This is a genomic window from Pseudomonas sp. TE6283 (genome assembly GCF_054060555.1).
In genome coordinates this window covers 1-56,542 of sequence record NZ_JBSSDH010000019.1, presented here as the reverse complement: position 1 = coordinate 56,542, position 56,542 = coordinate 1, and the positions used below count along the sequence as shown (strand labels likewise).

The window sequence follows — 56,542 nt, the reverse complement described above, 5'->3', positions numbered from 1 at the left end:
GGTGGTCTTGCCGCTGCCGGTGGGCCCGGTGACCAGGATCATGCCGTAGGGCTCGCTGGCCAGCCGGCGCAGGGCGCGCAGGGTGTGTTCCTCGAAACCCAGCGCCTGCAGCTGCACGCCACTGACCTGGTCGGACAGGTCCTGCTTGTCCAGCACCCGCAGCACCGCGTCCTCGCCGAAGATGCTTGGCATGATCGAGACGCGAAAATCGATCTGCCGCTCGCCGATGGCCACCTTGAAGCGCCCGTCCTGTGGCACGCGCTTCTCGCCGATGTCCAGTTCGGCCATGACCTTGATCCGCGAGATCACCTGCTCGGCGAAGGCGCTGCCGCTGGCCTTGCCGGCACCGTTTAGCACGCCGTCGATGCGGTACTTGATGGTCAGGCCCTGGCCGGTCATGCCTAAGTGGATGTCGCTGGCGTGCAGCTTGAGGGCGTCGTACAGGGTCGAGTTGACCAGCTTGACCACCCGGCTCTGGTCTTCGCTGATGCTGGTCAGCGACAGGCGCTGCAGCGGGTCGGCCTCGCCGCCGGCCTCCGAGTCGTGGCCGAGGGCGTCGACGGCGTGGAAGCTCTCTTCGTGGCGGGCCAGGAATGCGGCCAGGTCGGCGGCATGGACCAGGTACAGCGGGGCGCCCTGCAGGCAGTCGTCGATCCAGGCCAGGCGGGCGCTGTCGAAGGGGTCGGCGAACACGCCGACGCGCTCGCCATCGTGCTCGACGAGGGCGAATTCACGCTTCAGGCATTGCGCCAGGCTGACCAGGTCGAAGGCCGGGGCGCAGGCGAACAAGGTCTGGGTGGCGAGCACCGGGTAATGCAGGGTGATGGCCAGGCGCTGGGTGAAGGTGGCGGGCGTGTCACCGGCGAGGCGCTCCAGGCAGGCCAGCAGGCGCTCTTCGCCGGCTTGCTGGCGGGCCTGGGTCAAGAGGTCGCGGGGGTAGCCCCGCGATGGGTCCAGTGGATCTGTATCGAATGCCTGGGACATGGCCTGCGACTCCGCTCAGGGGCGGCGCCGCAGGCTGGGGGACCTTGGGCGCCGCTATTCCCCGGTGAGCAGTTGTCCGTCGTCAGGCTCGCCTGGCTCGGCGCCGTTGCGTCGGCGGTCGGCCAGCACCCAGCTGCCATCGTACAACTGCAAGGGGAACGATTCGTTCCTGTTCTGGCGTCGTTCGACGAACCCCGCGGCCGGCTGGTCGGTGCTCCTGCGCTGGCGCTCGATGCCCATCAGGTCGAAGACGGCGCGGGCCAGTTCCATCAGCGGGAACGGCTTGAACAGGACATGGGTCACACCCAGCTCGGCGGCGCGCTCACGGACCTCGGCGGTCGGGTGGGCGGTGATCAGCACGAAATGACACGACCTGTTCCTGCGCACGGTCTCCAGGACCTGAAACCCCTCCATGTCGGGCAAGCGGTAATCCAGCACGATCACGTCCGGTGCCAGGTTCTCGGCCAGTTCGATACCCGTGGTACCGTCGTGGGCGAGATGGACCTCCAGACCTTGCGCCTGCAGATACGCTTGCAGGTTCTGCGCAAGGGTCTGTTCGTCATCGACTACCAATACTCTGTTCACCAAGGTCCACTCCCATGAACTGCCCGGTTCCCCGGTCTGCGAAGTGCGGCCTTGTAGAGGCTTGAGCAGGCTTCGTGCCAGGCATGAAAAGTCATTGCGCACCGCTTTCAAGTCATTGATATCGTTGTAGCTTTCAATCCATTTCAGGTCGTGCCGGCAGACCTTCCCCCACAACCGGGGAAGTTGATGGCACTTTGCCTTTGGGGCATTCCCCAACAATGGGGACACGCCTTGGCGTCCCTTCAGTCGGCGCGCTCCACTGTAGCGGAATCACGCAAACGTTGGCGCACTGCTTGCCGCGCCTGGGCCTGCAATTGCGCGACAAGCGCATCCCTGGCCAGGCGCAGGCCGTGTTCAGATGAGACAGAAGTATTATCACTTTGGTTCTGCATCCCTTGCAGTCTTTGCCCATTGGCCTGATGGAAGGCCGCCACCTCGGCTTCGCTGGGCGACGCCACCGCCGTCAAGCGGGCGTAGACCTGCTGGGCGGCCATCTCCTGTCGAGTGTAGTCAGCGAAGCTGCGCCGATCGAAGCCCGCCTCCTCCAGCCGCCGCTCGAACACCGCGGGGCTGCCGAAGGCCGCCTCCACCTCGCCGACCCGCGCCGTCACCTGCGCGTCACTGACCTCGATACCCTGGCGCTGGGCCTCCTGCCACAGCAGCTCCTTGTCGATCAGCTCATCCAGGGCCTGCTCGCGCAGACGCTGGTACAGGTTGGGGTTGCGGATGCTCGCCACCGCCCGCCCCTGGGCCTGGAGGTATTCGCTGAAGTAGTGCTCCAGGCGCAGCACGCCGATATCCACGCCATTGACCCGCGCCACCGGCGTGTCGGCGTGACTTGCCAGGGCAAGCAATGACAGCAGGCAGGCAATCAGTACGCGCATGGTGATCCACTCCTGAAAGGGTCATGGTATGTCCGGTACCGGACGATACGGCGCCACCTCGGCAAAGCTCGGCCCCGGCAGGCTCACCGCCACCACATGGGCGCCGGCCATGCCCTGGCGACGTCCGGGGCCGAAGCCCAGCAGCGGTGTCAGGCCGGTGTCGACGTCATGCAGCCGTTCCAGGGCGCCGAGCAGTTGTTCGCGGCTGGCGTCGCGCCCCACCTGTTTCAGCGCTTCGACCAGCACCTGCCAGGCGCACAGCGTGCTGACCTGCAATGACGCCTGACGTGGCTCCAGCCCCTGGCGCTGCTGCACGCCGGCCAGGGTCGCCCGGCCACGGGCGGTCCAGTCGCCGGGCACGAACGGATAGGCCAGCAGCACCCGCCGCGACCAGGCCGGTGCCAGCCCCGGCACGGCACCGGCCACCTGGCTCGACGCGGCAAGCAGGTAGGGTTTGCGTCCGCCGGCCTGCAGACTGGCGGCCAGCTCGGCAAACGCCTGGGCACGCCCCAGGAAGACGATGCCCTCGCCCGCCAGCGCCTGGCCCGTGAACGCTTGTGCGGATACACCGGTAAAGCCCAACTGGCGCAAACGCTGCTGTACGACCTGCGCCACCTCGACCTGGTCTTCGCCGGCATAGACCAGCTGCACGGCATCGGCGGCCAGGCCAAGGCTGTCGCGGGCATGCAGGGCCACGCTGAGCAATTGCTCGGGCACGCCCGGCAAAGGGTCGAATACCTGAGCGCTGCCGCCACTGCGCGGCGTGGCGCCGATCAGCGGCAGGCCCGCCTGTTCCAGCTGGCGACTGTCGAGCTGCGGTGCCACGGGCGCAATCAGGGCGAAAACCCGCTCACGCTGGATCAACTGGTCCAGCGCCTGCGCGGTACTGGCCGAATCCGGTCCCGGGTCCAGCGCAATCAGCTGCAACCGGCGGCCATGGATGCCCCCCGCCTGGTTCAGCTGTTCGACGCCATCCTCCAGCACCGCCCTCACCGTCCGTCCGGTCTCGGCCAGCGGGCCCTGTTCGGGGAGCAAGGTACCCAGGCGCAAGGTGCTCTCCTCCACGCCCGGGTCGCGGTCCTCGCCCAAGCGCTTGAGGTAGGCCACCAGGTTGCGCTGGTCGGCCAGGCTCAGCTCGAAGCGCGGCATGGCCGGGTCCAGCCGATTGCCGGCAGGATCGACCCCACTGCGCACGACCCGCGCCAGGCTGGCTTCGGTATAGGCCGGGTAGCGTCGGTTGTTGGCCTCGCGATCGCCCGTGCCGAGGGCCAGGCGCTGCCAGTCCAGGCTCGGCGGGCGTACCCCGCCCTCACTGCGGCCGCGCCCGTCGTTGCCGTGGCAACTGGCGCACGGCAGCACGCTGGCCGGCACGCTCATGTCCCCCGGCCCCACCCGGGCCAGCAACTGGGCGTCGCTGCTGGAGACGCCTTCGCGGTAGAGGCGTTTGCCGGCGAGTTCCTGTTCGCTCAGTTGCACCGCCCCGCACAGGCACCACCCCATCACGAGCAGGATCAACGTGGGAGCGGCGGTGCGCCTGTTCATGCGCTCACCGCCCCGCCAGCGGCTGGGCCAGCAGTTGCATGCGCTGGGCAATCGCCGCCGGTGGCGCGTCCGGACGGATCTTGCTCCAGCGCTTGCCTGCCACGTCGCCGGCGATCAACTGCGTCGAATGCTGCTCGGGGCTGGGCAGGAACTGCCCCAGGCGCCCGAGCACCAGGTCGACGCTGGCCTTGTCGCCGGTCAGAAACAGCCAGTTCGGCCCGTCCACCTCTTGCTTGCGGGCAAACGCCTTGAGCACCTCGGGCGTGTCGTTCAACGGATCGCTGCTCACCGAGACGAAGGTCACCTGCGCCGCAAGCTCGGGCCCCATGGCCTCGCGCACCTCGCGCAACTTGCGGGTGATCAGCGGGCAGGCGTCGTTGCAGTGGGTGAAGATCACGTTGAGCATCACCACCTTGTCCTTGAGCACATCGCTGTAGAAGCGCAGCTCGCGGCCGTCCTGGTCCTTGAGCAGGGTGTCGGTGAACCAGGCCTGCGCATCGCGGGTGCCACCACCGCTGACCATGGCCTGGGGCGCGGGTTGCGGTGCCGGCGCGTGGCCTTCGTGGGCGAACGCGACCGAGGCGAGGATCCACAGGCAGCCACCGAGCACCAGCCAGTCGAGGCTGCGCATGCCGGCATGGCGAGAAGTCTGCGCGCTCATGGCTGTGCCTCCTGGCCGGCAATGGCTGTGCTCTTGGCGTGCACCCGGCGTGCGCTCAGGCGGTTGATCTCGCCGATCAGCACGTTGGGGTCGGTGAAGCCGTAATAACGCGTCCAGTGCCCGCTGCGACCGTCACCGACCAGGATCAGCGGCGGGTGTTCGCTGAGGTTGGCGCTGAAGCTGCCCAACCCCTTGAGCGTCTCGCTGATGGCATAGGGCGAGCCTGTCAGCCAGCTCCACCCCGGCCCGTGCTGGAACGCCCGGGCATACCCGGCCAGGCGTTTCGAATCATCGCGCTGCGGATCGACGCTGATCGACACCAGGCGGATCTCCTCGCCCACCCGCCCGCCCAGCTGCTGCTGGACCTTGCTCATGATCGACGAGACCACCGGGCACACCGTGGTGCAACTGGTGTAGATGAAGCCCATGACCACCAGGTGATCCCCCACCAGGTCCTTCTCCAGGCGTATCGGCATGCCGTCCTGATCCAGCAGCGCCACGTCGGCGAAGCGCACGCTGGCCTTTTCCTGGTGGGCGGCCGGTGGGGCTTCGGGCTGGCCGCCATGGTCGTGGCCGGCATGCGCCAAGGCCAGGTTGCTGGCCAGCAGCAGGCTCAAGCCGAACAGTTTTCCACCCTGCAGACGGTTCATCGCACACTCCTGGGTTCCCCTTGGGAAGCGGTTGGTGCCGTTGCGGCCGGCAGGACGCGCAGGCTGGTGTAGTTGTCTTCGGCGAAGCTGCGCCCGAGGGTGGGCGACTGCACATGCAGGTACCAGGCGCCAGCCGTGGCCAGTTCCAGCGGCGCCTGATAGAGCCCCTCGCCCACCTCGACCAGCGCTACATTGCGCGGCAGCGACGAAGGCGCCAGGAAGTAGCGCAGGCTCAGGTCTTCAAGCCCCTGGCGCGGCTTGCCGTCCTCACCGAGGATCCGCACCTGGGCCATGTAGGGCGCGTGCTGGCGCAACGGCCGGGCGGTGCCGATGAATTCGGCATGGGCACGCTTGCGCAGGCTCGACTGCGGCAGCGCCGCGACCTCGGTGCTGAAGCAGTGGATGATCTGCGGCTGGTTGAGCAGGAACGCCACGTCGAAGGTGCCGGCCGCCGGCAGCTTGACCGTCGAGCCATATACCCCCGGGGCCACCTCGCGCAGGCTACGGTCGATGACCAACGCGGCGCGGGCCTGGTGGCCGCGATTGTTGTAGCCCGACATCGGCGCGTTCATGCCCTCGGCGTAGAAGTAGGTGGTGTTGTCCACCGGGTTGACCACGAACACCGAGTTGTCGTCGCGGGAGATGCTCACGCCCTGGGCCAGCGGCAGGTCACCGGCCTGGCGCGGCGCCGCCGGGCCGGCCTCGAAGCCCTGGACGATCGGCGTGCGCCCCTGCCCCAGGCTTGCCAGGTTGATCATGCTCACCTTCGGCGAGGCCAGGCCGCGCACGTAGGCGTAGGCCTTGGTAAAGGTCAGCTGGTAGGGCTCGGCGGCCACCGGGATGCGGTGGATCAGCTGGTCGGTGCTGGCGTCGATCACCAGCGCCTGGTTCTCCAGGGTGTTGAGCACCACGCCGTAGCGGCCATCGTGGCTGAAGCGCATCGGCCCCAGGCCCTGCTCGGCCTTGACCGTGTGGCGCAGGCTATGGCTGCGCGCATCGATCACCCGCACGGTGCCCTCCTGGCCGTCGACCACGTACACCGCCTGTGACAAGGGCGAGTAGGCCACCGATAGCGGCTGCGGGCCGACCTCAAGCGTCTTCACCAGGCGCATCTGCGCGGTGTCGATGACACTCAGGGTGCCGACGTCGCGATTGCTGACGAAGGCGAAGCGCGAATCGGCGCTAAAGGCGATCTCGTGGTGGCCAGAACCGGTGACGAACGACTTGAGCATGCGCCGGCTGGGCACGTCGATCACCGTCACCCCGCCCTTGGCCGGGTCTTGGCTATTGTTGCCCACCCACAGCAGGCGCTGGTCGGGTTGCAGCGCCACCCGCAGCGGCTGCTCGCCGGCCTCCAGGGTGGCCACGCGGGTGAAGGTCTCGGTATCGATCAGCGCCACCTGGTTGCGTTCGGGCATGGACACGAACACCTGCTTGTCATCGCCCGTGGCCACCCAGTCCATGGGCCGTCCCGGCAGGTCGATGCGCGCCAGGGTGCTGGTGACCCCGCCTACCGACACGGTCGGGTCGATCACGGTAAGGCTGGCGTCCTTGTTCAGCACCAGCAGGAAGTAGCTGTTCAGATCGAGCAAAGGACGCGCGCCGATGCTGCTCTTGAGGAACAGCGCCACCCGCGCCTTGCAGCTGCTGTCGCGGTCGCCCACCGGTGCCGACTGCGCGGGGTCGAGCCAGGCGCCGGGAGCCATGCCCGACAGCGGCTGGCCACTGCTCTGGTCGCTGACCTTGAAACGGATATTGGCAAAGTCGCCCTCGCGCAGTTCGCCGCCGCTTAAGGGGCGCGCCTCGAACTCCACGGTCACGCCGTCGCGGCTGAGGGTGTGCAGGGCCTGGGGATCGGCGACCTCCTGCAGCAGTTCGCGGGGGTCGCACCAGAGCTTTTCGTAGGCCACGCCGAGGCCGATCAGCGCGGTGCCCAGCAGCAGGCCCAGGTAGGCTGGGCGCAGCTTGCGGTTCATGGCTGCGCTCCGCTGGCGGGGATGGGCGTGCACAGGGCAGCGCCTTCGAGCGGGATGACCATGCTGCACCTCCACGGGGCTCAAGGGTTCTGTGGAGGGTGGAAGCAAGCGCTATGCCATCAATAAAATTGTTTTGAATCAGAGTATTGGAGAAACAAGCTGAGAGCATTGGGGAGGCTGCCCCAAACACGGGGGCGCTTAGCGCCCCTTTCGCGGCACAAGGCCGCTTCTACAGAGGATCGCGTTTCCCTATAGGAGCGGCCTTGCCGAGGCGTCGGACCGGCCGGAAAGGGCTGCAAAGCAGCCCCGGCGATTACAAGCCGAGTGAGGCTTGATGCGCCATGCCCAATTCGGCATCGTCCATCAACGCCTTGGCCAAGGCACTGAGATAGTGGGCGGCCCAGACCATGCGTGGGTCGCTCTCCATCACCCCGACCAAGGTCAGGTGGCGCACGCAGTCCATCAGCTCCGAGGACTGTTCGCGGGCGTGCTGGCAGGGAATGCCGGGCTCGATGCAGAACAGGGGCTGGGTGTTGTTTTCACCTTGGTAGAAACGGGTCTTGCCGGCGGTGGTATGGGGGTCTTCTGGCGTCATGGGGATCTCCTTGAAAGGCCTTCACCTGGGTCGGCCTTATCGCGGGGCAAGCCCGCTCCCACGCTGTGAACTCAGCGTTGATTGACCATGGACTCAAGACGTGGGAGCGGGCTTGCCCCGCGATGAGGGCCGCCAGGCAACTCACACTCAGTGCAGGGTCGGCGCCTGCGCGGTCTTCTGTAACTGCGCCAGCGCCGAATCCAGCAGCGTGCGTACCGCCTCCATCTCATGCAGCGCAGCCAGTACCAGCATTGAGCCGGGGGACCGGGAGATGAGCGCGACGGATTGTTGGGTGACGGCCAGGGCGCAGAGCACGTGTTCGGTGGTCTGGACCAGGGTGTCTTCAAGGAGGGTGGGTGGGTCGGGGACAATTTTTAACATGATCTACTCCTGGGTTAGGCGACCACTCCCTGCTGTCAAACAGGAAGGTGGCAGCTGAACGTAGGTTGACAGACCGGCGGAGTTGATCAATAACCGGCGCACGCGAGCGTGCCCTACGCACAGCCGCCATAAAGGCATAGCCATGCGATCACCCCGTAGCGGCCTGTCAAAGCCATGTCGCTGATATGCAGCGACCCAGCGAGACTAGAGGGCAGTGATTGCCACCGCAACGGAAAAACGGCGCAGGCATTATCTTTGGGAAATGGACTACAAGGAAGCGGTTAAGTCTGATGTTTCAGGGTGGGAATGACCGCGTCAGGTCGGCCAGAGGCCTGTCTCTCTATCGCGTGTAGGCGACCAGGTGCAAGGCTGTCGCCAAACAACTGGTCGCCTCCCCCACTCCCAAGCCAGGCCACCTGCCCCCTTTACTGCGCCGGCGCCGTGGCCGGCGGGGCCTCGTTGGTCACCCGCAGGATGCCCCACAACCCCGAGGTATTTCCGTACGCGGCATAATCCCGGAACAGATAGTCTCCCGGAACCGCATTGGCCCCACCGGCGCTGGGCAACATGAAGCTGAAGTGCGCCGCCGGCAACACGCTCTCCTGCGCACCGATGTACATGGCCATAGGGTTGTAGCCGAACCGCACCGAGCCGATGCCTGGCATCCCCATGGGGTAGCCGTCCACATCGCTCTTCTCGGCCTGGTAGTTGTGCAACGGCCACAGGTGCCCGTCCAGCTGATAGGTCATGCCGCGGCTGCCGCCACTGGGCATGACGATGTGGTTGCGCACCGGTTGCCCAGGCTTGGCGTACAGCACAGGTGTCTGCGGATCACCGCCAACCAGGGCATTGCTGTAGGCCATGTGCGCGTTGGGGATGTCGGCGAAACCCAACCCGTCGGCATGGCCGAACGGCGAGTCCGGGGCCATGCCGAAACGCAGCCACAACGGCTCGGTCTTGTAGTTGACCGCCATGTTGCCGTTGTCCTGCGGATCGCCCGCCGCACCGTTGCCCTCGGTATTGATACCCGCCACCGGCGCGCCGTCGGCCCAGCGCATGTTCAGCGCCCGCTGCCACACGGTGACGAAGTCACGGTAGTCCGCCTGACCACTGACCTTCACCGTGGCCTGGGCACGGCTGGCGGTGTCCTCGGTCCAGGTGGCGCTCTGCGGCAAGATGCTCATGGCGCCCACCAGGCCCTTCTGCGGCTGCTTGATGACATCGGCCGGGGTCAGGTTGAGGCCGCCGAACTCGATGGCGGTTGTGTTGATGTTGTCCACTGTACGACCCAGTTGCAGGGTCGGCTTGCCCTCGCGCTCCAGATGCCCGGCGTAGTACTGGTACACCTTGGTCGGATACGCGCCGCTGCCGCCGGTGCGCGGCGGCACGGTCTGCACCGGGTTGAGCCCGACGTTGACGCCGTCCGACTTGGTGATGTCGTACGCCAGCAACTGCGCGTGCAGGCCAACATGACTGGACGGGCGCATCAGGTTGTTGGCGAAGGCCGTGGCGCCTTCACTGGCGAAGCGATCGCGTTTGACCACGTTGTGCATCACCGCAGTGCTGGGCAGGTCGGGCATCACCAGCGGCAGGCGGTTTTCCAGGGTGACGCTGATGCAATCGCCGGCATTGGCGCGCAGGATCAATGGCTCCACCGGCACGCCGGCCTTGAGCTTGCCGCTGCTTGGGTCGAGATCGGCCTTGCGCACATAGAGGATCGCAGTCGGGTCGTGCAGCGGCGCGCCATGGCCCCCGATGGTGAAGGTCTCGCCATCCTCCGGGTCGACCCCGCTCACCAGCGGGATGCTGGTGCGCCGACTGTTGAACACCAGCGTGCCACCGTTGGCCTTGAGCGGGCCGCCGACATGCTGGCCGACGCCGTTCGGGTCGCTGATGGTCACGCTGCTACGGTTCTCGAGGATATCGTTGGCCAGCGCCGCGACCACTTCATAGCTCCGTTTGACCGTTGGCCGTGTGCCGATGCCATTGGCGTTGGCCGTGGTTTTCGGGCAGATGCCGTCGAAGTTCACGGTGTTGCGCATGGCCACCGGCTGCGGGTTGTTGGGCAGCGGGAACAGGTCGGCACGCTGAGCGGTGTAGTTGCGCATGATGCCCCAGATGCCGTTCCAATAGCCCTCCAGTGCCGCGTCCAGCGAATACAGGTAGTCGCCGTTGGTGGCGGCGGAGCTGGAGATCATCGATACCGGTGCCATGAAGCCCAGTTGTTCGGAGATGCCGATCATCTGCGACGACTTCCATCCCGAATTGGAACTGTTGCCGAAGCCCGAGCCGTTCTGCAGCCACTTGACCCCGTGCAGGGTGACGTTGTGCTCCTCTTCATGGCCACCGGCATGCATGCGCAGGCGCACGTTGTCGCCTGAATAGGTACGCAGCATCGGTGTGAACGGGTCGCCCGGCTCGCTGCCGGCCTTGTTGATGTGCGGTGGGAACAGCGTGGTGCCGCCGGTGGGACCCACCGCCTGGGTAATCGCCGACGGTGCCAGGTTCATCGCCGGGATGGCACGGTCGGTACGGGTCTGCAAGGCGTAGCCCAGGTCGCCACCAAGGCCGTCGGCCTGCATGCCGCGCTTGCCGTCGGGACCGACCTTGTCAGGATCGAACACCCGCAGCGCCAGGGGCTCGTTGCGGTAGTTGACGACGAACATCCCAGGATCATCCACCGAAATCGCCTGCGGGCATGGCCTGCTCGGACAGCCGGGGTTGATGCCACCGCGTTCCTCGACAATGGCCTCCAGCAGGGTGGACGCCTTGCCCCGCACCGGCGGATTGATGGCATAGCGGAAGCTGTCGGCGGTCGGCGGGTACGCCTGGCCATCAGGTACACCGTCAGGCCCTGCGCCGACATATACACCCGCCTCGTAGGCGTGCTGGAAGTCGCTGTACTCAAGGAAGAACTCGCGATAGCTGTCGTTTTTGCCATCGCCGTCGTGGTCACCGGTCTGGATGACCGCCTGCCACGAGGTCGGCCCGCCGTCCTGGCGGGTGGCCGGGTTGTACAGCTGCTCGCCGGTCTCGGCGTGGTACCAGGTGGAACCGGCGGGCTCGGCCAGCACGGTTGCATACAGCCCCAGTTGTTGGTGGGTCGATGGGCCGAGGTGGTCATGGGTGAAGATGGTGCCCAGGCCACGATCGACGTTGTACACGTTCACCAGCGGGTCGGCGAACCAGCGTTGCATTGCGCTGCGCGCGCCGAGCCAATCGGCCCGGCCGAAGCGCCCGAAATACGGATGCTGCTTGGCTTTCGGGCAGGCGGCGGTACCGTCGCGGGTGTCGCCCTCGGTGCAGTTGTTGAAGCTGCGGATGGCGTGCACACGCTCGACCACGCTGCCGGGCGAGAGGATACCGTCCTCGTAGTTCCAGCCGTTGGCAGAGCCGTCGGCGGCGGTCAGGTCCCATTTGGGCAGGTGGATATGCTGGCCGATCACGTCGGTCGGCGTGCGCACCTGGTAGTCGTCCATCTCATAGAACGACGGGATCAGGTTGGTATGCACGTACTGGGTGCAGTCGAAGGTGTTCATGCGCATCACCAGCGGTTCCGGCGGGCGCTGCTTGGTGATCACCGGCCAGGCGTCTTCCCACAGGGCGAGGATGCGCGCCTGCGGGAAGTGGTAGCCAACCTTGTTGTACACCGCGTCGAACTGGATGTTGGCCGCCTTGTAGATGCGCGGGCGGTCGGCGGTGAACGTGGACGAACCGCGGAAACTCATGCCGGTGAGGTTTTCGCCGCTGAAGAACTCGCCGACGCCCGAGGACTGGGTCAGGCGCTTGCCGCGGTCATCCATGCACGGCTCGTAGAACGGCGCGCCCGCCGTGGGCAAGGCGCCGTTGGTGCGAAAGGCCTTGGCCACCGGCGCGCCGCCGGGGATCAGGGCAAAGCTTGGATGCTCGGCCTTGGCGTGGAACTGCATGGCAGCCTGCTCGACCTCGGTGCCCTCCTCGGGCAGGTAGATCGGCTTGGCCTTGTGCACCACCTTGGAGAAATCCAGCTTGGTGGTGGTGGTCACGGCCTCGCCACCGGCAGACACACCGTCGAGGGTGTGCCGGCCCAGGCCGCCGTCCCAGCCGTCGACCTGGTTGGGGTCGAGGTTGGCCCACAGCGCCTTGCCGCTGTCCTTGAGCTGGCGGGCCAGGGCCGGGTCGAGCATGTCCAGCGGTGGGGTCGGCGGGCGCTGGCCGACGCTGCTTTCCATGCCGCCAATCCAGAACGGGTAGCCGGGGTTCTTCAGGCTGCCGTCGGCGTTGCGATTGGTCTCGCTGCGGTCGACCAGGGCCAGGGAACCGACGGCGCGCGGGATGGGCGGTTGATCCGGATGATCATCGCCCTCCTCCTCTTCATCGTCATCTTCATGCCCGGCGACCAGGGTCTCGGACAGCTTGGGCACCACGGTGACCTTGCCCGGCATCGGCGCCATGGCCTTGCCCGGCAACGGCACGATGGCCGGGATCGGCGTGCCGGCGATGATCTCGCCGTCCGGCAGCGCACGGGCGCCCTGGGCCGGCTTGCCATTGCGCAAGGCGAACGGCGTGCTGTGGAAGCCGTTGGCGCCCTCGCCACTGACCTCCAGGCGGGTACCCGGTTCGAACACATCGTGCACCCGCCACATGGCCCACATGCCCTGGGCGAAGTGCGGATAGAAATGGCAGTGATAGATGGCGTCGCCCGCCACCCGGTTGCGGTTGCCCGAACCGCCGTTGGCGATCTCGTAGGTGTAGCCCACGCCCGGGCCAATGCCCTGGGCGTCGATGTAGTCGGAATTGTCGTCGTTGGGATTGAACAGCCACTGGTGTCCGTGCAGGTGGAAGATGTGCTGCTCGTGGCCGTTGTGGGTGTTGCGAAACTTGGTGAAGTCGCCGATGTAGCTGTGGTGCACGTTGGCGGGCTCGGCCGGGTACAGGGCCATGGTTGCCTTGACCCCGGTGGCGCTGGCCGGCGGCGTTTCGCCAGGACGGATGTGCTCCAGCCCAACGTTGGCCGGGATATCCACCAACGTCCCGACATCGCCGACGGTATGGGCGCTGAGGAAGAATTCCTCGTAGGCGCACGACAGGCAATCGTGCATCGGCCCGACGCCGAGTCGGTTGGCCACCACCTCCGCCCCCATGCCGCCGGAGCCATAGTTGATCATGAACGAATCGCGGGTCGGCTCCAGCACATGCCCCATTACCGGGTCTGCCCAGTAGCCAGGGAATGCCTGGGTGCCTGCCACTTCGTCGGCAAACTGCGAGGCGAAGTCGCGAAACGCCTCGAGCCGGTTGGGCAACGCAGGGTTGCGCTTGCCGACGCTTTCCAGCGGGTAGGTGGCTTTCGGGAAACTGCCGTCGGGATTCGGCCCCATGACGATGGCGTCAGTCTCGCTGTTGAGTATCTCGTTGCCGTCGACCATGGCGATGATCGGCTTGCCGGCCTTGCCCTCGGCGATCCACGGCTGGGCCTGCGGATAGCGCGCCTCGTAGTCGATCACCGGCTGACCGGTGGCGGTGCGGCCGGTGGTGGCCAGGCGCATTTCCTCCTCGGTCAGGGTGTTGCGATAGGTGCGGCCGGCCTTGGGCACCACCACCACCTGGCCGAACAGGCCATTGGCGACGTTGCCGGCATTACCTTCGCCGCCGAACGGCGCACCGCGACTGGACACGGCGAAGGCGCCCTCGCGTTCGGCATACAACGTGTAACTGCGAGTGCTGCCAGGGGCCACCAGAAAGTTGCCGTTGCGCCCGGTGTCGGCCGAAATATCAGCGATGGTGTTGACCGCCTGCATGCCATTCACCTGGAAGCCCACGTGACGGTCGCGGACCTGTTCGTCGGCAACGAAGTGCTCGCCACCTTCGTTCTCGACCTCGGCGCCCTCTTCTTCCTCGCCTTCGACCCCGGCTTCGTCGTGGTCGATACCGTGCTTGTTGGGGTTGGCCTGGTAGGCCAGCAGGTTGGTCAGGTTGACCGTCAGGCAGTCACCGGCGGCCACCCGCAGCACGATCGGCCGCGGGCGCTTGTCCGGGCGCAGGGTGACCTTGCCCGGCACCGCGGCGCCGCCCTTGCCCAAGGGCACCTGGTGCTCATCCACCACGTCCTGGCGCAGGGCGTACATCATGCCGTTGGCGTTCTGCGCGCCGAGGCGGTTGAACATCAGCGGCTGATCCAGCGCCACCACGTTGGCCACCAGCGTGCGCTGGCACTGCACCGCGGCCTCGCTGGAGACCTGCCAGCCCAGCAGGGCCAGCAGGAAGGTGGACAGGACCGGGCCTTTGCGAGGGGTCGACATGGGGCACCTCCGGAAACACAGGAATATGCACAAAGGTGAGCAAGGGCCATGCCAGCCAATTAACTGATATTTTTCAATAGGTTATGAATTATGACGATACGATTCGGGGAAAATCACCCAGTGGCATGCCCCGGATCAGGGGCTGCTGCGCAGGCCTTTGCCAGCACATTCCCGTGGGAGCCAGCTTGCCGGCGATAAGGCCAGTACAGGAACCCAATGACCCCAATAGCATTTAGTGATTGAACGCCAACGCAAAGGTGCAGTAAGCTCGGTCCCAATCACTGGAGAGCAACATGTCGAAACAAACCCGCAACCACGCCAACCACACCGGTCGCTCCGCGCACCGCGTGCTGGCCGTTGCCGGTCGTAACGCCGTTGCCAGCTTTTATTTTGGGTATTGGTTTAGCCACTAGGCGCCGATGACCCATCCGGCGCCCACCTTCGAGGGGCCGCCGAACATGAGAATACTCAAACCCCCGGTCGGCTCCCCGACCGGGGGTTTTGCTTTTCCGGACCCAAGAAACATACCGATTACCTTGAGGACAGCGACATGAACTACACCACCTACTACCGCACCTATGCATGGCGATTTAGCCAGTTCCGTTCGGGCCAGCCTGCCGCCTCCGTTCGGTCGATTTCCGGTGGCAATGCCCCACAAACACCCCATTTGACGATCAGTCGAACACCTCGATAGGGCCGACGACGCGGGCCAGAACCCGCTGTCCGCCCAGGGAAAAAACGCCATGCAAGCCTCGAACCTCGCCCTGCCCCTGACCCAGCCGCACGCTGCCAACACCACCGTCAGCCAGCGCCTGCCCAGCCCGCACCTGCTCAAGCAGCAGATGCCGCTGTCCTGCGAACTCACCCAGCAAGTCCACGCTCACCGCCAGGCAATCCGCGCCATCCTCGAAGGCCGCGACGCACGTCTGCTGGTGGTGGTCGGCCCTTGCTCGATCCATGACCCGCGCTCGGCCCTCGAATACGCCGACCGCCTGGCCGCGCTCAGCCGCGAAGTCGACGACAAGCTGCTGCTGGTGATGCGCGCCTACGTGGAAAAACCGCGCACCACCGTGGGCTGGAAAGGCCTGGCCTACGATCCGCACCTCGACGGCAGCGACGATATGCACGCCGGCATCGCCCTGTCTCGCGGCCTGATGCTGGGTATGCTCGAACGCGGCCTGCCGATCGCCACCGAGCTGCTGCAGCCGATGGCCGCCGGCTACTTCGACGACCTGCTGGGCTGGGCCGCCATCGGCGCGCGCACCACCGAATCGCAAATCCACCGCGAGATGGTCAGCGGCCTCGAGCTGCCGGTCGGCTTCAAGAATGGCACCGACGGCGGTATCGGCATCGCCTGCGACGCCATGCGCAGCGCCGCCCACCCGCACCGTCACTTCGGCATGGACGTCCAAGGCCACCCGGCGATCATCGAGACCCTGGGCAACCCCGACACCCACCTGGTGCTGCGCGGCGGGCACCAGGGCTCGAACTACGACGCCCAGAGCGTCGCCCTGGCCCGCCAGGGCCTGGCCAAGGCCGGGCTGGCGCCACGGATCATGGTCGACTGCAGCCACGCCAACAGCGGCAAGGACCCGGCTCGCCAGCCGGCGGTGTTCGAGGATGTGCTGGCCCAGCGCCTGGCCGGCGACCGTTCGCTGGTCGGGGTGATGCTCGAAGGGCACCTGTTCGATGGCTGCCAGGCCCTGGGCAAGGGCGCGCTGAAGTACGGCGTGTCGATCACCGACGGCTGCCTGGGCTGGGAGGCGACCGAGGCCTTGCTGCGCGAGGCCGCCGCTCGCCTGTAGGCCTCTATGGCAAGCCTTGCGAGACACGGCACGATCAAGTGCGCTAGGCTTGCCTTTTCGATCCCAAGGAGCAGTACCCATGGCCCGAGCCACCGCCCGCCACATCCTGGTTTCTACTGAAGACAAGTGCAACGAACTCAAAGCGCAGATCGAAGCCGGCGCCGACTTTGCCGAAGTCGCCAAGGCCAACTCCAGCTGCCCGTCCAGCCGCCAGGGCGGCGACCTCGGCTCGTTCGGCCCGGGCCAGATGGTTCGCGAGTTCGACACCGTGGTCTTCAGCGCGCCGCTGAATGTCGTCCAGGGTCCGGTGAAGACCCAGTTCGGCTACCACCTGCTGGAAGTGACCAGCCGTCAGGACTAAGTCATCGCAGCCGATGACGTACCCTGTGGGAGCGGGTTCACCCGCGAATACGCCGGTCCATGCAACATCGTTGCCTGAGCTGACGCATTCGCGGGTAAACCCGCTCCCACAGTTGTTGTGTGGGTTCATGCTGTTGTGCCTGACTGCCACCTCCCATGCCGCCCCCACCCACGCCCTCACCGTCTACGCCGAAGCCCCGCGCTACCCCGCGAACTTCCGCCATTTCGACTACGTCAACCCCGACGCCCCCAAGGGCGGCAGCCTGCGCCGCTCGGCCATCGAGATCGGCCAGTTCGACCATGTGCTGCCCTACATCGACAAAGGCATCGGCGTCAGCCAGGTCGATGGCTGGTTGTACGCACCGCTGGCCGTGCGCTCGCTTGATGAGCCCTACACCGTCTACGGCCTTATCGCCCGGCGCATGGAGCGCGGCCCCGATGACGCCTGGCTGCGCTTCTACCTCGACCCCCGCGCCACCTTCGCCGACGGCAAGCCGGTACGGGCCGAAGACGTACGCTTCAGCTACGAGCGGCTGATGAACCAGGGCAGCCTCAAGTTTCGCACCCAGTTCGCCGATGTCGCCGCGGTCACGGTCGAGGGCCCGCGCCAGGTGCGCTTCGACTTGAAACAGCCCCATGGCCGTACGCTCCCCCTTGAACTGGCCGGCCTGCCGGTGCTGCCCGAGCACGACTGGCAGCATCGCGACTTCGCCAACGGAGCCGGCTTCGACAAGCCGGTGGGCAGCGGCCCCTACCGCATCAGCAGGATCGACAACGGCCGCAGCATCACCTTCGAGCGCGATGCGACCTGGTGGGCGCGGGATTTGCCGGTCGCCCGCGGGCTGTACAACTTTGACCGCATCGGCGTCGAATTCTTCGGTGACACCGAGGTGGCCCGCCAGGTGCTCAAGGGTGGAGGCTACGACTACAACCGCGAGTATTCCGCCACCGCCTACACCCTCGGCTACAACGGTGCCCCGCTGGATGACGGGCGCCTGCAGCGCGCCCACCTGGCCCCGGCCAAGCCGCAGATCGCCCAGGGCTTCGTGTTCAATCTGGACCAGCCGCAGTTCAAGGACCGCCGCGTGCGCCAGGCCCTGGCCATGCTCTGGGACTTCGAATGGAGCAACCGGCAGATGATGCGCAACATGTACATCCGCCAGCAGAGCCTTTACTCGAACACCCCCCTGGCTGCCTGCGCCCTGCCCGACGCCGAGGAACTCAAGCTGCTCGAACCGCTGCGCGGCCAGGTGCCGGACCAGGTGTTCAGCCAGGTATTCAACGCACCGGTCACCGATGGCTCCGGCATCATCCGCCAGCAGCAACTGCAGGCCCTGGCCTTGCTGCAGGACGCCGGCTGGCATCCCCAGGGCGATCGGCTGGTCAACGCCCAGGGCCAGCCGTTGAGCTTCACCTTCCTCAATGGCCAGTCGGGGATGGAACGCCTGCTGCTGCCGTGGAAGCGCAACCTGGCGCAGATCGGCGTCGAACTGAACATCCGCAACGTCGACGCCGCCCAGTACGTCAACCGGCTGATGGCCCGCGACTACGACATGATCGTCACCGGCTACCCGGTGACCCTGTCGCCGGGCAGCGAGCAGTACAACTACTTCGGCTCCGCCGCGGCCAATGATCCGGGCTCGAACAACCTGATGGTGCTCAAGGACCCGGCGGTGGACCGCCTGCTCGACGGCCTGGTACGCGCCACCAGCCAGGCCGACATGCTGCGCCACGCCCGCGCCCTGGACCGGGTGCTGCAATGGAACTACTACTGGATTCCCAACTACTACCCGCCGGGCAGCTCGACGGTGTGGTGGAACCGCTTCGGCCTGCCCAAGGTACAGCCGGCCTATGACGAAGGCCTGGACACCTGGTGGGAAGTCAGCCCCCGGGCCCTGACCAACCCGCAGATGGCCGAGCGCTTGCGGAGCATGCCATGACCACCTACATCCTGCGCCGCCTGCTGCTGATCATCCCCACCTTGCTGGCCATCCTGCTGGTGAACTTCGCCATCGTCCAGGCCGCGCCCGGCGGGCCGGTGGAACAGGCCGTGGCGCGCCTGCAGGGCATCGGCGGCGGCGCGGCGGGTGCCCGCGTCGAGGCGGTACAGGGCGAGTCCCGCGCCACCCGCGGCCTGGACCCGAAGCTGATCGAGGAGATCAAGCGCCAGTACGGTTTCGACAAGTCCGCGCCCGAACGGCTGTGGCTGATGCTCGGCCAGTATGCACGGCTGGACTTCGGCCAGAGTTTCTTTCGCGGCGCCACGGTCACCGAGCTGATCGTGCAGAAGTTGCCGGTGACCCTGTCGCTGGGCTTCTGGGCAACGCTGATCACCTACCTGGTGTCGATCCCGCTGGGCATCCGCAAGGCGGTGCGCCATGGCAGCCGTTTCGACGCCTGGAGCAGCGCGCTGATCGTGATCGGCTACGCCCTGCCCTCGTTCCTGTTCGCCCTGCTGCTGATCGTGCTGTTCGCCGGCGGCACCTCGCTCAACTGGTTCCCGGTGCGCGGCCTGGTGTCGGAGGACTTCGACCAGCTCAGCCTGCTGGGCAAGGTCGCCGACTACTTCTGGCACCTGGTGCTGCCGGTTGGCGCCCTGGTGATCGGCGGCTTCGCCACCCTCACCCTGCTGACCAAGAACGCCTTCCTCGACGAGATCGCCCGCCAGTATGTGGTCACCGCACGGGCCAAGGGCCTGAGCGAGCGCCGGGTGCTGTACGGCCATGTACTGCGCAACGCCATGCTGCTGGTGGTGGCCGGCCTGCCCCAGGCATTGATCACGGTGTTCTTCGCAGGCTCGCTGCTGATCGAAGTGATCTTCTCCCTCGACGGCCTCGGGCGCATGAGCTACGAGGCAGCGGTGTCGCGGGACTACCCGGTGGTGTTCGGCACGTTGTTCATCTTCACCCTGGCCGGGCTGCTGATCCGCCTGCTGGGCGACCTGTGCTACACGGTGCTCGACCCGCGCATCGACTTCGACGCGAGGGGCCGCTGATGTTCTCGCCCATCGCCCGGCGCCGTCTGCGACGTTTTCGCGACAATCGCCGCGGCTGGATATCGCTGTGGCTGTTCGCCGGCTTGTTGCTGCTGAGCCTGGGCGCGGAACTGGTGGCCAATGACAAGCCCTTGCTGCTGGGCTACCAGGGCGAGCTGTACACCCCGGCGCTCAAGCGCTACACCGAGCAGCAGTTCGGCGGGCAGCTGCCGTTCCAGCCCGACTACCGCAGCCAGTACGTGCGCCAGCTGATCGAGGGCCAGGGCGGCTGGATGCTGTTCGCGCCCATCCCATTCAGCGCCGATACCCCCAACTACGACCTGCAGGTGCCCACCCCCAGCCCGCCCAGCGCGAGCAACTGGCTGGGCACCGACGACCAGGGCCGCGACGTGCTGGCGCGGGTGTTGTATGGCACACGGGTGTCGCTGTTGTTCGCCTTCGCCCTGACCCTGCTCAGCGTGCTGATCGGCGTGACGGCCGGTGCCCTGCAGGGCTACCACGGTGGCTGGGTCGACCTGTTCGGCCAGCGCCTGCTGGAAGTGTGGTCGGGATTGCCGGTGCTGTACCTGCTGATCATCCTGTCAGGATTCGTCGAGCCGGATTTCTGGTGGCTGCTGGGGATCATGGCGCTGTTCTCCTGGCTGACCCTGGTCGATGTGGTGCGCGCCGAATTCCTCCGCGGGCGCAACCTGGAATACGTCAAGGCGGCCCGGGCCCTGGGGCTTTCGGACACCCAGGTGATGCTGCGGCATATCCTGCCCAACGCCCTCAACGCGACCCTGACCTATATCCCCTTCATGCTCACCGGGGCGATCACCACCCTCACCGCGCTGGATTTTCTCGGCTTCGGCATGCCCGCCGGCAGCGCTTCGCTGGGCGAGCTGGTGACCCAGGGCAAGCAGCACCTCGAGGCGCCGTGGCTGGGCTTTACCGCGTTCTTTGCCCTGGCGCTGATCCTGTCGTTGCTGGTATTTATCGGCGATGCGCTGCGCGAGGCGTTCGATCCCCGCTCATAGCCTTACCTCGGTCACTGTGGGAGCGGCCCTATCGCGACACAAGGCCGCTCCTACAGGGGCGCACGACACTTGGCTCAACGGATACGTCTTCCATGCACGACAACCTCAAGGACTACCCCCAGGTCCGCCAACTGGCCATCCGCTCGCTGTTCGAGATCATCGAGCAATCCAGCGAAGGCACGGTGATCGTCGACCGCCAGGCGCGCATCGTCTGGATGAACGAGCGCTATGCCCGACGGTTCGGCCTGCAGGACGCCGCCAGCGCCATCGGCCAGCCCTGCGAGGCGGTAATCCCCGGCAGCCTGATGCGCGAGGTGGTGAGCAACGGCAAGCCGATCCTGCTGGACATGCTCGACACGCCGAACGAGCCGCTGGTGGTGATGCGCCTGCCGATCCACGACGACCAGGGCGCGCTGATCGGCGCCATTGGCTTCGCCCTGTTCGACGAGCTGCGCAGCCTGTCGCCCTTGCTCAAGCGCTACGCCAGCATGCAGCAGGAACTGGCCTCGACCCGCTCGCAACTGCGTGCGCGCCAGGCCCGCTACAGCTTCGCCCAGTTCGTCGGCAGCAGCCCGGCCTGCCTTGAAGCCAAGCGCCGCGCCCGCCGCGGCGCGACCAGCGACTCACCGGTGCTGCTGCTCGGCGAGACCGGCACCGGCAAGGAACTGCTGGCCCACGCCATCCACGCCGCCTCGGCGCGGGCGCACAAGGCGTTCGTCAGCATCAACAGCGCAGCGATCCCCGAAGCGTTGCTGGAGGCCGAGTTCTTCGGCACCGCCCCCGGCGCCTTCACCGGCGCCGACCGCAAGGGCCGCAGCGGCAAGCTGCAACTGGCCGAAGGCGGCACACTGTTCCTCGACGAGATCGGCGACATGCCCCTGGCCCTGCAGAGCAAGCTGTTGCGCGTGCTGCAGGAAAAGGAATACGAGCCGGTGGGCAGCAACCAGATGTTGCGCAGCGATGTGCGGATCATCGCCGCCACCTCCATCGACCTGCAGGCGGCCATGGCTCGGGGGGCATTCCGTACCGACCTGTACTACCGGTTGAATGTGCTGCCGGTGCAGGTGCCGCCGCTGCGCGAACGCCTGGAGGACCTGCCGGCGCTGTGCGAGGCGATTCTTGCCGAGCTCGGCAGCCAGTATGAGCTGGAGGCCGAGGCCCAGGCACTGTTGGGGCGCCATGCCTGGCCGGGGAATATCCGAGAGCTGCGAAATGTGCTGGAACGGGCGACCCTGCTGGCGGACCAGCCACGGCTGGGCGTGCATGATCTGATGAACGCGCTGGGGCCGTTGAGCCCGGTGGCCGAGACGGCACCGCAGTTGGGGTACCGGGAGGCCTGTGCGCAGTTTGAACGCGGGCTGATTGTGCGGGCCTTGGGACGCAGTGGCGGGAATGTGCCGGAGGCAGCGCAGGCATTGGGGCTGGGACGGTCGACCTTGTACAAAAAGATGGTGGCGCTGGACATTGAGTCTCAATAAGGAGATACGCATCTCATTATTGAGACCGGCGCGATGGTTGCGCCCTCGATCGCCGGCAAGGCGGCTGCCACATGGCGTACCCCAATCCACTGTGGGAGCCGGCTTGCCGGCGATGGGCCGCAACGCGGCCCCACTTTCTCAAATTCGAGACATCGACCTTTATAAATCTAATAAAAATCAATAATTTCAATGACTTAACAAGTTGGCACAATTCCCGCTACTGGTATTCCAACCATAAAAACAACAGTTGGAGATCCCCTTAGGATGACCGTGCTCATCGCCCTCGCTGCCCTGGCCCTGCTGATGCTCGCCGCCTACCGCGGCTACAGCGTGATCCTCTTCGCCCCCATCGCCGCCCTTGGCGCCGTGCTGCTCACCGACCCCGCCGCCGTGGCCCCGGCCTTCACCGGGGTGTTCATGGAGAAGATGGTCGGCTTCATCAAGCTCTATTTCCCGGTATTCCTGCTCGGCGCCGTGTTCGGCAAGCTGATCGAGCTGTCGGGCTTCTCACGCTCGATCGTCGCCGCCGCCATTCGCCTGCTCGGCACCCGTCAGGCCATGCTGGTGATCGTGCTGGTCTGCGCCCTGCTTACCTACGGCGGCGTGTCGCTGTTCGTGGTGGTGTTCGCGGTGTACCCGTTCGCCGCCGAGATGTTCCGCCAGAGCGACATCCCCAAGCGGCTGATCCCGGCGACCATCGCCCTGGGCGCGTTCTCCTTCACCATGGACGCCTTGCCCGGCACCCCGCAGATCCAGAACATCATCCCCAGCACCTTTTTCAACACCACCGCCTGGGCCGCGCCCTGGCTGGGGCTGATCGGCACGCTGTTCGTATTCTGCGCCGGCATGCTCTACCTGCAACGCCAGCGCAACAAAGCCCAGCGCAAGGGCGAAGGCTACGGCAGCAACCTGCGCAACGAGCCGGAAACCGCCGACGACATCGCCCTGCCCAACCCTTGGCTGGCCCTGGCGCCGCTGCTGCTGGTGGGGGTGATGAACCTGCTGTTCACCCACTGGATCCCGCAGTGGTACGGGGCCAGCCACACCCTGCAACTGCCGGGCATGGCCGCGCCGGTGCAGAGCGATGTGGCCAAGCTCACGGCGATCTGGGCGGTGCAGGCGGCCCTGCTGGTAGGCATCCTGATGGTACTGGTATGCGCCTTCGGCACCATTCGCCAGCGCCTGGCCGAAGGCACCAAGAGCGCCGTGAGCGGCGCCCTGCTGGCGGCGATGAACACTGCTTCGGAATACGGTTTCGGCGCGGTGATCGCCTCGCTGCCGGGCTTCCTGGTCCTGGCTGACGCCCTGCGCGGCATCCCCAACCCGCTGGTCAACGAAGCCATTACCGTCACCCTGCTGGCCGGCATCACCGGCTCCGCTTCCGGCGGCATGAGCATCGCCCTGGCGGCCATGAGCGACAGTTTCATCGCCGCCGCCAACGCGGCGAACATCCCGCTGGAGGTGCTGCACCGGGTCGCCGCCATGGCCAGCGGCGGCATGGATACCCTACCGCACAACGGCGCGGTGATCACCCTGCTGGCGGTTACCGGGCTGACCCACCGCGAGGCCTACAAGGATATTTTCGGTATTACCCTGATCAAGACCCTGGCCGTGTTCGTGGTCATCGCCACGTTCTACGCCACCGGCATCGTATGAAGGAGAACGGCATGACGCTCAAAGGCAAGACCGCACTGGTCACCGGTTCCACCAGCGGCATCGGCTTAGGCATAGCCCAGGTGCTGGCCGAGGCCGGCGCCAACATCCTGCTCAACGGCTTCGGCGACCCGGCGGCCGCCATTGCCGAGATCAGGCAGCACGGGGTCAAGGTGGCCCATCACCCCGCCGACCTGTCCGACGTGGCGCAGATCGAGCAGATGTTCGCCTTGGCCGAGCGCGAATTCGGCGCGATCGACATCCTCGTCAACAACGCCGGCATCCAGCATGTGGCGCCGGTCGAGCAGTTTCCGGTGGAGGCCTGGGACAAGATCATCGCCTTGAACCTGTCGGCGGTATTCCACGGCAGCCGCCTGGTCCTGCCGGGCATGCGCGCGCGGGGCTGGGGGCGGATCGTCAACATCGCTTCGGTGCACGGCCTGGTGGGCTCCACCGGCAAGGCCGCCTACGTGGCCGCCAAGCACGGCGTGGTCGGCCTGACCAAAGTCATCGGCCTGGAGACTGCCACCAGCAACGTCACCTGCAACGCCATCTGCCCGGGCTGGGTACTGACCCCGCTGGTGCAGAAGCAGATCGACGACCGCGCCGCCAATGGGGGCGACGCGCAGCAGGCGCAGCACGACCTGCTGGCCGAGAAGCAGCCCTCGCTGGCCTTCGTCACGCCGCGGCATCTCGGCGAGCTGGTGCTGTTCCTGTGCAGCGAGGCCGGCAGCCAGGTACGCGGCGCCGCCTGGAACGTCGACGGAGGCTGGCTGGCCCAGTAAGCGGCTAAAGTGGAGTAAGGATACCCTGACGCCGGATGATCAGGGTTACGCGCTCCTACAGGGGTTGCGTTGGCCTGAAGAGACGCGTAATACCCACTATCGACTATCACCGAGGGTCCCGGCATGAACGACGTACTCTGGCGCCCCTCCAGCACCCGGATCGAAGCGAGCCGGATGGAAGCCTTCCGCCGCCGGGTCAACCGGCGCTTCAACCTCCAGCTCGACAGCTACGCCGCCCTGCACCGCTGGAGCATCGAGCAGCGCCCGCAGTTCTGGCAGGCATTGGCCGAGTACTTCCAGGTGCGCTGGCACACCCCACCGGCCGCCGTCCTCGAGGAAGGCGAGCGCATGACCGACGCCCGCTGGTTTCGCGGCGCCACCCTGAATCTCGCCGAGCACCTGCTGCTACGCCGCGACGACCGCCCGGCCGTGGTGGCCCTGCGCGAGGACGGCGCCCGCCACAGCCTCACCCACAACCAGCTGGCCGCCCAGGTCGCCGGGCTGCAACAGGCCTTCAGGCACGCCGGCATCCAGCCCGGCGACCGTATCGCCGCAGTGATGCCCAACACCTGGGAAACCCTGGTGGCCATGCTCGCCGCCACCAGCCTTGGCGCGGTCTGGTCGAGCAGTTCGCCGGAGTTCGGCACCCACGGCATCATCGACCGTTTCGGGCAGATCGCGCCCAGGCTGCTGGTGGCCTGCGCCGGTTATCAATATGCCGGGAAGGTCATCGACCAGGTGGAGAAGATCAACCAGGTCGTGGCCCAGCTGCCGAGCGTCGAGCAGTTGCTGGTGGTGCCGCACACCCGGCCGCAGACCCGTGCCGATGAGTTCATCGGTACACCGACGACCCTGTGGGCCGACTACTTCACGCCCGGCGGCACGCCGGCCTTCACCGCGCTCCCCTTCGACCATCCGCTCTATATCCTCTACTCCAGCGGCACCACCGGCGTGCCCAAGTGCATCGTCCACCGTGCCGGCGGCGTGCTGCTGCAACATCTGAAGGAACATGGCCTGCACAATGACCTCAAGGCCGACGACGTACTGTTCTACTACACCACCTGCGGCTGGATGATGTGGAACTGGCTGGTCAGCGGCCTGGCGGTCGGCGCGGGCCTGGTGCTGTACGACGGCTCGCCGTTCCATCCGGGCCCCGAGCGCCTGATCGATCTGATCGACGCCGAAGGGATCCATGCCTTCGGCACCAGCGCCAAGTACCTTGCCGCCCTGGAGCAGGCCGGTGTCGAACCGGCCAGGTCCCACCGCCTGGACAGCCTGCGGCTGATCCTCTCCACCGGATCGCCCCTGTCACCGCACAGCTACGACTATGTGTACGCCAAGGTGAAGCCCGACGTGTGCCTGGCGTCCATGTCCGGTGGCACCGATATCGTCGCCTGCTTCGTGCTCGGCAACCCGCTGCTGCCGGTGCGCCGCGGCGAAATCGCCGGCAAGGGCCTGGGCATGGCGGTGGATGTGTGGAATGAACAGCGGCAATCGATCACTGGCGAGAAAGGCGAGCTGGTCTGTACCCAGCCCTTTCCTTCGATGCCGCTGGGGTTCTGGGGGGACGACGATGGTAGCCGCTACCATGACGCCTATTTCAGCCAGTTCGAGGGTATCTGGTGCCAGGGCGACTATGCCGAGCAGATCCCGGGCGGCGGCCTGGTGATCCACGGCCGCTCCGATGCCGTGCTCAACCCCGGCGGCGTACGCATCGGCACCGCGGAGATCTATCGCCAGGTGGAAAAGGTCGAGGAGGTACTGGAGAGCGTGGCCATCGGCCAGGACTGGCACAACGACGTGCGCGTGGTGCTGTTCGTGCGCCTGCGCGACGGCCTGCAACTGGACGACGCCCTGCGCCAGCGCATCCGCCTGGTGATCCGCCAGTACACCACGCCGCGCCATGTGCCGGCGGTGATCGCCCAGGTCGACGATATCCCGCGCACCCTCAGCGGCAAACTGGTGGAGCTGGCGATCCGCAACGTGGTGCATGGCCTGCCGGTGAAGAACACCGATGCCCTGGCCAACCCCGAGGCGCTGGAGCAGTTCCGCGACAGACCGGAGTTACGCTGATGACGCCATCAGGCATAATGTCGACCTTTTGCCCCGAAGCACAGGTAAGCCCATGAAAGCCCAAGCCCGCCACATCCTGGTCAAGACCGCTGACGAAGCCGAAAAGCTCAAGCAGCGCATCGCCAACGGCGAGGCCTTCGACGTGCTGGCGAAGAAATTCTCCACCTGTCCGTCCGGCAAGCGCGGCGGCGACCTGGGCGAGGTGCGCCCGGGCCAGCTGGTCGGCGCCATCGACCAGGTGATCTTCAAGAAGCCCCTGCGCGTGGTACACGGGCCGATCAAGAGCAAGTTCGGTTATCACCTGGTGCAGACGTTCTACCGCGACTGAACCTCATCGGCGCGTCGCCTTTGCAGCAGCGCCGGCGATTGTTCGCCACTGGCGACCACGCGCTCCAAGCCTTCCTGCACGGCTAGGCTGGCGCTCTCCATGTCAGCCACTGCCTTGAGCATCGCTGCGGTATTGCCGCTGGCATGGGCATCGATGGCATCGAATGCGCAACGGTGCACGGCGGCATGGGGCGCGTCGATGTCCTTGTATCCTGCAAGATGCGCATAGTGCAGGGCCCCGTCCCCCTCGCGATACCACTTGCCCAAGCGGCAGAGGGTATGGTCGGTAAAGTCCGAGCCGCGCTCCTGCGAGACCCCGAACAGCACCTTGTAGACGCGGAACTTGTAGATCAGGTGGTCGAGCTTGGCCAGCTCGCAGAAACTGCGCAGTGCCGACACCGATGCCGAACCCTCCGCCACCGTCGACATGTCCAGCAACTGGCGCATGGTACTGGCCGCCGCCTGGCCAACACCGCTGTACGATGACGAATGCTCGGCCAGGCTGGCGATATGCCCGCGGCTTTGCGCACTGTCGGCTCGAATGGCCGAGACCAGCGTGCCGATTTCGGCAGTGGCGTCCGCCGTGCGCCTGGCCAGGGTCCTGACTTCATCCGCGACCACGGCAAAGCCGCGCCCGGCATCCCCGGCCCGCGCCGCCTCGATGGCCGCATTCAGGGCCAGCAGGTTGGTCTGGTCCGCCACCTCGCGGATGATCTCCAGCACACCACCGACCTGCTGGGCTTGGTGATCGAGCCTGCCAACCTTTTCCGACGCCTCGCCGGAGGCATCGGCCAGTTGCTCAAGATTGGTCGCGATGGCATCAATGCTGGCCTGGTTGCTGCTGGCGATACCCTGGATGCGGATGGCGTACTGCCTTTCCTGCTCCATGCTGTGGGCGAGGCTGGCGAACGAGGTCTGGGTCATTTCCAGGGAATGCGAGAACGCCGAAAGGTTGCCGGCCAGGTGGGCGAGCACCTGGTTCTCCCGTGCCAGTTCCGTGGCCTTCGATTCTGCCTCGCGGGCGCGCTGCTCCGACGCCGCCAGCTGTGAGCGGCTACGTTCGAGCGCGAGGTTCAGCTCCTTGATCTGCGGGTCTTGCCGACCTGCCTTGCTCCACCACTTCACACCACGCTCCCGGGATAGACCCACCTATTGTCACCCGGCGCAAAAGCGCCGGGCAGAAACAGGGAAAGGTCTCAGCAAGCGCACAGTGCGGCAATACTCAGCTGCACTGAAAAACAGCGGATCAGCGACGAGCCGCGAGCAGGCCAAGCCCCGCGCATCCCAGCAGCGAGGCACTGACCCGGTTGAACAGCCGACGTGGCCCGGGCCGTTCGAACCAGCGCTGCAGGTAGGCGCCGAGCCCGGCGTAGATGGCGATGGCCGCCCACTCCAGCAGCAGGAACAGCACGCCCAGCTGCAGGAACTGCTCGCTCACCGGCGTGGCGCTGCCCACCGAGACGAACTGCGGCAGGAAGGCGGTGAAGATAAGAATGGCCTTGGGGTTGCCCGCCGCCACCCAGAACTCCTGGCGCGCCAGCTTCCAGGTGCCGCGCGGCTGCTCGCTGGCCACCACCGCCTCGCCGACCGGCGCCCGCCACAGCTGCCAGGCGATATAGAACAGGTAGCCAGCGCCCAGCACCTTGATCGCCAGGAACAGGTACTCGCTGGTGTGCAGTACCACGGCCAGGCCCATGGCAGCCAGGGCGATCATGCCGCTGAAGGCCAGCAAGCGCCCGGCGCCGGCCACGCAGGCGGTGCGCAGGCCGTAACGGCTGGCGTTGTGCAGGGACAGCAGGTTGTTGGGGCCCGGCGCCATGTTCAGGGCGAAACAGGCGGGGATGAACAGCAGCAGGCTCGACAGGTCCATTATTCTTCTCCAGCGGTGACCGTCGCAGCGTCGCGCCCGGCGGGCAGGCGCGTCAAGCACAGTGGCACGGTAAATGGCCGGAACAGCAGGCACGCGCTAGACTGGCGCCCTGCGCTCACCTCCAGGCCCTCTCGCCATGACCCCATCGAGCAGCGAAATCTGGCACGACCCGGCCCTGCCCTACGTCGAGAGCCGACGCGCCTGCCACAGCCGTGCCTGCTACAAGGCCCACAGCCACCCGAGCTTTTCCATCGGCGCTGTGGATGCCGGTCATAGCCGCTTCACCGGGGCCGGCGACGGACAGGTGCGGCTGGCACCCGGCACCTTGGTGTTCGTGCCGGCCCAGCGGGTGCATGCCTGCAACCCCGAAGCCGGACAGGCCTGGAGCTACCAGATGCTGCACCTGGACGCCGACTGGCTGCGTTGCCTGCGCCTGGAGTCGGGGATTGCCGCCGACCAGCCCAGCGCGGCGGCCCGGGTCAGCCGTTCGGCAGCTTTGTACCGGCGGTTCTGCACACTGAACACCCTGCTGTTTTCCAGGGCGACGGCGTTCGAGAAAGAGGCGGCACTGGTGGCCTTTCTCGGCGACAACGACTTCTCCATCCATCCGCACTTGCCACCCGCGCCGCCCTTGCCGCCTTCGACACTCCGCGACCTGCTGGGCCATGCCGAGGAGCAGACGCTGGCCGAACTGAGCCTCGACCGCCTGGCACGGTTGGCCGGCATGGGGCGCTATCAATTGATCCGCGCCTTCAACCTCGCCACCGGCATGACGCCCCATGCCTACCTGCTCAACGCCCGTGTCAACAAGGCCCGGCAACTGTTGCGCCAGGGCCAGCCGCTGGCTGAAGTCGCCTACTGCCTGGGCTTTGCCGACCAGAGTCACTTCCAGCGGGTGTTCAAGGCGCATGCCGGGGTAACACCGGGGACATACCGCGCAGCCTTGCAATAATCTTCAATACCCGCCCTGTCGCCCAGCCACAGACTGCGGCTTCCTCTCCCTGGAAGCCCGACCATGCAACTGTTCCTGCTCATCGCCACCGCCCATTTCCTCGCCCTGCTCTCGCCAGGACCGGACTTCTTCCTGGTGGCCCGGACCTCGGCCAGCGCCGGCTGGCGGGTGGCCAGTGGCGCCTGCGCCGGCATCGCCCTGGCCAATGGCGTGTTCATTGGCGCGGCGTTCGCCGGGGTGTCGTTCCTGCGCGACGGCAGCCCGCTGTTCGTCGCCCTGCAACTGGCCGGCTGCGGCTACCTGCTGTATATCGGGCAACTGTTCCTGCGCCATGCTGGAAAGAGCGGCCTGACGGGTGCCGCCGCCCATGCTTCATCCCACGCCGGCAACTGGCTGAACAGCCTGGGCATGGGCTTCGCCTCGGGCATCTTCAACCCGAAGAACGCACTGTTCTACGCCAGCCTGGCCAGCATGATCGCCAGCAGCGGCGCCCTGGCCAAGCTGGCCTATGGCATGTGGATGTTCGCCATCGTCCTGGCCTGGGACCTGCTGGTGGCCGTGGCCATCGGCAATCAGCGGGTGCTGCACCGCTTCGCCCGCGCCCTGCCCTGGCTGGAACGGACTTCGGGGGTGATGCTGATCCTGCTCGCCAGCGGCGTGCTCATGCACCTGGCCCTGGGCTGAGCAACGTCAGCCCCCGCAGCTCGAGCAGGCTGAAGTGACCACGGCTCCAGCCGCCGGTGTCCAGGTGCCAGACGTTGCCCAGCACCTTCACCTCCAGCACTGGCGTATGCCCGACCAGCAAGGCACGCAGGCCCTTCACCGCTCGGTTGTCGCCCTCCTTCAGGCGCCGTCGCGACCACTGGCACACCTCGCGCACCTCGGGGTCATCCCCAGCCTGCAGGTTCACGCTTAGACGCTCCCAGTCATCGAACGGGCTATCGGCGTGCAACAGCCCGACCGGACCGTCGGGTGTGTCGACCTGCAACGCGATCGGCAGCCGCTCGAACGCCTCGACGAAACGCGCCTGCTCTGTTTTCGGCAGGTCGAGGAACCAGCCGCCGCCGGCCGCCCGATACATGTCCAGGTCAACCCGCCCGCCGCGCAGGTGATTGACCGCCAGTGACTCGTGGTTGCCCTGCACCGCGTGGAACCAGGGCTTGGCCAGCCATTCCAACGCCTGCGGGCTGGCCGGCCCGCGATCGACCAGGTCACCGACGCTGAACAGGCGGTCCACCGCCGGATCGAATTCGACGGCCTCGAGGCATTGCTGCAAGCGTTCGAAGTGCCCGTGAATATCACCCACGGCCAGGTCACGCCCGCGGGTATTGGCGGTCATCCGCCGAAAAGCGCTCATTGCATCAGTCCTCTGCTTATGCCCCGTACCGGCGTAAAATAGGCAGGCAAGCCGCCCCAACCCGGAGGTGCATCATGCGTACCACCCTGGCCAGCGCCCTGTTGCTGGCGCTGGCATTCGACAGCATGGCACAGGGCACCCCGACTGCGCAGGTCGAGGTGCGTTTCGACCACCCGGAAAAATTCCGCGATGCCAGCCTCGACAACCGCGGCTATCCCCAAGGCGCCGACCCGCAAGTGATGAAGGCCCTCACCCAGCACCTGCAGAAGCTCGGCCAGCGCTACCTGCGACCCGGCCAGCAACTGGTCATCGACATCCGCGACATCGACCTGGCCGGGCGCTTCGAGCCCTGGCACAGCCAGGCCTACGATGTGCGCTTCATGCGCGAGGTCACCTGGCCCAGCATCGACCTCGACTACACCCTCCAGCAGCCCGGGCAAGCCGCGCTCAAGGCCCAGGAACACCTGAGCGACAAGATGTACCTCAGCCGCCCCGGCCGCCTGGGCAGTCACGACCGGCTGTATGCGGAAAAGGCCATGCTCGGTGATTGGTTCCGTCAACGCTTCGCGCCGCCGTCCTGATCGTCACCGCGCCAGCCGGCGCAGGGCGATGGGCGCGATCAAGCGATGGAACGGCGCCACCGGCAGCATGTACAGGCGGCCCAGCCAGTTGTGCGTGCGCACCACGGTGCTGACCAGCACCTCGCACCGCCCCGGGGCCGTCGGGCGACGCATCAGGGCGATGTGTACGTCCAGATGATGATCGCGGTCGACCAACAGCACCTCATTCGCGCTGTTGCTGATCAACGTAAAGATGCCCACCCGCTCTCCGGGCTGGTAGCTGTCCGGGGCGCGGGCTGGATCGATGGCGGTCAACCGGCCCAGGTTCTTCAGCCCAAGCAGCCCGACCAGGCGATTGCGTAGGACCATCAGTTCGTCGATCCAGCCGGGCATGCTCGCCATCAGGCGCAGGAAGTGCGCCATGGCGGGCTGCCCGTCGTCCGCCAGGTCGATCGCCCGGCAATGACGAAAGCCCGCCTGCGCGGCGTGGGGGGCGATCAATGAGTCGGCGGGTATGGCTGCGGCATGGGTCATTGCGGTCTCGTCCATGAAATCGACACATCGGCGCTGGGAGTCAGCGCCCATCGATTGTATCCTCGTCAGCCGACGACATGCCAAGGACGGATGCACCATGAGGACCCGCATGCTACGACCGGTCTCACCGGCAGGCACTGCCGGGGTATCGCCCCTATGAAGTATGTGCTGGTGATCCTGGCCAGCTATACCAGCGCCTGGTATCTGGTGGGCACCCTGATTCGCGGACGCTTGGCCGATATTGCCGAAGGCCTGCGCCATCGCCCGGACGCCCCACCTCCAGGGCAGTACCTGCGAGAAGTCGAAGCCCACGCCCGCCGCGCACACCGCCACTACAGCCTGTTTGCGGGCACGCTGTTGGCCCTCGTGTTGGCGCTGCTCTGTTTCTGGCTCGACTGACGCCTAGAAATCCAGCGCCAGGCTCTGCCGCCCTTCCAGTGCCAACAGGAACTGCTTGGCCGGCAGGCCGCCGGCAAAACCGGTGAGACTGCCCGAGGCTCCGATCACCCGGTGGCACGGTGCGATGATCGAGATCGGGTTGCGTCCGTTGGCCGCGCCTACCGCACGGACCGCATTGGGCTTGCCGATCTGCCGGGCGATCTCGCCGTAGCTGCGGGTCTGGCCGAAGGGAATGGTCAACAGCGCCGCCCAGACCTCCCGCTGGAACTCGGTGCCGGCGAAATCCAGTTCCAGCTCGAAACGCTGGCGTTGCCCGGCAAAGTACTCGCCCAGCTGGCGGGCGGTCTCGCGCAGCACGCCGTGCCGGTCGTCGCGGTGCAGGTCGCCCAGGCGCACCCGGTTCTCCCGCTCGTGCTCCCACAGCACGGCGGCCAGCCGCTCGCCCCGCGCCACCAGGGTCAAGGTGCCGACAGGCGATTGCATGAGGGTGAAGGCACAAGACATGACAGGCTCCGGCAAGACGACGATCGCTGCACTCTACCCATCGCGGCACGACGGCGCATCCGCTTTCTTGCCCGGCCATCGCCACTGGCCAGCTTTGGCCTGCGCCTCGTACACTGAGGCGCCACTCGTTTTTCAAAGGATGGAAACACAGTGAACGACCCATCGCCCGACATCGTCATCGAACGTTTTGCCGAGCAGCATCTGCAGGGCATCGCTGCGCTCTACAACGAACCTGCCGTGTGCCGCCAGGTACTGCAGATGCCCTATCAGTCCGTCGAAGTCTGGCGTGAGCGCCTGGCCACCTACCATGAGCGACAGGTCCGCCTGGTGGCGGTGCACCAGGGCCAGGTGATCGGTAACATCGGCCTCGACCAGAGCACGCGCATCCGCCAGGCGCACCTGGGCGAGCTGCTCATGGGTGTTGCCCAGGCCTGGCAAGGCAAGGGCGTCGGCTCGCGGCTGATGGCCGCCATCCTCGACATTGCCGACAACTGGATGAACCTGCGCCGGGTCCAGCTCACCGTCTACGCCGACAATGAGCCGGCGCTGGCGCTGTATCGCAAGTTCGGCTTCGAGACCGAAGGCCGGCTGCGCGATTACGGCGTGCGTGACGGGGTGTATGTCGATGCGCTGTGCATGGCGCGGATGCGTCAGCCGTAGAACACCATGCCCGCGTAGGGCTTGGCCCGACAGGCCGCCAGGCGCGACTGCAGATCGCCGACATGGGCTTCGAGCTGGTGGCCGTCCGGGTCGAGGAAGTACAGCGAGTCCGTTCAACATGAGGGGCACCTGAGGTGAAGTGGGGCGGGATCGCTTCACGGGGCGCGATGGAAACGAGCGCGCCCCGCTACGCTGCGATCATACCCGTGAACACATCAGCGCGGCGTCCAGCAGACGCCCCTTGTCATACCAGGCATCACGCTGGTACGCCGAGAACTGCTGCCGCCCGGCGGCGCCTTGAACCTTGACCAGCCCCTCGGCCTTGTTCGGGTCGGTGCTGGCGACAAACAGCTCCAGGGCGTCCTGGTTCCGCACGACATAGGTCGTGGCCGTATCGGGAAGCTCGGCCTTGATACAGTTCAGGTACTCCGGCGGGCTTTTCGAGGTCATGCCGAAAGTGTTGTCTCGGCCCGCGCGGATATCAGGATCATGTGCGCAGCCGGCCAGCAACAGGCTGGCCACCACTGCCATCGTCAAACGGCTCATACAGACTCCAACCACCCCAGCAGCAAGCCCTGGACAGGGTCAGACACCCACCACCCTTTTTAATAGTCTGCTTACGATCTACAAGACTAGCCCGGGGTGACGGGCACGGTAGGCCGGTTCGCTATATCGCCAGGCTTTCAGGTCGGCTTGTCGATTCGGTAGAGCACATGCGGGCGCAATACATTGCCTTCAGGCACCGTTGGGTCGGGGAAGTCCTCCGCCGGGTCCGAACGCATACCCAGCCGCTCCATCAATGCCCGTGATGGGGTATTGATGCTGGAGGTGTAGCCGATGACTTGCCTTAATCCAAGCGTCGACCAGGCGTGCTCCAGGCATGCGCTGGCCGCCTCGAATGCGTAGCCCTGCCGCCAGTGGCTGCGTCCGAGGATCCAGCCGATTTCGACCTGCGGGCCGCCAGGAATCTCATCTCCGGTCAGGGACAGCCCAAGCCCGCCAACCAGCGCGCCATCGATCTTGCGTTCGACGGCAACGAAACCGAAACCATGGACCTGCAGATGGTGATCGCAGTCTGCAAGCATCGACCGGGTTTCTTCGGGAGACAGAATCGCGGGATAGTAGTAGCGCCTGACTTCAGGATCGCCATTGACGAGGGCAAAGGCTTCGATGTCACGCTCCGCCCAGGGGCGCAGGACAAGACGCGGTGTTTCGATGAACATGGGTAAACTGAAACTCCCTTCTACCTGGCACTCCTCGCAACAAGGAGGTTGCCATGCCACTACTGGATCCTGAGTGCGCTGAAGAACATAAGCATCACCGCGGCATACAGGAACACAAGATCGACACCGGGGACGCGAAAATCCCAACAAGCCAAGCGACCAGCAGGCCCCCGCCGACCGAGCAGCGTTGCCGAGCGCTGAACCGCTCACTCGTTGTCCTCACACGATCCAGCCATCCCATCAGTACACCCCTGGCCGGCAAAGGCTGAATCATATTCGATACCCGGCTGCTGGGTCGATGTTGCCGTGGCTTGCAGCCACAAGCGCCAGTTCAGGGGCCGTATCCCCAGCAATGGGTATCAGGCACCGGCCTGGAGAAACACAAAGACCGCCACCACATCCAAAGCCAGCACGGCAGCCACGACGAAACTCATGAAATCGAAGTCATTCTGGAACATGTCCGCTCTTCCCCGCATGATCGCTTTCTGGGGTTCAAGCAACTCCCATTCCAGCCTGCCAGCGCCGGGACCACGTCCATTGGTCAGGCGAGACGGGCGTTTCGGGCAAACAGGCGTTTACTGATGGTCATGCCCCTGGCTCGCGCAAGGATGCCCATCAAGGTGTGCCCCCATGAGACGCATCCAGAAGATCATCCAGCAGCGCCGTCGGCAGCTGCATGTCCACATTCCGCCCAGCGAATTAAAGGGGATGCAGTCTGGCGATGGGCCCAGCGCGGCGAAACCGCTGCCGCCACGAGAGGTTCGCCAGGCAGGAATGAGAAGAACCGCACTCGAAGGGGCAGCCACTGACTGAGCAGGCCCTGCCAGAACCGTCCGAGAGCGCCAGCCGGATGTTGCGCGCTGCCTGCCGTTGGAAGGCTCAGCCAATGACTCGCCCATGATCAGAGGTTGCAGGTGTATCGATACTCAAAGGGAAAGAAAACGGTGTCCACCACCAGGGAAAACGGCGCATCAATCAGTAAAAAAGGGATCAGCTTGCCTTTGGAGGTGCCGACCAGCCACCAATCGAACCTGAGGCCGATGTAGGGACAACGGTGCTTGTCATAATCCATGCGCATGGCGGTGGCCATGCACCCACTCAAGCTGGCAATCAGCACCAGTAAAATCGCCTTGCAAACCACGTAACGTCCTTTTTGCTTCCTTGCACAGACCTCTATAGACGCCGTTGCGTGGCGTGGGTCACCCACTGGCGCCGATGGTGAAGAGGCTGAGTGAACTGGGGATCAGGAGAGCCCCCATACAACTGTCGTCACACCTATGCGACAATAGCCGCAATGTCTGGCCTCAACTCCCGCATTTATCACCCAACAGCTGGGTCACAGCGTGCGCATGCTGCTGTCGACGCATGCGCGTTGGCTCAACTCAAGCTCCGACTGGAGCGAGCTGGACACGCTCAGGATTGGTATCAGATCGGTACCAGCTGAAAATCCAGCCACGTAAGTTACTGATAGGTAAGCGCTTTGATCTCCACCGCTAATATCACCATGCAGTTCGGCTCCAAGCCCCTGTTCGAAAACGTCTCGGTCAAATTCAACAACGGCAACCGCTACGGCCTGATCGGCGCCAACGGTTGCGGCAAGTCGACCTTCATGAAGATCCTCGGTGGCGACCTGGAGCCATCCGGCGGCCAGGTGATGCTCGAGCCCAACACCCGCCTGGGCAAGCTGCGCCAGGATCAGTTCGCCTATGAAGAATTCACCGTGATCGACACGGTGATCATGGGCCACGAACAGCTGTGGAAGGTCAAGGCTGAACGCGACCGCATCTACTCCCTGCCGGAGATGACCGAGGAAGACGGCATGGCCGTCGCCGAGCTGGAAACCGAATTCGCCGAGATGGACGGCTACACCGCCGAGTCCCGTGCCGGCGAGCTGCTGCTGGGCCTGGGCATTCCGCTGGAGCAGCACTTCGGCCCGATGAGCGAAGTCGCTCCCGGATGGAAGCTGCGCGTGCTGCTGGCCCAGGCGCTGTTCTCCGATCCGGACGTGCTGCTGCTCGACGAACCAACCAACCACCTGGACATCAACACCATCCGCTGGCTGGAAACCATCCTCACCGCGCGCAACAGCACCATGGTGATCATTTCCCACGACCGCCACTTCCTCAACAGCGTCTGCACCCACATGGCCGACCTGGACTACGGCGAGCTGCGCCTGTTCCCAGGCAACTACGACGAATACATGACCGCGGCTACCCAGGCCCGCGAGCAACTGCTGTCGGACAACGCCAAGAAGAAAGCCCAGATCGCCGAGCTGCAGACCTTCGTCAGCCGCTTCTCGGCCAACGCCTCGAAAGCCAAGCAGGCCACTTCGCGCGCCAAGCAGATCGACAAGATCCAGCTGGCCGAGGTCAAGCCGTCGAGCCGGGTCAGCCCGTTCATCCGCTTCGAGCAGACCAAGAAACTGCACCGCCAGGCGGTCACCGTCGAGAAGATGGCCAAGGCCTTCGATGACAAGGTGCTGTTCAAGGACTTCAGCTTCACCATCGAAGCCGGCGAGCGCGTGGCCATCATCGGCCCCAACGGCATCGGCAAGACCACCCTGCTGCGCACCCTGGTCGGTGAAATGACCCCGGACAAAGGCGAAGTGAAGTGGACCGACAGTGCCGAGGTGGGCTACTACGCCCAGGACCACGCCCACGACTTCGAAGACGACATGACCCTGTTCGACTGGATGGGCCAGTGGACCAGCGGCGAGCAAGTGATCCGCGGCACCCTGGGGCGCATGCTGTTCTCCAACGACGAGATCCTCAAGTCGGTTAAGGTGATTTCCGGTGGTGAGCAGGGTCGCATGCTGTTCGGCAAGCTGATCCTGCAAAAACCCAACGTGCTGGTGATGGACGAACCGACCAACCACCTGGACATGGAATCGATCGAGGCGCTGAACCTGGCACTGGAGAACTATCCGGGCACCCTGCTGTTCGTCAGCCACGACCGTGAGTTCGTGTCGTCGCTGGCCACCCGCATCATCGAGCTGACAGCCGATGGCGTGGTGGACTTCAGCGGGACCTATGACGACTACCTGCGCAGTCAGGGCGTGGTGGTCTGAGCCAACGCTGAGTAACCTCATTGCGGGGCAAGTCGCGGCGGTACGCCGATGCGACTTGCCCCGCGACATGCTTAATTAGTTAGGCTGCTTTCTTTTCCGTCGCGCGGCAGCCATGATGGGCACAGCCCCACCGCCCGCCCGCGAACGAGCCCATGACCGCGCCACACGCCTCCAGCGTCACCCTGCAGATTCTCTCGATCGTCCTCTACACCTTCATCGCCTTCCTCTGCATCGGTCTGCCGATCGCGGTGCTGCCTGGCCATGTGCACGACCAGTTGGGCTTCGGCGCGGTGATCGCCGGCCTGACCATCGGCCTGCAGTACCTGGCCACCCTGCTCAGCCGGCCCTTCGCCGGGCGGGTGGCGGACACCCTTGGCGGCAAGCGCGCGATCCGCTACGGCCTGTACGGCATCGCCGGCTGCGGCGTGCTGACCCTGCTGTCGGCCTGGGCCCTCGCCCTGCCCTGGCTGAGCCTGGCGCTGCTGTTGGGAGGCCGGCTGTTGCTGGGCATCGCCCAAGGGCTGATCGGCGTCGCGACGCTGAGCTGGGGGATCGGCCAGGTGGGACCGGAACATACCGCGCGAGTCATTTCCTGGAACGGCATCGCCTCCTATGGCGCCATCGCCATTGGCGCGCCCGCTGGCGTGCTACTGGTGGATGGCCTGAGCTTCGCCGTGCTCGGGCCAGCACTGCTGGGCCTGGCGCTGCTGGCCCTGCTGGTGCTGCGCACGCGGCCGGACGTAGTGGTGGTGCGCGGCGAACGGTTGCCGTTCTGGTCGGCGTTCGGCCGCGTGGCGCCTTGTGGCGTGGGATTGACCTTGGCTTCGATCGGTTATGGCACCCTGACCACCTTCGTCACCCTGTATTACCTCGAGCGCGGCTGGGTCGGCGCCGCCTGGTGCCTGAGCGCCTTCGGCCTGTGCTTCATCCTCTCGCGACTGCTGTTCGTCAATGCGGTCAACCGCTACGGCGGCTACAACGTGGCCATCGCCTGCATGGCCACCGAGGTGCTCGGGCTGAGCCTGCTGTGGCTGGCGCCATCGCCGTTGTGGGCGATGGTTGGCGCCGGGCTGACCGGCTTCGGCTTGTCGTTGGTGTACCCGGCCCTGGGCGTCGAGGCGATCCGCCAGGTGCCCAGCAGCAGCCGTGGCGCCGGGCTGGGCGCCTACGCGGTGTTCTTCGACCTGGCGCTGGCCATCGCCGGCCCGGTGATGGGCGCGGTGGCGGTGCACCTGGGGTACGCCTCGATCTTCTGCGTCGCCGCCCTGCTCGCCTTGTCAGGGGTGGGCCTGACCCTGTTGCTGGCCCGCCGCGGCTGAACGCTCGGCGGGCTCCGGCGCGCCCAGGGCCTGGCTAAAGAAGGCGGTGGTCTCGCTGCGTAGCGAGCGGTGGATATGCTGACGGTCGACGCCCTCGGCGTCCTTGCACAGTACCGGCATGCGCTGATGCTGCTCTTCGTCACAAGGGGCCATGAACACGAAGTGCCCGGCGCCGGCCAGCAGGCGGTAGTCGGGGGTGACCGGCAGCTTGCGCGCCAGGGCATCGGCGTTGTGCTCCAACACCAGCAACTGGTCGTTGTCACCGCTGTAGATCAGCGCCGGCACCTGCACGCCGGCCAATGCGTGACGACCGAACATCAGGCTCAGCGGCGCCATCAGCATCACCGCGCCCACCCGGGGATCGGCGCGGGGCGCCAGCTCGCTGTGGTCGGCGATCAGCACGCCATGGGTCTTGCAGGCGTCGGTGTCGTTGGGGCGTTGCTCGCAATAGCGGCGCAGGCGTTCGAGGTCGGGCCGTGCGCCGGACAGGATCAGCGCGGTCTCGCCGCCGGCGGAATAGCCAATCACTCCGACCTTGCCGTCATTCAGATACGGCGCGAGCAGCCTGTCGTTGCGCGCCGCGGTGATCGCGGCGCTGATTTGCAGTGGCCGGCCATAGAGGTTGCTGAGGGTACCCAGGCGGCTATGGTCGCGGTTGTTGTCCCCGGGGTGGACCACCGCCACCACCACGAAACCCTGGCGAGCCAAGCCATTGGCCAGGTCATGCAAGGCCATCGGGCTGCCGGTGTTGCCGTGGGAGATCACCAGCAGCGGGAACTGGCCCATGGCCACCGGCGCCTCTTCGGCGACACGGGTCAGGTAGCCCTCGATACGCACCGGGCGCGCTTCGCCGCTGGAAGGATAGAACACCAGCGCCTGCATGGGCCGGGCGTCCACCGGGTCGGTGAGCGTCAGGCGGTGCAACCCGGCCACCCACGGCGCCGCCTCGGCGCGGGCCAGCAGGCCGCCGAGCAGCAACAGCGCCATCAGCATACGGGTTCGTTTCATCGCAGGGCACTCCTCGTCGCAAGGCACTGCGCAGCACTCGGGTATGGATGCCAGCATAGAACCCGGCTCGCAGCCAGCACATGAAAACTGGATGAAAAAAGCCGACTGGCGCGCTGGGCGGCAGTCGGCTTTGGTCAAGCAGTCGCAATCAGGCGGCGGCGAACAGCTCACCGGCAATCTGCGCCTGGGCGGCGTCGATGGCCTTGGCACGGTGCTCCGGACCATATGCCAGGCCATGGGCGCGGACGATTTCCAGGTCGGTGATGCCGATGAAGCCGAGGAACACCTTGAGGAAGTCCTCATGGCCGACACCGGTCGGCTGGCCCTGGTGCAGACCACCGGCGGTGGACACCAGGATCACCTTCTTGTCGCCGCACAGGCCTTCAGGGCCGGCCTCGGTGTAGCGGAAGGTCTTGCCGGCCACCGCCACGCGGTCGATCCACGCCTTGAGCTGGGTCGGCACGGTGAAGTTGTACATCGGCGCGCCGATCACCACGGCGTCGGCGGCGAGGAATTCTTCCAGGGTCTCGGCGCTCAGCTTGGCCTCGTGGGCCTGGGCGGCATCGCGCATCTCCTCCGGGGTGCCGGCGGCGACCAGGGTGGCGGCGGAGAAGTGGCTGATGGCGTCGGCAGCCAAATCGCGGTAGACCACTTCGAGGCTCGGGTCGGCGGCTTTCCAGGCCTCGACCACTTCGCGGCTCAGCTGGCGGGAGGCGGAATTGTCGCCCAGGATGCTCGAATCGATATGCAACAGTTTCATGGGACTCTCCTGTGAATGAAGACCGCGGCGGTGGGCGATCACGATGGGAGCAATCCTATCGGCACATCGAATAGCTGATAAGTCGGTAAAAACGCGTTAGTTTGTTCCACTGATGGAACAATGAGACTGTCAAATGCAAGACCTCAACGACCTCTTCTACTTCGCCCGGGTGGTCGAAGCCGGTGGTTTCGCCGCCGCCGGGCGCCAGCTGGGCATCCCCAAGTCGCGCCTGTCGCGGCGCATCGCCGAGCTGGAGGAGCGCCTGGGCACCCGCCTGCTGCAGCGCACCACCCGGCAGCTCAAGCTCACCGCCGTGGGCGAGCGCTACCTGAACCATTGCCAGGCCATGCTGCTGGAGGCGGAGATGGCCGACGAGGTAGTGGCCAGCATGTCCAGCGAGCCCCGGGGTCGCCTGCGGGTGTCCTGCCCGGTGGCCCTGGCCCACGCCTTCCTGCCGGATGTGATCAGTCGCTTTCTCACCCAGTACCCCCAGGTGCAGCTCGACATGGTGCTGCTCAACCGCCGGGTCGACTTGATCTCCGAGGGCATCGACGTCGCCCTGAGGGTACGCGACCTGGGCGACGAGGACCCGGCGCTGGTCACCCGGCGCCTGCGCCAGGCGCAGATGCAGCTGGTGGCCGCGCCGGGCTTCGCCGACCACATCCGCGAGCCCGCCGAGCTGGCGACCGTGCCGGTGCTCGGCGCGGCCGAAGCCGACCGCCTGGTGCACTTCCGTCTGCATGGGCCCGATGGCCGTCAGGAGGAAGTCGCCCTGGAGCCGCGGCTGGCCATCGACGACTTTGTCGTGCGCAACGCCGCAGTACGTGCAGGGCTGGGCTTCACCGCCCTGCCGTCGATGTTCTGCGAGGAAGAACTGGCCCGTGGCGAACTGGTGCGCCTGCTGCCAGACTGGTCGCTGCCCGGCGGCTACCTGCAGGCGGTCTACCCGCACCGCCGGGGCCTGCTGCCAGCGGTACGCGCATGGATCGATCACCTGGCGGCTTCATTCGAAGCCTGTGGAGAGCGTTATGTCTGAGAAAAGGCTGTCCGAGGAGCAGGTGGCGGCGCTGTGCCTGGCCCTGCCTGGGGCGCGGGAAGACTACAAATGGGGCGGCATCCGGGTGTTCTCGGTGGCCGGCAACAAGATGTTCGCCGTGCAGGACCTGGGCGGCGCCGGCTTGTCGTTCAAGGTGGCCGACGAGCTGTTCCTCGGCTACTGCGACCGCCCCGGCATTCGCCCGGCGCCTTACCTGGCGCGGGCGAAGTGGATCAGCATGCTGGCGCCCTACCCGATGGGCCGCGACGAGCTGAGCGACCTGCTGAAGCGGTCGCACCAACTGGTGGTGCAGCGCTTGCCCAAACGTCAGCAGGCGGGGTTGCTGCTTGGATCTACAAGCTGAGTGCGCATCGCAGCACCTTTATGCCTGAATGGGCGGCCCTTTGAGTTCGACGCGGTTGCCATCGGGGTCGTAACAGTACAGCGAGACACCCTCACCTTCAGCTCCGTAGCGTTTCTCCGCGGCCTCGACCCTTACCCCGGCCTCACGCAGCCGTGCGCTCAGCGACGGTTCGTCGAACGGCTCGATGCGCAGGCAGAAATGGTCGACATTGTGCCCGCTCGGGCCGGGCAGCGGGCCGCCCTGGCGCCCCAGCGGACCATCGACAGCCACCAGGTCGATCAGGCCGTCGCCAGCCGCCAGATGGATCATGCCCAGCGAATCCCTGCGTTTGCGCACCGGACAGCCAAGCAGTTCATGGTAGAAGGCCAGGCTGCGCTGCAGATCGCCGACGCGCAGGACCAGGTGGTCGATATGCAGGATGGTGAAAGCTGGCATGGCAGTGCTCCACGTTCAGGCTTTGTCTAGACCATAGCAGCGTCCCCGCCGGCTGACCTTAGGCCGTCGCCGTCAATGGCCGACGGTAGGTCCGCCGCAGGTGCTGTGGGCCAAACGGCTCCTGACATGTCAGCCATCGCCCTGGAAGCGGCTCAACTATGTACCGCCTCAAGCCCTTCCCACTGTCCTTGAATGGTCGCTCCCCCTTATTGGAATGCGACCATGCACAGCCTCGATCCTCCCTACCACCAGCAACAGATCTTGCGCAGCCTGCCGGGCTGGACCAGGCATCTGCATCCAACCCACACTCAAAGGCTGTTGCGTCGGGCACACCGGGAACACATCAAGCCGGACGGACAGTTCGCGGACTGGTTCGTCCAGGCGTCGCCTGTCCGCCAGGCAGAACTGCGCGAGGCCATCAAACAGCGAACGACCAGTAGCAAGGCACTGGCCAAGGCTTTACAGGATATGCGGGGCATTACCGAGTTCTGCGAACCTTTGCTGAAGGCGCGACTGGGTGTCCAGGTGTCCGTGACTGAAGCTCAGTTCAAACAGCAACCCTTCACACAGATGCAGGAGGGGGGCGTCCCGGATCCAGAGGCCTCCCATGACATACCCAACCCTCCGATCTTCATCGAACGGCCTTCCGGCCCTCCTACCCTCACCAGCCTGCTCGAAGCCGCCCTGCACAATTTCGAAGGCATGGCCGAAGTCGGCCCCTTCAGCACCCTGCAGACCAGCGTCAACGACTGCACCGTGATCGCCGGTCTGAGTACCAGTGCATTCGTCAGCCACTGCCGTGCGCTCGACCTGGGCAAACGTTATCAGCAGCACCTGCAAAGCATCTACGGCGGTACGCGAAAGGCCGTGCTGCAATCACTTTGGAGCCGGGCGCGGTGCGATGAACTTGCCGTGCAGGCCCTGATTGCCTTTATGCGGGGATACATGACGGAAGCTGGACTCCAGGCGTTGCTCCAGCTCAGCGCGATTGATGCAGCGCCGCGTTATGGAGGGACAAAAGCCTCGATACGGACGTTGACCATGCTGGGCATCCAACTGCATGACCTTTGGCTGCTGGTCGCAAACGGCCAGCCCGAGCCCTCCTGCATCGCCTACCTGCCCTTCGACGAGGATCACCCGGTACAGGAGTTCATCAATCTGCTGGCCTTCGGCAAGTACCTGCGGCGCCGGTTGCTTGAGCCCGACTATCGAGAACGCTTTCTGGAACATGTCGCCCTCAAGGATCGCCCTGAGATGGCAAGAAAACTCAAGGCCAGGCTGTTCGAAGGCCCCCGGGCGCAGGTGATCCCCCTCGAGACGCCTTCCCCCGCCTTTGCCGAGACCGAGCCCGGCACGCATCCCTGGCATGGGCAAGAGACCGCCAGCGAAACAGGTGACCCGTCGGCTCCGCGCCCTGTCCGCTTCCCGGCGCTGGCGGTTCATGAAACCGCCATTGCCTTCCCGGTGTGGCCCAAGCTGTTCAACGACCATGTACAACGCCTGCAGGACGACGCGCGCGGGGTGGCGGTACCGACGGCCGATGTCGACGCCAAGGCACGGCGTGAGCGCCTGATGCTGTGGGGCGAGCGCGGCCTCAACCTGCTGGGGGTGGCGGCCATGTTCGTCCCCGGCCTGGACGTCGCCATGCTGGCAGTGGGCGCAGGCCAGGTCATGAGCAGCATCTTCCACGGTTTCGAAGCCTGGTCCGAAGGTGACAACGCCCAGGCCGCAGGGCAGGTCGAGTCGCTGCTCATCAACCTCGGCAGTGTGATCGCCATCGCTGGCGTCGCCAAGCTGGCCAGGGCCAGCGGCTTTGTCGACTGGATGGAAAGCCTCTGGATCGATGGCCAGCAGCGCCTGTGGCACCCGCAGTTGCAGCCCTACCGCAGCCCGGTCGAACTGCCGGCGGAGCTGCAACCGGACAACCAAGGCATCCTGCAGTATGACAATCGGCATTTCATCGAACTGGACGATTCGCTCCACGAGGTGCGAAAGCACAGCGATGAAGACTGGCGCATTGTCCATCCGGAAGATCCACAGGCCTATCAGCCACGACTGCGTGGCAATGGCGAAGGGGCTTGGCGCTTGTCGCACGAGCGACCGCAGGACTGGAGCCGGGTCAAGCTGATACGCCGCCTCGGTCCGCTCTGCAAGGGCTTGAACGATGAAGAACTGCTGGCAGCGCTCGACAGCAGCGGCCTGGACCGTGGCGTGCTGGAGCAGGTCCACGCCGACGGCAGGCGCCCTCCGGCGCTGCTCGAGGACGCCCTGCGCCGGCTCAAGGCCGACAGCACCGCCGACGAGATCATCGCCCGAACCCGCCAGGGCCGCCCGCTGGCAGCCTACAAACAATTCGCCATCAGTGTGCTCGGCGAACTGCCCGGTTGGCCCGAGGATGTGGTGCTGGAGGTTTTCGAGGGGGTCGAGCCGATGGGCAGCGCCACCCGTTATGGGCGCAATCGGCTCGGTGACCAGGTAATCCAGTTGACCCGCAGCGACCTGGACAACGGCGACCTGGCCAGGATCGTCCTGGAAAACCTGGACGAAGAAACGGTAAACGCCCTGCTGCCCGAGGGTGCCTCAGCCGGGCAACGCCAACAGGCCTTGCAGACGCTGATGGCCGACCGGTTGAGCGCAAGTCGGTCGGCGCTGTTCGACAGCCTCTACAACGCTCATCCCAAACCAGCCACGCCCACGATCTTGGCCATCGGTCGCCAGTTTCCCGGCCTGCCCCGGCAGGCACTCGACGAACTGGCCAGCCAGGCCAGCAGCGCCGAACGCAACAGCCTGCTTGCTGGCCGGGTTCCCCTACGTATTGCCGAGGAAGCACGGCTGCTGCAAGCCCGCGTGCGACTGGACCGGGCGATCCTGGGCCTGTACCGCAACAGCCTGGCCAACGCCGATAGCCAGCTGATCAGCGACAACCTGCTGGCCCGCTACCCACAAGGGTCCGCGCAACAGCGCTATCACGCGGCGCTTGCCGACCGTCCCGCAGCCGCCAGGCTGATCGGCCAGCAACCGGTGAGCCCCGGCTTTCGCTCGCCCCTGCGCCTGAGCGATGGCAGGTATGGCTACCCGCTGAGCCCAGGCGTGTTCGCCTCCCGGGCCGAACGCGAGCTGCATGCCTTGTACCCCGGGCTCGGTGATCGCGAGGTCAGGCAATTGTTGGTTACCCTGCGCGGCAGGGGCAGCGCGACCGAACAGATTCAGGCATTGCGTGCTCAATTGGCAACGCTGCGTGAACAGCTCGGCGCCTGGGCCAGCAAAGGCGCCGAGGACTGGGGCGAAGAAGTCGGCGCCTACTTCACCAGGACCGCCGACCAACTGGTCCGGGCCTGGCAGCGCCTGGACGGCGAAGTACTCAGTCTGTCCAATATCAGCCTCGATGCGTTGCCGCCGCTAGCGGCGCGTTTCGATCACATCGCCACGTTGACGCTGGAGAACCTCAACGTGATCGAAATGCCCGCCGACTTCCTGCAGGCCTTTCCGTCATTACGGCGAATCGATGTGCGCAGCAGCCCGCAGTTGCGCGCCACTTCGGTCCTGCGGGCACTGCGCAATGCTCCGCAATTGCGTGAACTGCGTCTGAGCGGGACACGCCTGAGGGAGCTGCCAGCTGTCGCCCACGAGGTATTGCCGACACTGGACAATCTGCGCAGCCTGGAGCTGCCCCGCAACCGTCTTACCCTGACCCTGCCGGACCTGCAGATGATTGCGGGCCTGCGCCTGGAGACCCTGGATCTGCGGGTCAACCGCATTGCGCTGGATGCGCAAATGGCGGGGGCCTTTGGCTCGATGCGCGCGTTGCGGCACTTGCACCTGAGCCTGAATCCGCTGGGCCTCGGCCCTGACGTGGGCAACCTGGAGAACCTGGCCACGCTGCGCCTGGACAGCACCCAGTTGCAGCACTGGCCATCCGGGCTCGGCACCTTGATGCAGCGCACCCCATGCATGCTGCGCGAAGTGGACCTGAGCATGAATCGCATCACGCAGATTCCCGATTTCGACGCGCTGATCCACTCAGCCTATTCAGACGCACTGCTGGCCAGACGCCCAGGCTATCGCTGGCGCTTCAACTACAACCCTTTGGATGAAAGCACCCGCACAAGCCTGAGGGTAATCGGCGCCTCCGCCGAGGAACAAACGATCGAGGCGCTTTTGTCTGCGCCTGCGCAGCGAATCGACTGGCTGAGCGAAGCCAGCGAAACCCGCCAAGCCACCTGGAATGCATTGTTTGACGAGGATCGCAACACCAGCTTGCGCGAGGTCATCGAACAGGTCGGCATGTCGGCCAGCGCGCTGCGTCAGCCCAGGGCCTTTGCCCGTCAGGTCTGGAGACTGCTTGATCGGGCTGCCGCCAGCACTCGCTTGCGCACCCGCCTTAACGAGGTGGCCAGCGAGTTCCCGGTGACCTGCGGCGATGCCGGTGCCGACGGTTTCGGTACCCTGCAGGTCGAAGTAATGGCCTACGATGAGGCCGCAGAGATCAAGGCCGGCTATGGAATCGCCGGTAACGAGGTTGCCACGCCACCACTGTTCCAGTTCTTTAGGCGCCTGTTCCGACGAGACCAGGTGAACGCCCTGGCCCAGGATCTGTTCAACGCCAGGCTTGCACGACGCGATGCCCTGCGTGCAGTGGATGCCTGGCATGCCCAGCCATTGGACGAGCGCGGTGCCAGGCCCGCAGTACCCGAGTTGCATCGCTTCGATACGCTGTCGGACGACGTGCTGCACAATGGCCTTGGCGAAGGCCTGGACCTGATCGAGATTCGCCTGGCCCTGCGCACTCGCCTGTCGAGGAGACTGGACTTCCCCGAGTTCCAACAGGACATGCTGTACCGGCAAACCGCCGAAATCTCGGCGCAGACCGAAGATGCGGTGCGCAATGAGGTCAAGACACGGGACACCAGCGCCGACAGGCGTCGCCAGTGGATCTCTCGACACCCGACCTGGCGCCGCTTGCTGCACCGGGAATTCATTACCCGCTTCGACGTGCTCAGGCGTCGCTGGGATGTCGGCATGGACTACCTGGAGGGCAATGACCTGGACGGCACGCTCGAACCCCCGGTGATCGAAGCACTGACCAAGGCGCTGGGGCGCAGTCCCCTTGGCGAAGATGGCCAGCCCCTGCGCCAGCCCCTCACCAGTGAAGAGTATGTCGCGGGCATGAACCGCATGGCCCTGGGCCTGGAAGCGGACGAAGACGCCCTCTACCTGGGCCTGACCGCACGCCGCGACCCCAACAACTGAGCCTACTGGCCGCGCAGGTCCTCGAAGAAGACCTGCCGGCCGTGCACCTGGCTCGACGCGCGCGGCTGCCCGGCCACCTCGCCGCTGGCCTTCTCCACATGCCAGTAGCAATACCGGACCGCCCGCGTGACAGCCACATAGGCCAGTCTTTGCACCTCGTCCTTTTGCGCCGTGTCGAATGCCTGGGCATCACCCGGCTTGCCCAGGCCGGCCAGACGGTAGACCTGGTTCTTGTATGGCGAGCTGGTCAGGTACTGGCAATCGCCCAGCATGAACACTGTGTCAGCCTGCAGGCCCTTGGCACTGTGATAGGTCAGCTGGCGCAGGCGGCGCTGGCCGATCGGCAAGCTAGAATCAACTTTAACAATCGATGATATATGTTGTTCTATCAATAGCTTATCGCTGGATTTTCGAAACAGTATCATGACTGTTTCGCCACGTTGATAGTGCTCGATCACGGTCTCGGCCAGTGCCGCCTCGTCCCGGTCGAAGACCCTCACCGGTGCCAACGGCAATTCAGCCGCCAGCCCTGCGGCCTTGGCCTTCTTGCCAGTGATGGCCGGGGCGCCTTTGACCAGATGCTCGGCGGCATCGATGATGTGCTGCTGGCTGCGGTAGTTCTCCACCAGCATCACCCGCGTGTTGGCGGGTGACGGGAACGCCTTGGTGAACTCCATGAAGTACTTCGGCGAACTGCCGCGCCAGCCGTAGATCGACTGCCAGTCATCACCGACGCACATCAGCGACGAATGCTGCGCCACCCGCCCGACATGCAGGGCCGGCCCACGGCGGCGGATCTCGGCCAGGCTCGCGCGCAGCCAGCTGACGATCTGCGGCGAGACGTCCTGGAACTCGTCGATCATCAGGTGCGCCAGGGGGCGCAGCAACGGGTCGGGCAACAGCCCGAGGTTCTCCGGGTTGTTCTCGCCGAACAGGGCGAACATGCGGTTGTAGGTCATCACCGGCGGCGACTGGGCCAGCAGGTGTGCCTCCAGCGCCTTCCAGTACAGGGCCAGGGCTTCGAAGAAGACCGCGTCGGTATCGCCAGTGGGGAAACTCATGGCCGCCACCGCGGCATTGACGTCCAGGCCAAGATTCTCGATGAAGCTTCCCGCCGTGACGAAGGCGTCGAGCAACGGCGCCGGGGCCAGCTCGCCCTTGACCTTGTACTCGAAGCCCGGACCTGCCACGGCATCACCCGCCAGGGACGCCGCCAACCGTTTTGCCGAAGAATAATTATCAAGCCATATCAATGGTTTATCGCAGAAAGCTTGAAACAGAGTGCGCTTTACCGCCCACTCCGCACGCACCGCCAGCTTGGCGCCAGGACGCTGATACTGGCCGCTTTCGGCGGGATCGAAGCCCAGTACTACCCAGGCATCCAGCCCTTCCAGGCGACCATGCACATGGAAACGGCTGCCACGGATCTGCACCGTGTCCCGGCACGGTTCGATGCCCTTGATCGGCCAGGCGCCGGCGGCGAACCACAGGTCCTCGATCACGTCGCACAGCTCTTCGTCGCGCTGGGCCGCCAACTGGGTCACCTGGGCGCGCTTCTGCACATCCGGGTGATCGGGATCCAGCGGTTTGAGCAGCAGGGCTTCCTGGCGCAGCGCACCGATGAGCTGGGCGAAACGCGGACTTTGGCCCATCAGGTCGCGGTAGCACAGGTTGAGCTGCTGGCGCTGGGCATCGTTCAGGCGCAGGTCGAACGGGTTGCTGTCGGCACTGGCCTCGCTTGCCACTGGCACTTCATTGCCCAGGGTCTCGAACGCCCGTACCTGGGCGAATCCCGGCAGGCTGCGCACCAGCGGCAGAATCCGCGAGTGGAAGGTGCGCACCAGTTCGCGCCCCTGGGCCGGCGACAGTTCGACCTGCCACAGGGCGAATACCTGCAGCAGGCGCTGGATGAAGTCCTTGCGCGATTCACGGGTGAACGTCACCACGGTCAGGGCATCGAGCTCGAAGCCCAGGTAATGGCGCAGCAACAGGATGCGCAGCACCAGCGAGGTCGACTTGCCCGCCCCGGCGCCGGCCACTACGCAAGTGGACGGGGTGTCGCTGAAGATCAGCTTCCACTGCGCCGCGCTCGGTTGCATCTCGGCGGGCAGGCGCTGGGCGACATCGGCCTTGAAGCGCTTCTTCAGCTCGGCGGTCAGCGGTAGGCGCCAGTCGTCGAACAGGTTGACGTCCTGGCCCGGCACGACAACCTGCTCGGGGCGAGTATCACGGATCACCAGGACTTGGCGCCCGGCCTCATAGCCGTCCACCCGGCCCCGCTCGTAACCTTCGCGCAGGCCGTCGGCATGGCCGTTGCGCTGCCCCGTGGCGTGACCCAGGAACCAGGAGTCGCGGTGCTGCGCCTGCAGGCGCGACAGGCCACGCCCGAGCAGGCGGGCCGCCAGGCGACGCAGCCAGGGCAACTGGGCGGGCGGGGTCAGGTCGGCCGGGGCCCGGGGATGCTCGTGAGACACGGTCACTCCATTGAAAATCGAAACGGCGAGCATGTTCGCCTCATCTGCACAAAAGTGCCAGCGAATGCTTATGGATCAGGGTATTAGGCGATGAAACGCAGGTTGATTCACATAGATATGAATCGAATATCTAGATAATAAGAAGCCGATATTTACGCTTTTTGTCGATCTTTCAAAACCGCATGATAGCTCCATTCAAACGAATCAGAGGAGCATCACCATGCTGCAACTGCGACCCTTCGAGAGCCTGGGCCACGCCAACCACGGCTGGCTGGACGCCCACCATCACTTCTCGTTTGCCGAGTACCACGACCCGGCACGCGTGCACTGGGGCAACCTGCGCGTCTGGAACGACGACCTGATCGCCGCCGGCGCAGGCTTCCCGCCCCATCCGCACCGTGACATGGAAATCATCACCTACGTCCGCGAAGGGGCTATCACCCACCAGGACAGCCTGGGCAACAAAGGCCGTACCGAGGCCGGCGATGTGCAGGTCATGAGTGCCGGCAGCGGCATCGTCCACAGCGAGTACAACCTGGAGCAGGTCGACACGCGGATCTTCCAGATCTGGATCATTCCCGAGAAGGTCGGCGACGCGCCGTCCTGGGGCACCCGGCCGTTTCCCAAGGGCGAACGTGGCGAGGGCTTCGTGACCCTGGCCAGCGGCCGCGAGGGCGATGAGGACAGCCTGCGCATCCGCACCGACGCACGTCTGGTGGCTGCCACCCTGCGCGCCGGCGAAAGCGCCGAGTATCGCCTCGATGCAGGTCGACGCGGCTACCTGGTACCGGCCAAGGGGCTGGTCGAGGTCAATGGGCTCCAGGCCAAGGCGCGCGACGGCGTGGCGATCGAGCAGGAGACGGTGCTGAAGGTGACGGCCCTGCAAGACAGCGAGATCGTGCTGGTCGATGTCGCCTGATCCGCGCGGCCCTTGACCACGGCTTATCGTGAGTCAAGGGTCGCGATATTGCACTTTTTCGCCTTCCTGCGCTCTATCCATGGCCAGGCTCCGCCGATCCCCGGCAGAACCGACGACTCCCACCGGTGCCGATGGCCGTACGACAACCCGCCGAGCTTCACCACCGCCTGATGTTGGCCGCTGCCTTCGTGTGCCTGACAGCCTGCACCCAACAGCAGGGCCGCGACATGCTTACCCAGATCGGCAACGGCAAGCCAGACGAGTTGTTCCAGACCAGTGTCGACCGCATGGCCACCTTGGCCATGCGCGACAATCTGCAAAGCTTGTACCTGCTGATGGACAAGCTGTACCTGCGCAACCCCAGCCAGTGGAGGCTGTCGGGCTACCTCGACGCCACCACGGCGGCGCGGCAGATTCGCATCGCCATCGAGCAGCGCCAATCGCTGCCGCAGTTGGGCGAGCGCCGCGACCTGGCAGCCTTGAGCTACGCCCTGAGCCCGGAGTTTCGCGGCGACCGGGTCGGGGCATTCATCTACGCCATCGGCAGCATGCTGGTCACCGCCCATGGCGGACGCACCGCGTTCTACATGACGGACACGCTGGACCCCCTGTTCATCAACAACGCTGCCCGCAACATCGAGAAAGCCACCTGGATGCTGAGCCAGCGCCAGGATGCCAATGGCGTGCTCCTGCTGTTTTCCAACGAGATTTCCGAACAGGGCAGCAACCTGAGCTTCGCGGTGGAGTTCGGCAAGGTCGTCGCGCGCCTGGACCTGGTGGCGCAGATGCTCGACGAACGCTACCGGCGAATCGGCCTGAACTATGCGCAGAGCCTGCTGCTGATGAACTTCCTGCCAGTGCAGTGACGCGTGTCCGCTGATCGCACGCGCCAGCCCTGGAGCCGTGGTTGAGACAGGGATATCCGGATCGAGCAGTGCCTGTAGCGGCTCAGGAACTCTCCCTCACCATCAGCTCGAACCCCAGGTCCTGCTGCCCGGTGGCCACCCGCTTGCCATCGAGCAACGCCAGCAACGCCTGCGCCGCGCCACGCCCGACCGCCGCGCGCGGGGTGCGGATCGAGGTCAGGCGCGGGACCATGTGCGCCGAGGCCGGCAGGTCGTTGAAGCCGACCATCGCCACTTGCCGCGGCACCTCGACGCCTTCGCGCAGCGCCTGCAGCACCGCGCCCTGGGCCAGGTCGTCGTTGCAGAAGAAGATGCCATCGACATCCGGCGCCTTGGCCAGCAGGCGGCTGAACAGCGTGCCGCCCAGACCGATGGACGACGGCTGCGGATCGAGCATTTCCAGCTCGGGCGCCTGCAGACCGGCCTCGGCCAGGGCCTGGCGGAAGCCCTCGGCGCGTTGCATCACCCGCGGGTCGAGCTGCGCGGCGATGAAGCCCAGGCGCCGCCGACCGCGCTCGATCAGGTGGCGCGCCGCGGCGCGTCCTGCCTCATGCTGGGAGAAGCCCACCGACAGGGCGTCGGCCTCGCCGCCCAGCTCCATCATATGTACGCACGGCACCCGACTGGCGGCGAGCATCTGCCGCGAGGCGTCGCTGCGCTCGAAGCCGGTGAGCAACATGCCGCACGGCTGGTAGGCCAGGTAGTTGCGGATGAGGTTCTCTTCCTCGGCAATATCGTAGTGATAGTTGCCGATCAGCACCTCCAGGCCACGGGGGCGCATCACCTCGTGGATGGCCTCGAGGGTGTCGATGAACAACTGGTTGGACAACGATGGGATCAACACCACCACCGACTGGCTGCGCGCCGAAGCCAGGGCGCGTGCCGCCGGGTTGGCGACATAGCCCAGGCTGGCCGCTGCGGCCATGACCTTCTGCGCCAGCTCCGGCGCGACCGTGCTGACGCCGCGCAGGGCGCGGGAGGCGGTGATGGGAGAAACCCCGGAAAGCCTGGCGACTTCCGCCAGGGTGGGACGACCGGTAGTGCGCGAGCCAGTGCGGGACATGAGTGTTGTAATTTTACCGCTTGCAGGAATGGGGAACGGTCACTAAGGTAGCGCTGTCTCTGAATGCAGGCAATGCAATCTTGGTAGCAGGCATGCGTTCAGCGTCCATACTGCCAAAGACAAGATCAATAACACCCGGGAGGGTGGCGCATGACGCTCGGTTCGTCCCGACCGAGACAGCGCTATCTCACCCAGCAGGAGGTACAGATGAACCCTTCCCTGTCCGCGATCGTGGTCATGGGCGTAGCCGGCTGTGGAAAAAGCAGCGTCGGCGCCGCCATCGCCACTCGCAGCGGCGGCCGCCTGATCGAAGGCGATGCCTTCCACCCCGCCGCGAACATCGCCAAGATGAGTGCCGGCATTCCCCTGGACGACGACGATCGCGCCGGCTGGCTGGTGCTTCTGGGCCAGGCGCTGCAAGACACCCTGGCCGCCGGCGAGCGCCCGATCCTGACTTGCTCGGCACTCAAGCGCCGCTACCGCGACACCCTGCGCCAGGCCGTGCCCGACCTGCGCTTCGTGTTCCTCGAACTGACCCCGCAAGAAGCCGAGAAGCGTGTGCTGGCCCGGCCCGGCCACTTCATGCCGGCCAGCCTGATCGACAGCCAGTTCGCCGCGCTGGAACCGCCTCACGCCGAACCCCTGACCCTGGCCCTGGATGCCACCCGCCCGCTGACCACGCTGGCCGAGGACGTGCACCAATGGCTAAAGCCTTGCGGTGAGCAGGCGCTGGCGCGGACTGCCTGATCCGGCGGTTTTTCCGGCTCACCAAAGACAGCGCTGTCTCCCTGCTTCTCAAGACGCAATGACGCAAGACACGCGACACCAAAACAACAACGAAAAGACCGAGGTTCACGAACCATGTTCGGACTGGCTACCGATACCTTCCTGTTGCTCGACGCACTGGTCACCATCGTCGGGCTCATCCTGCTGATCACCCATTTCAAAGTCCACCCCTTCGTCGCCCTCACCCTGGCCGCAGGCTTTCTCGGCCTGACCTCCGGCATGCCGGTGGCCAAGGTGATGAAGTCGTTCCAGGACGGCTTCGGCGGCGTGCTCGGCTTCGTCGGCATCGTCCTCGCGCTGGGCACCATGCTCGGCAAGCTGATGGCCGACTCCGGCGGCGCCGACCAGATCGCCCAGACGCTGATACGCGCCTTCGGCAAGCAGAAGGTGCACTGGGCGATGATGTTCGCCGCCTTCCTGGTGGGCATCCCGCTGTTCTTCGAGATTGGCTTCGTGCTGCTGATCCCGCTGGTGTTCATCGTCGCCCGCCGCTCCGGCGTGTCGCTGGTGAAGATCGGCATCCCGCTGCTGGCCGGCCTTTCAGTGGTGCACGGCCTGGTGCCGCCGCACCCGGGGCCACTGCTGGCGATCGGCATCTTCCACGCCGACATCGGCAAGACCATCTTCTACGGCCTGCTGGTGGCCCTGCCGACCGCAGTGATCGCAGGCCCGCTGTTCGGCAACTTCATCTCGCGCTATATCCCGGGCAACCCGTCCCAGGAGCTGATGGACCAGATCGCCCGCGAGTCGAACCAGCAGAACCTGCCGAGCTTCAGCGTGACCCTGATCACCGTGCTGCTGCCGGTGGCGCTGATGCTGCTGAAAACCTTCGCCGACGTGGTATTGCCGGCCGAACACATCGTGCGCCAGTGGATGGACCTGATCGGCCACCCGATCACCGCCCTGCTCGCCGCCCTGCTGCTGGCCTTCTACACCTTCGGTTCGGCCCGCGGCTTCAACCGCCAGCAGATCATGAAGATGCTCGACCAGAGCCTGGCACCCACCGCCGCCATCGTGCTGATCGTCGGCGCCGGCGGCGGCTTCAAGCAGATGCTGGTGGACACCGGCGTCGGCAACGTGATCGGGCAGATGGCGGTGCAGGCCGAGATCTCGCCGATCCTGCTGGCCTGGCTGGTGGCGGCGGTGATCCGCATCGCCACCGGCTCTGCCACCGTGGCCACCATCACCGGCGCCGGCATCGTCGCCCCGGTGATCGACCTGGTGCCAGGGGTGAACCGTGAGCTGCTGGTGCTGGCCACTGGCGCCGGTTCCTTGATCCTGTCCCACGTCAACGACGCCGGGTTCTGGCTGGTCAAGCAGTACTTCAACATGACCGTGGCCGAGACCTTCAAGACCTGGAGCATGATGGAGACCATCCTTTCAGTGGTCGGCATCATCTTCATCATGTTGCTGTCGATGGTGGTGTGACCGTTGGTCGCCGTCATGGCACCTTGCTGACGGGCCACAGGCCCAAGTGAGACAGAGGCCCTGCGCAGGCAGGGCCGCTTACTCCGTCGCAAAGGAGCCTGCCCCATGAAACACGCCTTCCTCCTCGCCGCCCTGCTCGCCTCGCCACTGGCGCTGGCCGCCGGTACCGGCGCCACCTACCCTGACGATCCGCACAATCCGGCGCCTCAGCCGGGGGTCGACAGTACCCTCAATCCGATCGAGCAGCCCATGCCGCGGGATACCGACCCGCGGATCAAGGGCAATGACCCGGACAGTCCGCCAGCCGAGCAGAACGATGATCGTGATCTGCCGGGGATGGGCGACAGTGGATCGGAGGGGATGGGGCGTGACGGTGGTGGGTCAGGGACTAGCGGGAAACCTTGAGCCCATAGCGTTACTCGATCCCTGTAGGAGCGGCCTTGTGTCGCGAAAGGGCTGCGTAGCAGCCCCAGGATTTCAGCCTGTAGCAGAAATCGCCGGGGCCGCTCTGCGGCCCTTTCCGACCGGTCCGACGCCTCGGCAAGGTGTTCTGGTCAAGTTTTTCCGGACACCGATTACGGTGATCAAGCCGCCTGCTGCTCCATGGCTATTGGCGACAGGTAGTTGTTGTAGCTGTGGAG

The 56,542-nt window shown here is 65.7% G+C and carries 48 protein-coding genes and 3 pseudogenes (1 of these 51 cut by a window edge); 26 read left to right on the top strand and 25 right to left on the bottom strand.

Annotated features, from left to right (window positions below):
* The 10 genes from ACVWZ5_RS21285 to mnxG all read right to left on the bottom strand — a co-directional run.
* Positions 1-984: the 5' portion of a GspE/PulE family protein gene (locus tag ACVWZ5_RS21285; protein WP_062574150.1), read on the bottom strand. 705 nt of this gene lie to the left of the window's left edge; only the first 984 of its 1,689 coding nucleotides appear in the window; the start codon lies at positions 982-984; its stop codon lies beyond the left edge, outside the window.
* A 54-nt stretch (positions 985-1,038) separates the two neighbouring features.
* Entirely contained in the window at positions 1,039-1,572 is a 534-nt protein-coding gene (locus ACVWZ5_RS21280; protein ID WP_062575729.1) for a response regulator, read from the bottom strand.
* Between the two features lie 239 nt (positions 1,573-1,811).
* A complete protein-coding gene (locus ACVWZ5_RS21275; RefSeq protein ID WP_028688947.1) occupies positions 1,812-2,453 on the bottom strand; it encodes a SurA N-terminal domain-containing protein in 642 nt (213 codons plus the stop codon).
* Positions 2,454-2,474: 21 nt separating this feature from the next.
* Positions 2,475-3,953 carry a cytochrome c/ABC transporter substrate-binding protein gene (locus ACVWZ5_RS21270; RefSeq protein WP_238341022.1) on the bottom strand — a complete coding sequence of 493 codons (1,479 nt, stop codon included), beginning with the start codon at positions 3,951-3,953 and terminating at the stop codon, positions 2,475-2,477.
* Positions 3,954-3,999: 46 nt separating this feature from the next.
* A complete protein-coding gene (locus ACVWZ5_RS21265; protein WP_457340830.1) occupies positions 4,000-4,656 on the bottom strand; it encodes an SCO family protein in 657 nt (218 codons plus the stop codon).
* Positions 4,653-5,306, bottom strand: coding sequence for an SCO family protein (locus ACVWZ5_RS21260; RefSeq protein ID WP_062574153.1), 654 nt, complete (start codon positions 5,304-5,306; stop codon positions 4,653-4,655). Before ACVWZ5_RS21260 ends, ACVWZ5_RS21265 begins: the two co-directional genes overlap by 4 nt.
* Positions 5,303-7,282, bottom strand: coding sequence for a cytochrome D1 domain-containing protein (locus ACVWZ5_RS21255; RefSeq protein ID WP_457340829.1), 1,980 nt, complete (start codon positions 7,280-7,282; stop codon positions 5,303-5,305). The genes ACVWZ5_RS21260 and ACVWZ5_RS21255 overlap by 4 nt, the downstream gene beginning before the upstream one ends.
* 313 nt (positions 7,283-7,595) lie before the next feature.
* Positions 7,596-7,877: a DUF3077 domain-containing protein gene (locus ACVWZ5_RS21250; RefSeq protein ID WP_280071035.1), complete on the bottom strand. Its 282-nt coding sequence runs from the start codon at positions 7,875-7,877 to the stop codon at positions 7,596-7,598.
* 147 nt (positions 7,878-8,024) lie between these two features.
* On the bottom strand, positions 8,025-8,258 hold the full coding sequence (locus ACVWZ5_RS21245; protein WP_062574156.1) for a hypothetical protein: 234 nt from the start codon (positions 8,256-8,258) through the stop codon (positions 8,025-8,027).
* Positions 8,259-8,683: 425 nt separating this feature from the next.
* Positions 8,684-14,536: a manganese-oxidizing multicopper oxidase MnxG gene (gene mnxG / locus ACVWZ5_RS21240; protein ID WP_336197993.1), complete on the bottom strand. Its 5,853-nt coding sequence runs from the start codon at positions 14,534-14,536 to the stop codon at positions 8,684-8,686.
* Between the two features lie 743 nt (positions 14,537-15,279).
* Between mnxG and ACVWZ5_RS21235 the strand changes: the two genes are divergently transcribed.
* The 10 genes from ACVWZ5_RS21235 to ACVWZ5_RS21190 all read left to right on the top strand — a co-directional run bounded on the left by ACVWZ5_RS21235 (position 15,280) and on the right by ACVWZ5_RS21190 (position 27,029).
* Entirely contained in the window at positions 15,280-16,341 is a 1,062-nt protein-coding gene (locus tag ACVWZ5_RS21235; protein ID WP_258800080.1) for a 3-deoxy-7-phosphoheptulonate synthase, read from the top strand.
* A gap of 79 nt (positions 16,342-16,420) precedes the next feature.
* Positions 16,421-16,702 (top strand): peptidylprolyl isomerase, encoded by a 282-nt coding sequence (locus ACVWZ5_RS21230; protein ID WP_062574159.1) that lies wholly within the window; start codon positions 16,421-16,423, stop codon positions 16,700-16,702.
* Between the two features lie 13 nt (positions 16,703-16,715).
* Positions 16,716-18,641, top strand: a complete 1,926-nt coding sequence (locus ACVWZ5_RS21225) for an extracellular solute-binding protein (RefSeq protein WP_084942116.1) — start codon at positions 16,716-16,718, stop codon at positions 18,639-18,641.
* Positions 18,638-19,696 carry a microcin C ABC transporter permease YejB gene (locus ACVWZ5_RS21220; RefSeq protein WP_457340828.1) on the top strand — a complete coding sequence of 353 codons (1,059 nt, stop codon included), beginning with the start codon at positions 18,638-18,640 and terminating at the stop codon, positions 19,694-19,696. The genes ACVWZ5_RS21225 and ACVWZ5_RS21220 overlap by 4 nt, the downstream gene beginning before the upstream one ends.
* Positions 19,696-20,712, top strand: coding sequence for an ABC transporter permease (locus tag ACVWZ5_RS21215; RefSeq protein ID WP_062574160.1), 1,017 nt, complete (start codon positions 19,696-19,698; stop codon positions 20,710-20,712). The genes ACVWZ5_RS21220 and ACVWZ5_RS21215 overlap by 1 nt, the downstream gene beginning before the upstream one ends.
* Before the next feature lie 92 nt (positions 20,713-20,804).
* Positions 20,805-22,190, top strand: coding sequence for a sigma-54 interaction domain-containing protein (locus ACVWZ5_RS21210; RefSeq protein ID WP_084942117.1), 1,386 nt, complete (start codon positions 20,805-20,807; stop codon positions 22,188-22,190).
* Between the two features lie 264 nt (positions 22,191-22,454).
* Entirely contained in the window at positions 22,455-23,846 is a 1,392-nt protein-coding gene (locus ACVWZ5_RS21205; protein ID WP_280071038.1) for a GntP family permease, read from the top strand.
* An 11-nt stretch (positions 23,847-23,857) separates the two neighbouring features.
* Positions 23,858-24,628 carry a 3-hydroxybutyrate dehydrogenase gene (gene hbdH / locus ACVWZ5_RS21200; protein WP_084942119.1) on the top strand — a complete coding sequence of 257 codons (771 nt, stop codon included), beginning with the start codon at positions 23,858-23,860 and terminating at the stop codon, positions 24,626-24,628.
* A 123-nt stretch (positions 24,629-24,751) separates the two neighbouring features.
* Positions 24,752-26,701: an acetoacetate--CoA ligase gene (locus ACVWZ5_RS21195; RefSeq protein WP_084942120.1), complete on the top strand. Its 1,950-nt coding sequence runs from the start codon at positions 24,752-24,754 to the stop codon at positions 26,699-26,701.
* Between the two features lie 52 nt (positions 26,702-26,753).
* A complete protein-coding gene (locus ACVWZ5_RS21190; protein ID WP_008095636.1) occupies positions 26,754-27,029 on the top strand; it encodes a peptidylprolyl isomerase in 276 nt (91 codons plus the stop codon).
* On the opposite strand, the gene ACVWZ5_RS21185 is transcribed toward ACVWZ5_RS21190, so the two are convergent.
* From ACVWZ5_RS21185 to ACVWZ5_RS21175, 3 genes and pseudogenes are all read right to left on the bottom strand, one after another.
* Complete coding sequence (locus tag ACVWZ5_RS21185) at positions 27,017-27,457, bottom strand: CZB domain-containing protein (protein WP_253249252.1); 441 nt, start codon at positions 27,455-27,457, stop codon at positions 27,017-27,019. The genes ACVWZ5_RS21190 and ACVWZ5_RS21185 overlap by 13 nt on opposite strands.
* A 54-nt stretch (positions 27,458-27,511) precedes the next feature.
* Positions 27,512-27,751, bottom strand: a pseudogene (locus tag ACVWZ5_RS21180) (methyl-accepting chemotaxis protein); the annotation flags it as partial.
* 523 nt (positions 27,752-28,274) lie between these two features.
* Positions 28,275-28,898 (bottom strand): LysE family translocator, encoded by a 624-nt coding sequence (locus ACVWZ5_RS21175; protein ID WP_084942122.1) that lies wholly within the window; start codon positions 28,896-28,898, stop codon positions 28,275-28,277.
* A gap of 136 nt (positions 28,899-29,034) precedes the next feature.
* Between ACVWZ5_RS21175 and ACVWZ5_RS21170 the strand changes: the two genes are divergently transcribed.
* The gene (locus ACVWZ5_RS21170; RefSeq protein ID WP_062574168.1) at positions 29,035-29,850 is read left to right on the top strand and encodes an AraC family transcriptional regulator; all 816 of its coding nucleotides are present in this window, start codon (positions 29,035-29,037) and stop codon (positions 29,848-29,850) included.
* A gap of 63 nt (positions 29,851-29,913) precedes the next feature.
* A complete protein-coding gene (locus ACVWZ5_RS21165) occupies positions 29,914-30,534 on the top strand; it encodes a LysE family translocator (protein ID WP_084942123.1) in 621 nt (206 codons plus the stop codon).
* Here the strand turns inward: ACVWZ5_RS21165 and ACVWZ5_RS21160 are convergent.
* The gene (locus tag ACVWZ5_RS21160) at positions 30,512-31,207 is read right to left on the bottom strand and encodes a metallophosphoesterase (RefSeq protein ID WP_084942124.1); all 696 of its coding nucleotides are present in this window, start codon (positions 31,205-31,207) and stop codon (positions 30,512-30,514) included. The genes ACVWZ5_RS21165 and ACVWZ5_RS21160 overlap by 23 nt on opposite strands.
* Before the next feature lie 74 nt (positions 31,208-31,281).
* Between ACVWZ5_RS21160 and ACVWZ5_RS21155 the strand changes: the two genes are divergently transcribed.
* Positions 31,282-31,788: a DUF3016 domain-containing protein gene (locus ACVWZ5_RS21155; RefSeq protein WP_084942125.1), complete on the top strand. Its 507-nt coding sequence runs from the start codon at positions 31,282-31,284 to the stop codon at positions 31,786-31,788.
* Positions 31,789-31,791: 3 nt separating this feature from the next.
* Here the strand turns inward: ACVWZ5_RS21155 and ACVWZ5_RS21150 are convergent, their stop codons facing one another.
* A complete protein-coding gene (locus tag ACVWZ5_RS21150; protein ID WP_028688967.1) occupies positions 31,792-32,301 on the bottom strand; it encodes a DUF2867 domain-containing protein in 510 nt (169 codons plus the stop codon).
* A 156-nt stretch (positions 32,302-32,457) separates the two neighbouring features.
* On the opposite strand from ACVWZ5_RS21150, the gene ACVWZ5_RS21145 reads away from it, so the two are divergent.
* A complete protein-coding gene (locus ACVWZ5_RS21145) occupies positions 32,458-32,700 on the top strand; it encodes a hypothetical protein (protein ID WP_028688968.1) in 243 nt (80 codons plus the stop codon).
* Positions 32,701-32,703: 3 nt separating this feature from the next.
* Here the strand turns inward: ACVWZ5_RS21145 and ACVWZ5_RS21140 are convergent, their stop codons facing one another.
* A complete protein-coding gene (locus ACVWZ5_RS21140; RefSeq protein WP_084942126.1) occupies positions 32,704-33,204 on the bottom strand; it encodes a methylated-DNA--[protein]-cysteine S-methyltransferase in 501 nt (166 codons plus the stop codon).
* A 150-nt stretch (positions 33,205-33,354) separates the two neighbouring features.
* Here ACVWZ5_RS21140 and ACVWZ5_RS21135 point away from each other — a divergent pair, with 150 nt between their 5' ends.
* On the top strand, positions 33,355-33,864 hold the full coding sequence (locus tag ACVWZ5_RS21135) for a GNAT family N-acetyltransferase (RefSeq protein ID WP_084942127.1): 510 nt from the start codon (positions 33,355-33,357) through the stop codon (positions 33,862-33,864).
* On the opposite strand, the pseudogene ACVWZ5_RS21130 reads toward ACVWZ5_RS21135, so the two are convergent.
* From ACVWZ5_RS21130 to ACVWZ5_RS21115, 4 genes and pseudogenes are all read right to left on the bottom strand, one after another.
* Positions 33,855-33,971 (bottom strand): annotated as a pseudogene (locus ACVWZ5_RS21130) (glutathione transferase); the annotation flags it as partial. The gene ACVWZ5_RS21135 and the pseudogene ACVWZ5_RS21130 sit on opposite strands and share 10 nt — an antisense overlap.
* A gap of 91 nt (positions 33,972-34,062) precedes the next feature.
* Positions 34,063-34,410: a hypothetical protein gene (locus ACVWZ5_RS21125; RefSeq protein WP_230962578.1), complete on the bottom strand. Its 348-nt coding sequence runs from the start codon at positions 34,408-34,410 to the stop codon at positions 34,063-34,065.
* 137 nt (positions 34,411-34,547) lie between these two features.
* Complete coding sequence (locus ACVWZ5_RS21120; protein WP_062574174.1) at positions 34,548-35,087, bottom strand: GNAT family N-acetyltransferase; 540 nt, start codon at positions 35,085-35,087, stop codon at positions 34,548-34,550.
* Positions 35,088-35,988: 901 nt separating this feature from the next.
* Complete coding sequence (locus ACVWZ5_RS21115; RefSeq protein WP_189660241.1) at positions 35,989-36,177, bottom strand: YceK/YidQ family lipoprotein; 189 nt, start codon at positions 36,175-36,177, stop codon at positions 35,989-35,991.
* Between the two features lie 162 nt (positions 36,178-36,339).
* Here ACVWZ5_RS21115 and ACVWZ5_RS21110 point away from each other — a divergent pair.
* The 3 genes and pseudogenes from ACVWZ5_RS21110 to ACVWZ5_RS21100 form a co-directional block, all read left to right on the top strand.
* A pseudogene (locus tag ACVWZ5_RS21110) lies at positions 36,340-36,547 on the top strand (site-specific integrase); the annotation flags it as partial.
* 20 nt (positions 36,548-36,567) lie between these two features.
* On the top strand, positions 36,568-38,154 hold the full coding sequence (locus ACVWZ5_RS21105) for an ABC-F family ATPase (RefSeq protein WP_028691879.1): 1,587 nt from the start codon (positions 36,568-36,570) through the stop codon (positions 38,152-38,154).
* Between the two features lie 152 nt (positions 38,155-38,306).
* Positions 38,307-39,473 (top strand): MFS transporter, encoded by a 1,167-nt coding sequence (locus tag ACVWZ5_RS21100; RefSeq protein ID WP_096050053.1) that lies wholly within the window; start codon positions 38,307-38,309, stop codon positions 39,471-39,473.
* Here ACVWZ5_RS21100 and ACVWZ5_RS21095 read toward each other — a convergent pair.
* Both ACVWZ5_RS21095 and ACVWZ5_RS21090 read right to left on the bottom strand, forming a co-directional pair.
* Positions 39,432-40,481, bottom strand: a complete 1,050-nt coding sequence (locus ACVWZ5_RS21095; RefSeq protein ID WP_062574177.1) for an alpha/beta hydrolase family protein — start codon at positions 40,479-40,481, stop codon at positions 39,432-39,434. The genes ACVWZ5_RS21100 and ACVWZ5_RS21095 overlap by 42 nt on opposite strands.
* A 148-nt stretch (positions 40,482-40,629) precedes the next feature.
* Positions 40,630-41,241 (bottom strand): FMN-dependent NADH-azoreductase, encoded by a 612-nt coding sequence (locus tag ACVWZ5_RS21090; protein WP_062363121.1) that lies wholly within the window; start codon positions 41,239-41,241, stop codon positions 40,630-40,632.
* A 133-nt stretch (positions 41,242-41,374) separates the two neighbouring features.
* On the opposite strand from ACVWZ5_RS21090, the gene ACVWZ5_RS21085 reads away from it, so the two are divergent.
* On the top strand, positions 41,375-42,277 hold the full coding sequence (locus ACVWZ5_RS21085; protein ID WP_062574178.1) for a LysR substrate-binding domain-containing protein: 903 nt from the start codon (positions 41,375-41,377) through the stop codon (positions 42,275-42,277).
* Positions 42,270-42,641, top strand: coding sequence for an MmcQ/YjbR family DNA-binding protein (locus ACVWZ5_RS21080; RefSeq protein WP_062574179.1), 372 nt, complete (start codon positions 42,270-42,272; stop codon positions 42,639-42,641). The genes ACVWZ5_RS21085 and ACVWZ5_RS21080 overlap by 8 nt, the downstream gene beginning before the upstream one ends.
* Before the next feature lie 18 nt (positions 42,642-42,659).
* Here ACVWZ5_RS21080 and ACVWZ5_RS21075 read toward each other — a convergent pair whose 3' ends face one another.
* Positions 42,660-43,076, bottom strand: a complete 417-nt coding sequence (locus ACVWZ5_RS21075; protein WP_062574180.1) for a VOC family protein — start codon at positions 43,074-43,076, stop codon at positions 42,660-42,662.
* Positions 43,077-43,298: 222 nt separating this feature from the next.
* Here ACVWZ5_RS21075 and ACVWZ5_RS21070 point away from each other — a divergent pair, with 222 nt between their 5' ends.
* Positions 43,299-48,326, top strand: a complete 5,028-nt coding sequence (locus ACVWZ5_RS21070) for an NEL-type E3 ubiquitin ligase domain-containing protein (protein WP_457340827.1) — start codon at positions 43,299-43,301, stop codon at positions 48,324-48,326.
* A 2-nt stretch (positions 48,327-48,328) separates the two neighbouring features.
* Here ACVWZ5_RS21070 and ACVWZ5_RS21065 read toward each other — a convergent pair whose 3' ends face one another.
* Positions 48,329-50,833 (bottom strand): UvrD-helicase domain-containing protein, encoded by a 2,505-nt coding sequence (locus ACVWZ5_RS21065; protein ID WP_084942130.1) that lies wholly within the window; start codon positions 50,831-50,833, stop codon positions 48,329-48,331.
* A gap of 187 nt (positions 50,834-51,020) precedes the next feature.
* Between ACVWZ5_RS21065 and ACVWZ5_RS21060 the strand changes: the two genes are divergently transcribed.
* Together ACVWZ5_RS21060 and ACVWZ5_RS21055 are read left to right on the top strand one after the other, a co-directional pair.
* Positions 51,021-51,719 carry a pirin family protein gene (locus ACVWZ5_RS21060; protein WP_062574183.1) on the top strand — a complete coding sequence of 233 codons (699 nt, stop codon included), beginning with the start codon at positions 51,021-51,023 and terminating at the stop codon, positions 51,717-51,719.
* Positions 51,720-51,889: 170 nt separating this feature from the next.
* Positions 51,890-52,585 carry a hypothetical protein gene (locus tag ACVWZ5_RS21055; RefSeq protein ID WP_375547226.1) on the top strand — a complete coding sequence of 232 codons (696 nt, stop codon included), beginning with the start codon at positions 51,890-51,892 and terminating at the stop codon, positions 52,583-52,585.
* An 82-nt stretch (positions 52,586-52,667) separates the two neighbouring features.
* On the opposite strand, the gene gntR is transcribed toward ACVWZ5_RS21055, so the two are convergent.
* Complete coding sequence (gene gntR / locus ACVWZ5_RS21050) at positions 52,668-53,687, bottom strand: HTH-type transcriptional regulator GntR (protein WP_062574185.1); 1,020 nt, start codon at positions 53,685-53,687, stop codon at positions 52,668-52,670.
* Positions 53,688-53,894: 207 nt separating this feature from the next.
* On the opposite strand from gntR, the gene ACVWZ5_RS21045 reads away from it, so the two are divergent.
* The 3 genes from ACVWZ5_RS21045 (at position 53,895) to ACVWZ5_RS21035 (ending at position 56,306) form a co-directional block, all read left to right on the top strand.
* Positions 53,895-54,434 (top strand): gluconokinase, encoded by a 540-nt coding sequence (locus ACVWZ5_RS21045; protein ID WP_457340826.1) that lies wholly within the window; start codon positions 53,895-53,897, stop codon positions 54,432-54,434.
* A gap of 114 nt (positions 54,435-54,548) precedes the next feature.
* The gene (locus ACVWZ5_RS21040; RefSeq protein WP_096050044.1) at positions 54,549-55,901 is read left to right on the top strand and encodes a GntP family permease; all 1,353 of its coding nucleotides are present in this window, start codon (positions 54,549-54,551) and stop codon (positions 55,899-55,901) included.
* Positions 55,902-56,006: 105 nt separating this feature from the next.
* Positions 56,007-56,306 carry a hypothetical protein gene (locus tag ACVWZ5_RS21035; protein WP_457340825.1) on the top strand — a complete coding sequence of 100 codons (300 nt, stop codon included), beginning with the start codon at positions 56,007-56,009 and terminating at the stop codon, positions 56,304-56,306.
* Positions 56,307-56,542 lie beyond the last annotated feature (236 nt).

Excerpts from the sequence above, each read along its gene's own strand:
- ACVWZ5_RS21275 (WP_028688947.1), bottom strand. The coding sequence starts at position 2,453 with ATGCGCGTACTGATTGCCTGCCTGCTGTCATTGCTTGCCCTGGCAAGT.
- ACVWZ5_RS21270 (WP_238341022.1), bottom strand. The coding sequence starts at position 3,953 with ATGGGGTGGTGCCTGTGCGGGGCGGTGCAACTGAGCGAACAGGAACTC.
- ACVWZ5_RS21265 (WP_457340830.1), bottom strand. The coding sequence starts at position 4,656 with ATGAGCGCGCAGACTTCTCGCCATGCCGGCATGCGCAGCCTCGACTGG.
- ACVWZ5_RS21260 (WP_062574153.1), bottom strand. The coding sequence starts at position 5,306 with ATGAACCGTCTGCAGGGTGGAAAACTGTTCGGCTTGAGCCTGCTGCTG.
- ACVWZ5_RS21255 (WP_457340829.1), bottom strand. The coding sequence starts at position 7,282 with ATGAACCGCAAGCTGCGCCCAGCCTACCTGGGCCTGCTGCTGGGCACC.
- ACVWZ5_RS21250 (WP_280071035.1), bottom strand. The coding sequence starts at position 7,877 with ATGACGCCAGAAGACCCCCATACCACCGCCGGCAAGACCCGTTTCTAC.
- ACVWZ5_RS21245 (WP_062574156.1), bottom strand. The coding sequence starts at position 8,258 with ATGTTAAAAATTGTCCCCGACCCACCCACCCTCCTTGAAGACACCCTG.
- mnxG (WP_336197993.1), bottom strand. The coding sequence starts at position 14,536 with ATGTCGACCCCTCGCAAAGGCCCGGTCCTGTCCACCTTCCTGCTGGCC.
- ACVWZ5_RS21235 (WP_258800080.1), top strand. The coding sequence starts at position 15,280 with ATGCAAGCCTCGAACCTCGCCCTGCCCCTGACCCAGCCGCACGCTGCC.
- ACVWZ5_RS21230 (WP_062574159.1), top strand. The coding sequence starts at position 16,421 with ATGGCCCGAGCCACCGCCCGCCACATCCTGGTTTCTACTGAAGACAAG.
- ACVWZ5_RS21225 (WP_084942116.1), top strand. The coding sequence starts at position 16,716 with ATGACGTACCCTGTGGGAGCGGGTTCACCCGCGAATACGCCGGTCCAT.
- ACVWZ5_RS21220 (WP_457340828.1), top strand. The coding sequence starts at position 18,638 with ATGACCACCTACATCCTGCGCCGCCTGCTGCTGATCATCCCCACCTTG.
- ACVWZ5_RS21215 (WP_062574160.1), top strand. The coding sequence starts at position 19,696 with ATGTTCTCGCCCATCGCCCGGCGCCGTCTGCGACGTTTTCGCGACAAT.
- ACVWZ5_RS21210 (WP_084942117.1), top strand. The coding sequence starts at position 20,805 with ATGCACGACAACCTCAAGGACTACCCCCAGGTCCGCCAACTGGCCATC.
- ACVWZ5_RS21205 (WP_280071038.1), top strand. The coding sequence starts at position 22,455 with ATGACCGTGCTCATCGCCCTCGCTGCCCTGGCCCTGCTGATGCTCGCC.
- hbdH (WP_084942119.1), top strand. The coding sequence starts at position 23,858 with ATGACGCTCAAAGGCAAGACCGCACTGGTCACCGGTTCCACCAGCGGC.
- ACVWZ5_RS21195 (WP_084942120.1), top strand. The coding sequence starts at position 24,752 with ATGAACGACGTACTCTGGCGCCCCTCCAGCACCCGGATCGAAGCGAGC.
- ACVWZ5_RS21190 (WP_008095636.1), top strand. The coding sequence starts at position 26,754 with ATGAAAGCCCAAGCCCGCCACATCCTGGTCAAGACCGCTGACGAAGCC.
- ACVWZ5_RS21185 (WP_253249252.1), bottom strand. The coding sequence starts at position 27,457 with ATGTCGACGGTGGCGGAGGGTTCGGCATCGGTGTCGGCACTGCGCAGT.
- ACVWZ5_RS21175 (WP_084942122.1), bottom strand. The coding sequence starts at position 28,898 with ATGGACCTGTCGAGCCTGCTGCTGTTCATCCCCGCCTGTTTCGCCCTG.
- ACVWZ5_RS21170 (WP_062574168.1), top strand. The coding sequence starts at position 29,035 with ATGACCCCATCGAGCAGCGAAATCTGGCACGACCCGGCCCTGCCCTAC.
- ACVWZ5_RS21165 (WP_084942123.1), top strand. The coding sequence starts at position 29,914 with ATGCAACTGTTCCTGCTCATCGCCACCGCCCATTTCCTCGCCCTGCTC.
- ACVWZ5_RS21160 (WP_084942124.1), bottom strand. The coding sequence starts at position 31,207 with ATGAGCGCTTTTCGGCGGATGACCGCCAATACCCGCGGGCGTGACCTG.
- ACVWZ5_RS21155 (WP_084942125.1), top strand. The coding sequence starts at position 31,282 with ATGCGTACCACCCTGGCCAGCGCCCTGTTGCTGGCGCTGGCATTCGAC.
- ACVWZ5_RS21150 (WP_028688967.1), bottom strand. The coding sequence starts at position 32,301 with ATGACCCATGCCGCAGCCATACCCGCCGACTCATTGATCGCCCCCCAC.
- ACVWZ5_RS21145 (WP_028688968.1), top strand. The coding sequence starts at position 32,458 with ATGAAGTATGTGCTGGTGATCCTGGCCAGCTATACCAGCGCCTGGTAT.
- ACVWZ5_RS21140 (WP_084942126.1), bottom strand. The coding sequence starts at position 33,204 with ATGTCTTGTGCCTTCACCCTCATGCAATCGCCTGTCGGCACCTTGACC.
- ACVWZ5_RS21125 (WP_230962578.1), bottom strand. The coding sequence starts at position 34,410 with ATGAGCCGTTTGACGATGGCAGTGGTGGCCAGCCTGTTGCTGGCCGGC.
- ACVWZ5_RS21120 (WP_062574174.1), bottom strand. The coding sequence starts at position 35,087 with ATGTTCATCGAAACACCGCGTCTTGTCCTGCGCCCCTGGGCGGAGCGT.
- ACVWZ5_RS21115 (WP_189660241.1), bottom strand. The coding sequence starts at position 36,177 with ATGGCCACCGCCATGCGCATGGATTATGACAAGCACCGTTGTCCCTAC.
- ACVWZ5_RS21100 (WP_096050053.1), top strand. The coding sequence starts at position 38,307 with ATGACCGCGCCACACGCCTCCAGCGTCACCCTGCAGATTCTCTCGATC.
- ACVWZ5_RS21095 (WP_062574177.1), bottom strand. The coding sequence starts at position 40,481 with ATGAAACGAACCCGTATGCTGATGGCGCTGTTGCTGCTCGGCGGCCTG.
- ACVWZ5_RS21090 (WP_062363121.1), bottom strand. The coding sequence starts at position 41,241 with ATGAAACTGTTGCATATCGATTCGAGCATCCTGGGCGACAATTCCGCC.
- ACVWZ5_RS21085 (WP_062574178.1), top strand. The coding sequence starts at position 41,375 with ATGCAAGACCTCAACGACCTCTTCTACTTCGCCCGGGTGGTCGAAGCC.
- ACVWZ5_RS21080 (WP_062574179.1), top strand. The coding sequence starts at position 42,270 with ATGTCTGAGAAAAGGCTGTCCGAGGAGCAGGTGGCGGCGCTGTGCCTG.
- ACVWZ5_RS21075 (WP_062574180.1), bottom strand. The coding sequence starts at position 43,076 with ATGCCAGCTTTCACCATCCTGCATATCGACCACCTGGTCCTGCGCGTC.
- ACVWZ5_RS21070 (WP_457340827.1), top strand. The coding sequence starts at position 43,299 with ATGCACAGCCTCGATCCTCCCTACCACCAGCAACAGATCTTGCGCAGC.
- ACVWZ5_RS21065 (WP_084942130.1), bottom strand. The coding sequence starts at position 50,833 with ATGCTCGCCGTTTCGATTTTCAATGGAGTGACCGTGTCTCACGAGCAT.
- ACVWZ5_RS21060 (WP_062574183.1), top strand. The coding sequence starts at position 51,021 with ATGCTGCAACTGCGACCCTTCGAGAGCCTGGGCCACGCCAACCACGGC.
- ACVWZ5_RS21055 (WP_375547226.1), top strand. The coding sequence starts at position 51,890 with ATGTTGGCCGCTGCCTTCGTGTGCCTGACAGCCTGCACCCAACAGCAG.
- gntR (WP_062574185.1), bottom strand. The coding sequence starts at position 53,687 with ATGTCCCGCACTGGCTCGCGCACTACCGGTCGTCCCACCCTGGCGGAA.
- ACVWZ5_RS21045 (WP_457340826.1), top strand. The coding sequence starts at position 53,895 with ATGAACCCTTCCCTGTCCGCGATCGTGGTCATGGGCGTAGCCGGCTGT.
- ACVWZ5_RS21040 (WP_096050044.1), top strand. The coding sequence starts at position 54,549 with ATGTTCGGACTGGCTACCGATACCTTCCTGTTGCTCGACGCACTGGTC.
- ACVWZ5_RS21035 (WP_457340825.1), top strand. The coding sequence starts at position 56,007 with ATGAAACACGCCTTCCTCCTCGCCGCCCTGCTCGCCTCGCCACTGGCG.